Source organism: Desulfocucumis palustris, from assembly GCF_002933875.1.
GTDB lineage: Bacteria > Bacillota > Desulfotomaculia > Desulfotomaculales > Desulfocucumaceae > Desulfocucumis > Desulfocucumis palustris.
Genome location: NZ_BFAV01000112.1, coordinates 1 through 48,519 on the forward strand (window position 1 = coordinate 1; position 48,519 = coordinate 48,519).

Below are 48,519 nucleotides of genomic sequence, written 5' to 3' on the forward strand. Positions count from 1 at the left end.
CACCGTCCCCATGCCACACCGTCCCCATGCCACACCGTCCCCATGCCACACCGTCCCCATGCCACACCGTCCCCATGCCACACCGTCCCCATGCCATACTGTCATGTTTCTGATGGAGTGATTTAGATGAGAAGACTCTTTTCTTTATTTACTTTGTTGATAATATTAACCATGTTTTTGAGTGGTTGTAATACCAATGAGAATAAAGCTAATAGCAATAAAGGGATTGTGTATATATATCCTTCCAATCTATTTAAAGGTGATACCAAAATATTACAGCCCCATTTAGACATTATTGGTGGCTGCGTAAAAATACAATACAAAGGAACAAAGAAATTCATTGGAACTTCAATTGAGCTTTGGGAAAACGGGAAAATAAAATCAACATTAAATCCATTTTATTCAAAAATTGACGGGACTTTTGATGGTGAGGTTTCGGTGTCATTAAGAGACGAAGGGCCGGATAATGCAAGCTCTTCATTTAAGGAAGTAACGGAAATATCCCAAAATGGAGGGTACAGCTCTTCGACTTGCATTATCCCTAGATTTAGCTCCTCATATCAATATGGACCAAAAGAACTATCTGGCAGCAAGGAAGTTACTGATAATGAAGCAACGGCAGTATGGGGCCTGATGGCCGAAAAGGGGGCAACCGCTACATATAGTAACGATGAATCTATTGAGGAAATGGCAAAGAGAGTTGACTGGGCTTTTGTCTTAAAAGTTTCTTTCTCAGATAATACGAAGAATTAGTATTTTTGCATATTTAACTTCCATCCATATTATTTAAATTATGAATTGGCTATGTGAGGGCCTTTATTAAGCAGTATCAGGGGTGCTAAAATGAAAAAATTAATTATTTTATCATTTTTCCTCTTAATGTCAGCATGTTTGTCTTCGGGTTGTGAAGCACCTGAATACGAAATAAAAATCAAAACAGATATAACGAAATATACTCCATTAATGTCCTCAGCAATAGGTATCGGAATGACTCCGCAATTTGAGACAAATCAAAAAAATATAAAAGTGCAATATCACTGGACAACCACAAATGGAAGGTTTTTACTTTTCGGGGATAAATGGGACAAAGAGATTGTTAATTCAGGAGAAAAAGTAATATGGAGTCCATTGGGAGAGGTTTCAACAGAACCCGATAGTATTATTGTTACATTAAAGGTGGAGGATATTAAAACGGGTAAGATGCTGGCCCAAAAAGAACTTACCATAGAAAGAGAGGAAATATTTTATATAGTAAAACCATAATCAAACTGCTAATGGAATATAAGATCCGGTAGAATTGATAACTAAGCATTATTCATATTAGCACACCAACTAAAAAGGGAGATAACTATGAAGGACTTCCCAAAATTCATGAAAAATATAAGAAACCGAATAAAGCAATCTTCCCAGTACACAAAAGATATCGAAGGTTATGTTTTCGATGGTGTCGATGGAAGCCAGATGGCTATTTGGACTTGTCACCATGATAGAAATTCAAGTGAACATGTTCATGATTTTGAAGAATATATTGTTTGTGTTTATGGTCAATATATTATTGCAATGAATGATAATGAAATCACATTAAATCCCGGTAATGAATTATATATTCCATCCGGTACTGCCCACAGTGGCAGGTGCATTGCCGGAACAAGAACCATACATGCATTTGGCGCAAAAAGGGCAGAAAGAGAAGGGTAGTAAATAGATATGTTTATTTAAATAAATCGGGTGCTGTGATGCATTTATGTGACTTTTTCATACCATGAAAAAATGGGTCAGAAACTTGTCATGGACCAAACTTGTTCCCGTGGAAGAATATGTTGAAAAACAGTGATAACCACAGTTATTGGGCCACTCCCGTCTGGTTTTTCAATATCCCAGCCCTTTTACAATCTCGTGATCAAGAATTCTTTTGCGCTCTTTCCAATCCGGCATATGCACAGTCGCCTATGGTGTCGGCCGCCACCTTGCCTTCCTCGGGCTGGATGGAGGAAGGGCGCAAATCAAGAGACTCAAAATCCTCAAGCATTTCCCTCAACCGAGTATTTTTTTGCTTGTGATTGCCCAGCAGGGCTGCGCTATTAAAGTCGATATTTCTAAATACACCTGTAAATAGTGAAGGATTATCATCTTCTATCCCCCGCAGGGCGATATTGATGCGTAGTCTATGGCAGGAATATCCAACGCCGCCAATGCTTTTGCGGATATTGATTTTATAGCCGCCACCGAACCCACAATATTGCTGTTTAGCCAGGTAGTACCCCGTTTTTCCAGCAGTCAGGCTATGTAGGCCGGGTAATAGTCTTTGAACACGCGAATCACAAAGAGATTGCTTGAAAAACCGTGTTTGCCATATCCCCGGTTATTAGTGTTGCAATGTCCGTATTCAGCCGTTTCAGTAAAATATCGTTCTTTCGAACGAAATAGTTATTATCAACGGAGGTATGTCTTTTTATTTCCGAAGTGCTTTGTATATCGTTGAAAATTCCTAAATGGTTGGGCTGAATAAAGTTATATGTTATACCGCTTAAATGGTCCTCGGCTCAAATGGCTCATTCAGAAACGTGCGATTTGGTTGATGTGCCACCTATTGTGTTTTATACTTAAAGGCGACCACGTCACCCTTTCCGTCGACTACGCTCCAAAACCGCCCGCAAAAAGACTAGGACTCCCCACTATCAATCAGTGAGAAGCCCTTGTCTTTCATTATATCTGGCAGGGAGCTAGGGATTCGAACCCCAGGCATTTCCTAACCTGGATACGAAAGATTACAAAGCTCTGGATGAATTACTCCCCTGGCCTGCTACTTTACCTCCAGTGTGTCGGGGACACAAATTTCCCCAGCGATGAAAAACCCGCCCAACATTGGCGGAGGGTTCATGCAACCAATTGGCGAATGGAGCTTGATTCTATCGTAGTAAACCTTGATGAGCAATCTCTCCCTTTGGTTATCTCCAGTCCCCGACCAGAAAGACACATTCTTTTTTAAAGACTGAGCCGCCGCTGTTTTTCCAGATCCGCCCAGAGCTGGCCGGCCACCTGCTCCTGGTAAGCGGGCTTTTTTGTGCTTAGCATCGCCCAGGCCACCTCGGCCAGTTCCCCTTCCACCAGCCCCAGCCGGGCAACATCCTTTACCGATAAATTAACCGCTACAGTTCGCAAGGCAAGAGCCGTCCGGTAATCTTCCACACTCATTCTCCATAAAATGAGTTCGGGAAAGCGCTGCTTCAGCGCCAGGGCGATGGATATTCCGTTTGAGTCAAAGTCTCCGCCATAGTAGAGCCGGTAACCCACCCCTGCCAGCCTTTCCATCAGCTGGTAGCCGGCGGCGCTAAGAAACCCGGCGGTACAGACCAGGAGCGGACGTTCATCAAACGGCCAATGCCGCGTCCGATCAGCAAAAGTTTGAAACACCGATGGATTTTCCAGCACATAGGCTGACCGTTGGTGTGCCTGAAGCCGTTGAAGCCCGCGCACCTCCCGGAGGGGAATCTTCCACCCGCCGCCTTGATCCGCCATCGACTGGATCACCGGATGCCCGGAATCACGGAAGTTGGCCACCGCCACGTCAGAGGAAATACCGTCCACCTCCAGGCTGGCCTGGCCCAATTGCAGCCCCCGCCAAACAGACAAGGGCAAATGGCTGCGACCGGGGGCACAACCAAACAACTCCCCTATGGCCGTCAAAAGCAGCTGGCCTGCCGGCGTCCCCTGGTCAAAGCAGTGGGGATCACCGGTAACCCGGGCGGCAAACATGGCCAGATGAGACTCCCCGGTGGCAGGAAGCACACTTATGGCCAGGGCTACGTTTTTTGCAGCTGTCACCGCCGCCTCCCGGTCACCGTTCCAGGCTCGTCTGAACCACTTCCCCGACGGGGTATCCTTTAACAGGCCCTCAAGCCAGGAAAGAACGGTTGCACTGCCTGCAAAAGCCATCCGCAGCCGTTGATGCTCCCGGGTCAGAGCTTCCACCAGAACAGTCTCCCTGTCTGCCCTGGTATGAAAGGAGCCCACGTCCACCTCCAGCACCGAGAACAAATCGGCCCCATATTCCCTTAATCTTTCGTGCAGGTCCAACAGACGAATCCGGGTATGCTTTGCTCCATTCTTGCCGGCCAGCCGCCGGTGCCCCCAGAAATCAGCCAGCGCCTTTCGCTCGGCAACAGAAAGATTTAGATGAATAACACCGCGCAAGGCAGCCGGGTTCCCCCGCAGTTCCTCCAGTGACCGGCCGGATCTCTCCAGTAATGCCTGCGCTTGATCCAATAAAAACCCTATCCCGGCCGCCCTCATCCGGCGGGCTATGACCATTGCATCCATTACGCGCCCAACTCCTCTTTCTTACCGACAACACACATTTGTGCGGCCTGGCCGGACAATTCAAAGGGATCTGTCACCCTCTGTCCGTCCCAAAGACTCGGATAGGCGGTGTGGGTGGTGCCGGAGAGGTACATCTGGTAGCTCATAACAGCCGGCAACTGGTCACTGTAAGGCATATCTTCGGGAGAAGTTATTATCCAGTTAAGTTTCAACTCATTTAGATAGCGCAGGTATGTTGCCTGGTTCTTTGGGTCAAAGCCCGCAAAAACCTCGTCCAGGAAAACAATCCGGGGAACATCGGAGTCCCGGGCGGCGTCATAACGGGCCGCCACCCCGGCTATGATGGGCACGGCCAAAGCCCAGGAACGGCCGAACATGCTCCGGGTTCCAAAGCCCCGGTTTTTTATTGGCTCCGGTTTGTGTCCCGGTTCGTGGCTAAAAAGCCGGAATTCGTACCATCGCCGGTAGTCAAGGGTTATCTGGATGGCTTCCAGATAACCCACGGTCCGGTTCTGGGCCTGGGCCTCCCGCCTAGCCCGCTCCACCTCGTCCCGGATCAGCTTTGCCAGTTGGTGCCGCTGCTCACCTGTCAGCCAATTAACGCCCACCAGGTTCAGTTCGTCAAGCGCCCGACCCACCCGGACACCCGGCACCGAGTCTGCCTGGAAATCCAGTTTGAAGGAAAAGTAAGCCCCGCTGGATGATTTCAGCCCTTCTAGTTTCCGGTTCATTATTATACGAAATTCCATGGCCCCGGCCATCAGATCGATTAACTCATCCAGGAGGTCGTTACAGATTATTTCTTCGTAGAGGTTCCGCTCCTCAGCGCCAATCAATTTCCGGGTCGTCTCCTGGCGATCAACCAGCCGTTCATATAATTCCCCGGGCATCAGTTCCCGGCGCGCCTCGTCAAAAAAAACGATTCGGTCAAAGGTCTTACTGTGAGTAGGCCGATACTCGATCAATTCGTCGGCCACCTTTTGAAACCACTTCATCAACTCGGTCTTTCGCTCATCAATGGCTTCCTGCAAGTCGGTGATATTATCCACCAGATTGGGAAGCATTCGTAAAGAACCGGGCTTATGCTCGGCTTCAGACGTCAAACGGCCGGCTTCCGCCGCAAAGTCCGGGTGCAGGGAGAGCCGCTCCAGCAAAAGGCTCCGCTTCTCATCCCGCAATTGTTTAGCGGTCCGCACTTCCGGTTCCAAATATGCCAACTGCTGCACTGCCGCCTCGTATTGGCCCTTTTGTCCAATTTTATCTTCTTTGGCAGCTTCTATTTCTCTTTCCAGTTGCTGAATCTGATCCTCCAGCCGCTGGCGGGCGGCAAGGGCCACGGCTATATCAGGGTCCTGAATCCGTTGTTTAAGCGCCGTTACCTCAGCCTTAACGGCCAAATATTCCCTCTCCGCAGCTAACTGCTGATTCTTCCAATCCTTGCGCGACCCTTCAAGTTTTTTTATCTGCTCACTTTTATACCGGTATTGCTTCATCCATTGCTCCAAGCTCCCGTACAATTGGGTCAGCGCGCTTATGCCTTGAGAAAACTCCTTCAAACCATCAACCAAACGATCAAGTCCGTCCCCGTTAAGTTCCCCGGCAAAAGGCGCCCGGCGCACCGCTTCCCGGTAAAGGGCCTGTGCAGCCTCGAAGTCCCGCCTGGCGGCGTCGGCCATAGGCCTGGCGGCATCCACCGCTTGCTTTGCCTTTTGTGCGGCATCCCGGGCGCTCTCCAGGTTATGAATAGCTTTGAAAAGGGCCTGCCACAGCAGTTGGTCCAACCGGTCCAAAGCTCGGTCCACCGCCTCCAGCGAAATCCGGTACAATTCAGACTCGGCCAAGACCCCCATCCGCATATCTTCCGCCGACTGTTTAGCCTCCTGAAGGAGGTTAATCCGCTCAGCAAGGGCCTGCTGCCGGCGGAGGGCGCCGACCAGACCGGGCGTTTCCCGCATCCAGGGCGCCACTTGTCCCTCCGCCAAACCATGCCGCCAGCGTCCGTCCGGGGCCACCCAGTGGTCGCCCTGCCCAACGCCCCAGCCGATGGCCGCCAGGGCCGCATCGGCAATCCCCGGCGCGCATTCCTCCGATTCCATCACCGTGGCCAGTGACGGGCCTGTCACTGGCCGGGAAGACCAAAGCCAGGCATCGGCTAAAGGCGCGTCTCCGGCTGGGACAACCAGATCCAGCACCCCAGCCTCCAATAAGGCAGCTTCCACCAGGGCGGCCACCTCCGGATCGATGCCCGGACGAAAGCGAACCAACTCATAAAGCGGTTTGACATCATTTACCTCCGTCCGGGCGGCGTCCCGGATGACCGAGCGGGACGGCCGGAAACCTTTTTCAGCCAGCCCGCGAACCTCCTCATCCAGCCGGTCAATCTCCCGGCCAATGACCTCTGCCCGCGCCAACACCCTTTGCCGAGCGGACTGCAGTTCCGAACGCCTCTCCCCGGCATATGCCCGGAGCGGCTGCAACAGATCATGATGGCCCTGGTCAGGAACCGTCTGCAAATCCAACACCGCGCCCCGCACAGCTGCCAGCCGATAATCCGGCAATTCCAATTCCGGGTGGATGTCCTGCCACTTCTCCAGAGACTCCACCAGCCGCTCCTTTTCCTCCGCCAATTGGTCCCCGGCCCGGTTCACATTGTCCACCGCCATCTGCCATTCCCCGCGCAGGCCGTCCAAAATCCCTTCCTGTTGCTGAAAATCCCTTTCCCTGTCCATCATCACCCTCAGGCTATCAAGAACAGTGCGGCACCGCTCCGCCATATCCTGACTCTTCTCGATCAGGCAGGCGGAGTCCGGCGCTGCAGCGTGAGCCTGGTCGGAAGGTTCGGACGGGTCCAATGTCAGAGTGTGGTCCCGGGCCTCCCGCAGCACCTCCCCGGCCTCGGTCCAACTCAAGCCGTGGGCGACCCGGATGTGCTCGTCCAGGCGAAGGACAATGCGGCGGCGGTTGTTATTGAATTCCGTTTGGATATGACTGAGATCGCTGTTGGCCTCATCAATCTCTTTGGTAATCCTGCCCAGATTTTCACCGGTTATCAGGTAGTTTTTTCCAGTACTTTCTTCCCGGCTCCGGGCTTGCTTGAGCTGTGCGGGCAGTTCCGCCACGTCCACCCGCTGGGCGGTCAGTTCCGACCCGGCCAGTGACATGGCTGTTTTCTTTTCCCGGATTTTGTTATCCAATCCGTCGACGGCCGTCCGGGCCTCATCCCGCTGATTTTCGGCCTTTTGAAAGCGTCCCACCACATTGGCATAAGATCCGAGCTGGCTGCTGTACTCCTGGGCAGCTTGCTGCACCAGCACCTCCACAAGCCAGTAGTGACGGCGGTCGATCTCCCCGGCCATCTCCGCCTGGTTTTCCAGATCTTTCAAATTCCGTTGATGAAGCTCAAGGTTATTAATCACCGCCGATAGGTTGTCCATCTGCTCCGCCGGCAGTGGAGGCAGAGATTCCTGCAACAATTGGCAGACTTTTTCAGGCCCTTCCTGGGTGGCCTGCACAATTTTGGGCCGGCGCGCCGAAACCAGCGACTCTATCAATGCCCGGTAATCATCATCCTCCATTTTAAAAAGGTGGTCGTTCACCTGCTGCCGGTAGATGTGGCGCTTGGTGGTTACCACCACGGCATCGGGGGGCACGTCCCCTTCACCATCCACCACCAGTCCCAGGTCCGGCAATTGCCTGAAGTCCTGTAACCCGAAACAAATACCGTCCTTGTCCCTGACATCGAAATGGCGCCCTAAACGATAGCCGGGAATAATAAAGCCCCACCACTCCCGAATCTTTCCCTGGACGGCCTGGGAGGCGTCCACTCCCATTCCGATGGTAAGATAACGCCCGTCCCGTTCGCGGCGGAACTCCATGGCCACATAACCGACCCGGGCCTTATAGGAAAAAACTTCCGGATTCTCCGGATTATCGTGCTCCTTCCCCAGCAAAAAATAATGAAGATACCGGTCCGGGGAGAGAGAGGGATCAAGCCTGCGCGGGGTTGTGTCTCCGTCCAACAGTGTTGCGGCCAGCGCCAGCAGGGAAGATTTTCCGCCCTCATTCTGGCCGGTCAGCGCCATGTTGCCCAGCCCGGCCTGCAGCTCCTGGTCTTTCCAATGCCACCAATCCCGAAAAATCAGACGGTTGACCGCCCACCCGGTCGGCCCGCCGGGAAGTTTTTCGGCTATTTCATACATAGTTCCGGTATGTATTCTCAGCAAATCCATTACCCGTCCCTCTCTTTCCAATCCGACAGCCCGTCGAATAGAGGAATCTGAATAAATTCATCTTTCCCCTTGCAATGAGGCAAGGCAGCCTCCGCCGGTTCCTGGTAATAGCCAACGGCGCTTGCGGCGCCGGGCAGCAGGTAACAGTAACCTTTGGAGTCCGGCCCCCGCAAATAGCCTATTCTGCGCATCTGCCGGTAAATAAGATCAACCAACTGGCCCATGTTCATCTTCTGCATCTCCTGGCCCCACTGTCCCCGGTGAGCCTCCGCCAGACCGACCAGATAATCCCTGAGATCACCCTCGGGCAAACGCACATCTCCTTCAGGCCCGGCCGACAGCCGCCCTGCCGCCAGCTCATCCCGGATTTTGCCTATCAACAGGAGGACCGGGTGAAAGTAGTACCGGATGTGCGGGGCAACATCATCCTCCTGCGCGGCATTGAGGCCCGCCCCCACCTCCAGCAGCAGGCCTGCTGCCCCCCGAGCGGTTGTGGTGCGCCAAACCCGGGCGAAGTCAAGCCCCATCTCGATCTGCCAGCCAAGAGAATTGTGCAGGTCATCGGCCACCTCCTGGGGACTCTCTGTTAGCGCAGTGAAAGCCTCGGGGTCATCACCCCGCCAGAGAACCGGGCCAATAAGCAAGGTCCGCCAGGCCCGCTGCAGGGGAGGGAGTTCATCTGCCACCAGAGGAAGAACAGGCTGCCCGGCATCGCTTTGGCTAATGGCTTTCATAGCCTCTTCACCCACCATTACCAGCAAGCGGGGGGAATGGGAGGCCAGATCATAGAGGACTTCCGCATCAGGGTCGGTTCTGTTCTCAGCCCGCACCCAGTGATCCTCGTCCCCCGAATAGGCGGTAAGAACACCGAGCCGCTGCAAGAGCCGAAGCGCCCGGACAAAAGACTCCCTGTGGGGGCGATTCTCCATGGTGAACCGCCCTTCTGAAATCTCCTGCACCTCCCGGGCCAGTTCCGATAGCGCAAACCAGTCCTGGGCGTTACTGGACCGCATGGATGCGAACCAGAGAACCCAGCATAAACAGGCATAATCCAGTGGTTCCTTCAGCCCTTCCATCCCCCGGCCTGGCACTGCCCGCGCAGGAACACGCTCCAGCCGGTAGGAATCCTCCCATTGCGCCAGCCTCCAACCCGGGCGTTCCCGGAACCACTCCTTCAGCCAATGGTAATGGAGAAAAATCCGGCGATAAGCATCAGAACTGCTCCCCCGGGTTACCAGAACCCGGTCCAACAAGTCGTGCAGCGCCATACGCCGCTCTTCATATTTGGCCTGAACACTCAAGGGTGAATCCTTCCTTTCTGCAACCTCAGGATAATGGGCTTGCGGTAGAGGAAACCGTCCGGGGCAGTGATGACCCCGGTGGGCAAAGGCACCGCCTCCAACACCACCCGCCAGTCGCGATACCCTACCGTGGCAGTACCGCTTCCGGCCTCGGCCCTCTTCACCAACTCAAGAACTTTCCGGCGCAAATCGGGGGTTGCCAGGTGCAGATAGCTGAGGTCCAGGATGCCGGAGGAGCCAAACAGCGCCTCAAGTTCCCGCAGCTTCCGCAGACGCTCTTCGGCTTGCTCTTGCATCTGGTTATACTCTTCCACGGACCGGTCCCGGGTGGCAGCCGGCCGAATCCTCTGGCGCTGCCCTCGCCGGACAGACTGCAGGGGCACCTCGGCGGGTTTTGTCTCCCAAGCCTGCTGGTCGGAAGGAGGAGGAGCCTGTCCTTTAAAATGGAGCGGTAAAGTGGCGCCGAAGGCTACTTGGGCCAGCCATTCGGCTTGTTCCAGATTTTCGGGAGGAATATCGGCAAAGGTACGGGCCATTCGCAGCAACTGCTGTTCATGAATGGAGCCGCCCCTCTGCTGAAGGCTGAGTCGCTTTACGTGATTGGAAATCTCTACGATAAAACCCCTGGCCTGGCCGATCAGAACATCCACATCACTTCGCTGTGCTGATCGTGTATGCCGGGCGAAATAACGAATTAGAGTGTTTACCTGTTCCCGGTAGCGTTTGACCGCCACCTCATAATCATCAACCAGGGCGTCAGCCGCAAGCTCGCGCCGGGACTGGGCGGCGCAACAGTCAGCCAGGACATCCTTCTCCCGTTCCAGGTTCAGGAGCAAGTAGCGAGCATGATCCCGCTGTTCGAAAAGACGGCTGATATAATCAGTCAGGTAGTCCCGTATCCGGTTTTTGTATTCCTCGTATCGCTCCATATCCACAGTCTTGGGCTGGTTCTGGGTTAGTCCGAGCATGTATCTGTCTGCGCTGCGGGCAAAGGTGTCAAAGGAGCGGAATACGGATTGCCAGAGTTTGTACACCCTGGCCCGATCCTTACCGGATGCCGGAAGGGAGAAGGCGGACATCACCTGCGCCAAATCCTCCAGGCTCAGGATCATATCATCCAGCGCGGATGGGTTAAGCTTAGCAGCCCGCTCCTGCTCCTCGGACAGCCGGGCCTCCTCCAGGAGGAGAGCAATTCGCTCGATCTGGTAAGTCTTTGGCCGCCGGCGGACATCGGAGATGTCTTTGGGCCGAGACCGGATGGGAAGCACCCGGATAGCTCCCCACTGTTGCAGTTGGTCCAGGTGGTACTGGCATTTCTCTTCCGTATACTCCAAAAACCGCATTTTTACATATTGCCAGACATCGATAGATTCCACAAAATGATTATGCGTACGGTGCTGCAACAGGAAATACCGCATAATGGCGCGATACTCATCGGCCTCTTCGGTAAGATACTTGGCAGCCGTTATTTTTCTAAATACGTCGATCATGCGGTCCCTCTCCAAATTGGTTTTTTATGTCGTTAAATTTTTCAGTATAATAATTACCCTTCGCCGCAACTTCTAAACGAAAGCATCCGGCTCGGGTGTTGGCTGGCTTCCCGGAACAATTTTATACTTACTTTCTATCATATACTGTAGTATTTTATCGATCAATGTTTGATAATCCCCAGACATCCTTAATTGCGGCTGTACAGCGGCTATCGCGGCACAGCCCTCCAAAAACATAAAAGACCACGGAGATACCGTCCTTTAAATGGTGTCCCCGTGGCATAGGCTGTTGTTTTTAAAAAACCTTAGCTGTCCATTAATAGCATCTGCCAAGATAATTAATAAGCGCTTGCCCTCATCGTCAATAGTCCACTTCGTCAAACCGGGAGCAAAAACCGGTAATTATTGAGCTATTATGGCTTTTTCTATTGCTTGCTGACACACAAACAGGGACCACAGATATCCCGAATTTATTTACATGCCGGCAGCAGGCATCCCCCTGACATCCCGGCCTAATATTGCCGCATCAATTTCAGACTTTTATAGTCGGCGGTGAAACCAACACTTTGTAAAGCTTTTTTGTAGGGGCTTTCCAGGGCGGGCAGGACGTTAACGGACTCCACCACTATTCTTTTTAAGGGATTAAACTCACGGGTCAGGAGGACTTTGCAAAAAGCAAAATACGAGGGTAAAGCCGGGTCGTCGGGTTCGGCTTTGATTAAAAGCTCTTTGCCGTTTCGTTTGGCCGTCACTTTCAGCCGGGTGCCATGGAACACCACAAAATTGGCCGGCAAGCGGGCGGGAAGGTCCTCGTCCATGCCGGGAAGTTTCAGCCCGCAGGGCGATGCGGGGTCAGCCGCGTTCAGCCAGTAAATACTATCCTCGTTCAATCCTTTCTGCAAGAAAAGATACGCCTCCCGGGAAGCAAACTGCAAGCCGGTGATTTGTTCAAAAAAATGCCCGGCATAAATCTCCCCGGAAAACTCCATGAGACGCAGTGCGGAAAAAATTCGCCGCCACTGCATCCCGGGCAGTTCCTGCTGGACCAGTTCCCGGAAAAGCACGCCATAGCGGGAAAGAAGCTGGCGGATTCTCTCCTTGACCAATTCCTCCCGCTCCACGGGATCCCGCTCTTCGTTTTCCGGCAGGGCATACCAGCTGCCGTGCAGGGGACGCGAAGCGGACCAGCGGCTGAATCCCGCCCGGCGGCCAAAACCACCCTTGCCTTCCGCCTGGAGGGGGGCAAATTTGGTCAGGATGCCCCTGCGCAGCGCGGCAAAGCTGTCGTTGGTGATGCTTCCCCGCCAGACATGCTCCCATAATCTTGCTGTTAAAACATCGCTTGACAAACCCGTATGCCGGCCCAGGGCAAAGAAATCGTATTTGCCCCGGGGATCCGGAAAAAGCGCCCGGGCCCGCGCCTCCTCTTCTTCCCCCTGATAATCTTCACCGGGAGGAAACAGCTCCAAATCCTCACGAAAGCAAAAGCCAATCCTCTTGTTGCCCCGGCCGAACCATATCAGATCACTGGTTTGCAGGAGGCTATCCAGCCAGGCGGTATAATAGGGCTCCATGCGGGCGGGCAGGATGGCTTCCTCCCAGAGCTGGGCCTGGCTGATAAAGCCAAACAATTGCTCCAGGCGCCCCTGTAAATCCTCCAGGGTGCTCCCTTTTTCCACAACCCCCTGGCAGTACGCCAGAAACAGGGGCAGCGCCGTCGCCGGCAAAGGCCTGAACTCCGGCCGGCGGGCACGCCTGGACATCATAAACAGGCGCTCCAGATTTTCGCGGTCACATACCTCTTCTTCGACGGCTCCCCGGGTAAGCACATCCGCCACGATATATTCCTCTTCCAGCAAGGTGGCAAATACCTCTGCGCAAACCTCAGCCGGCAGTCCAAGGCTGCGGCTCACAAACTCCCGGGACACGGGACCGTAGTAGGACAACCACTGGCTCACCAGGAGGGCCGTATCGCTTCCGGATTCCTCCGGCTCCCGGGCAGCCTCCTGTTCAAAAAGGGCGGCGGCTCTTTTCAGACCCTGGGACAGTTGGCCGGCTGCCTGGGGGAGCAAGGGGAGCAGGGTAAGGCCGGAAAAGCCGATACCCAAACCTGCGGCGATCCTCGGCAATATTTCCAGGGCGCACAGGCCCGGCTGTTCCGTCCCCGGCAGGTGCAGCCAGGCCGCCTTTCCTCCCAGGTTGCTCTTAATCTCTTCCAGGGTTAAATTGTGGCCGTCCGACCGGTGATCCCGTTCCATGGCGGCAAAGAGGGAAGCCGCCTCATCAGCGGGAATAAAAAGGCGTTCCTTGATCCAGAGCAATAGCTCCTCCCCGTCGGCGGGCGCATACCCCGGAGCGGTCCGCTTGAGCTTGCCGTCCAATTCCCGGACCAGGGCCTCAGGGATTTCCGGCCGTAAATGAGGTGAATACACCAGCTCTTTCAATAACTCCCGGCTCAATCCGGACTGCTTATCGGATAAGGGAGTGTCGTCTTCATACATGTATTTGTTGGTCTGGCGCCAGATCACGTCGGAAGCGAAAGGAGACGGCTGGTGGGTAATGGCTTCGCTTATACTGATCCGGCCGTCCTTTATTTCTTCCAGCAGCTGTTTGACCGCTTCCAGGTCGAATTCATCCTTAAGACAGGTGCGCCAGGTCTCAAGCATGATGGGAAAATCGGCGCACGGGGCCACCGCCGACATCAATTTTTTGGCCCTCAGGCGGTTCAGCCACAAGGGCATGCGTTTTTTGAAGCCGGCTTTTGGCAACAGCAAGGCGCGCCCCGCGTTTTCCCGGAATTTCGCTCCGAAAAAGCCTGAACTCTCCAATTTAGCCCGCAAAAGATTCTCCAGGTTTTGGGGTGAAACCAGGGAAAACAGCTCTCCCGGCGCAAAGCTGTGGGGCAGCATTAAAAGTATGCTGTTGTTGCCCACATACATCTCCAGGGGATAGCCGAACCTTCTCTCCCAGGCGGCGGCCAGGGCCATGGCAAAGGGACGGTTGACTTTGCCGCCCCAAAGTGCATGTATAATAACCTGTTTGCTGTCCGCCGAATTCAGGGGATCGGAAAAATGCTCCAATAAAATATGATGACGGTGGGGCAAGGGCTGGCCGGTCGCTTCCTTTTGCCGTTTGAGAAATTCATAGAGCCGTTCCGCCGCATATGCGGACCAGCCATGTCCGGCCAGCTGATAAGCGAGGGCTTCCGTTTCCAGGTCTTTATCCGCCTCTTCCAAGAAGAGACCTATTTTTTCCGAATAAAAGAAATCCCGGTTTTGCTCTTCCGCCCGCCAGAAGGGTATTATGTTAATTGTCCGGTCACCGGGAACCACTTCCACGTCATTGTGTGTAACGCGCATAATCCGCCAGACCTGGGTGCCCAGCATGAAGGTTTCGCCCAGGCTCCGCTCCCAGACGAACTCCTCATCCAGCTCGCCAATCTTGGCCCTGGTATCCATCAGTCGCAGATCGTAGCAGCCCCTGTCGGGGATGGTGCCGCCCCCCTGGTAAACCAGGCGTTCCACCCTGTCACGGGCTTTCACCGTATTGTCCAGCTTGTCCCAAATGACCCGGGGGTTAAGCTCCCGCAGGCGGGTATCCGCATAGCGGCCAGCCAGCATTTCCAGCAGCAGGTCATAACTCTTCCTGGACAGGCCGCGGTAGGGATAACTTGTCCTTAGAAAGGCGTAAAGCTCATCCACGTTCCAGGTCTCAACAGCGGTCATGGATAAAAGTACCTGCGCCAGCACATCCAAAGGCGCCTCAATGGGGGCGATGGGTTCAATCCCCTCTTCGGACAGGTTTAAGGAGGCCACCGCGGCTTCCACAAAATCGCGCCCGTGAACGGGATATAGAATTCCCCGGCTCACCTGTCCCACCCCGTGGCCGGCCCGGCCGATCCTCTGGATGGCGGCAGTCATTGAGGGCGGGGTTTGCACCAGTATCACGGCGTCCAGTTCGCCGATATCTATTCCCAGCTCCAGGGAATTGGTGGCCACAATTCCTTTCAGTTCGCCCGCCTTAAGCTTTTCTTCCACCGCCAGCCTTAATTCCCGGGCCAGTGAGCCATGGTGGGAATAAACCAGGGACTCACCCGCCAAATCATTTATATAGCGGGTCAGTTTCTCAACCGTCCGGCGGCTGTTGCAAAAAACCAGGGTGGCGGTATTTTCCCGGATCACCCTGGTCAGGGCGGCGGCCAGGGCCTGCCAGACGGCGTCCGGCTCCGTCTCCTCCTCCCCGCCATTGTCCCGCTCAATAGCTTCAACGGTCAGATTGTAGTGTTTTTTAACGGCCGACTTCAATATAACCACCGGCCTCTTCAGATAGCGGTAATCTTCTCCGGCCTGGACCGCCTCAAAGCCGCCCACAAATTCCGCCACCGTTTCCCGGGGCCGGACCGTGGCGGACAAGGCTATCCTCTGGAATTCCCCCGCCAGGGGAACAAGCCGGTCCACCGCCGTAATCAGATGGGTGCCCCGCTTGCTGTCCAGTATGGCATGGATTTCGTCCAGAATAACCGTTTCCACCCCGCTTAAAATGGCCCGGCTGTTTTTGGAGCCAAGCAGCAGATTGAGGCTCTCGGGGGTGGTGATCAGTATTTCGGGAGGTCTGCGCAGCATCTGCCGGCGTTCATTTTGCGGGGTGTCCCCGCTGCGGGTGAGCACCCGGACAGGGGGAAATCTCTCGCCGGCCTCTTCAAAATACTCCCGCAGTTCCCGGAGAGGCTTTAAAAGGTTGCGCCGCACGTCGTTATTAAGGGCCTTCAGGGGCGAAACATACAGAACCCGCACCCGCCCCCCCAGCCACTCCCCGGTTATCAGCTTTTGAAGCGCCCAGAGAAAAGCGGTCAGGGTTTTGCCGCTGCCGGTGGGAGCGGTGATCAGAACATGCTCGCCCTTGGCCACCCGGGGCCAGGCCTGAACCTGTATATCGGTGGGCAGGCCCACCTTTTCGGCAAACCATTTGCGGATAAGCGGATGAAACAGCTCCAAAACCGGGCTATACATTACCTCACCTTTCTTCCTGCCGGCATGGGGGTGGTGGCATGGGGACGTTTCGTCTGGCTTGTTAGATGCACTCAGGTGACATGGAAACACTTCGTTTGGCTGGCGGGGGTGGCATGGGGACGCTTCGTTCTTATGATTGACAAAAAAATTTGGCTGAATTCTCCTGATTTGAGGATTCCAGCCTTCTTTATCCAAATATATTAAAGGCGCCAAGCGGACGCCGGCTGTGGGACTCTTTTTTTACAGTAAAAACTCATATTGCCTGCGCCCGTATAGGATGCGGCGAATTTCCACCCAGTTGCCATTCACCACATAAAACACCAGATATTTGTGCACTATCAGTACGCGATAGCTCTTTACCCTCAACACCGGGCTTTTTAACAGAGGGCACCGCTCAGGCATTTGTGATAGCGAGCCGATACCTTCCACAATTTCGTCGTACAGTTTGAGCGCTGCCTCCGGCGAAAGCCCGTTGACATAATCGACAATATCCTGCAAATCCAGCTTCGCCGAGGGAAAAATCAGCAGCTTATAGTTTTCCATGAACACTTGCCCTCAGCTTCTTCGCGACCTCAAAGAAATCCTCACCAGCCGCGCCATTGGCAATCTCGGCCTCTGCTTCAGACAACTTCCCATAGAGCTCAATGAGTGCTTGCTGCTTCTCGTATGCTTCTATACTCATTACCACCATGTCACCTACACCGTTTTTTGTAATAAAAACCGGCTCACGCTCCCTGTGGCAAAACTCTGAGATTTCATTGGCATTATTTCGTAAATCCGAAATTGGCCGGATATTCGGCACGATAAGCCCTCCCCAGCTCTCAATATTTATGCGCTAAATATAGCATAATTTTGAGAGGCAATCAAATACTAAAGGCTTCTCCGCCCGCATCCCTTTGCCCAAAATTACTGAATGTTTCTTTACACACCGGGATCTGGCATGGGGACGTTTCGCTTGGCTTGTCCGTGCCATACAGGATGTAAAATAAAACCGGCCTGACTAATATTAGTTAGGCCGGTGGAGTGATATCTTTCAAGTTGAAGCGTTTTCACCCAGTTTACCCGGAACGTCCGGGCCTTCCCGGGCCAAGGGGCCCGCCGGCGGCTCCAGGGTCTCCCCTCTTTTCGCAGGCTTGTTGAACAAAAAAGCCAGGGGAACCGCTATGAGTATAAACAGCGCCGCCACGATAAAGGTGTCGTCTATGGCCCGGACCATGGATTCCCGGGCCACAAGCCCGCTTATCACCGCCAGCATTGCGCTTTTAGCCTGGGTTCCCGCGCCGGCCAGGGATAAATAGCCTTGCACTTGGTCCATTATATTAGCCCCGGCAGAGCCCGCGGAAATCCCTTCGGACAGCCGGGCCGCGTGAAAAACCTGCCTGTTTTGCATTATGGCCGTGAGTATGGCTATGCCAAAGGAACCGGCAACCTGCCGGCTTACATTGTTCAGGGCGGAGGCCCTTCCCACCTGGCTGACCGGAACGGTATTCATTCCCGCAGTGGTTATTGGCATCATGGCCAGCCCCATACCCAGGGATCTCAGCATTGCCAGAAGCATTATTTTATGGTTGCCGGTGCTCAAACTCAGATTGTGAAATTCATAAGTACCCCAGGCCGTCAGTGCCATACCGGTCACAGCCAGGATCTTAGCCCCGAACCGGTCGAATAGAAAGCCGCTGACAGGCATCATCAATGCTGTCACTATGGCTGCGGGCATTAGCAGAAGCCCGGTTTCATAAGGAGTCATAAGCAGTAAATCCTGGGTGAAAAGAGGTATCAAAAAGACTCCCCCGTACAGGCCCACCGTAATCAGGCTTCCCGCGACCACACTTATTGAGAATACGCCGCTTTTAAACAGCCTTAAATCAAGCATCGGCTGCTCACTGCCAAGTTCCACAATCACAAACATAAGGAGGAAAAAGAAAGAGCATATAAATAAACTGACTATATAATAAGAGGTCCAGCCCTCCCCGGTTCCCTCACTTAATGCCAGGAGCAGCGCAAAACAGCTCAGGGCGGATAAAATAAAACCCCAGGCATCAAATTTCAGGTTGTCGCGCGTAGTGCTTTCCGGAATCAGAAGGTTGGTCAGAACGAGCCCGGTAAGCCCCACGGGAATGTTCATTGTAAAAAGAAACCGCCAGTTTAAATGGTCCACAATATAGCCGCCCAAGGTCGGCCCTATAGCCGGGCCGCATACCGCCGCCATACCCCAGAACCCAAGGGCCAGCCCGATTTTCTCCCTGGGAACAATCCTGTACACGATGGCCATGCTCACCGGCATCATCGCCCCGCCGCCTATTCCCTGCACCACCCGGGCCGCCACCATGGAACTGTTGTTCCAGGCAAGGCCGCACAGCACCGAGCCAAGGGTGAAAATGGCGGTGCAGATAAGGTAAACCCGCTTGGTGCCCAGACGGTCACCGAGGTAGCCGGTAACAGGGATCACCACCCCCGAGGTCAACATGTAGGCTGTTAAAATCCACTGGGCGTCTTCCGCCGATACCCCGAAAATAGCCATCATTTTGGGCAGAGCCACGTTTATGGAGCTATTATTCAGTATCGCCGCGAAGGCGCTGATAACCACCACAAAAAGCGGCAGCCAAAAAGAATCCTTTTGGGGGACTTCACGCTGTTCCAATATAGCCACTTCCCTTTAGCCAAGAAATTATCCGGAGCCAAACCACAGGCGTCAGAGCCCCAGCAGGTCCGTCCGTAAAATTGCTATCCTGCGCTCGGACTCCTTCAGCCGTTCCTCCAGCATTGCTTCCAAAGCGGGTATGCGGGCTATACCGGCATCAGTTACCGTGTAAATTCGCTTGCCCCGGGTAACCGGGCTATCCCATTCCCCAACTATGTAGCCACGTTCCTCCAGGGTTCTAAGCAGGGGATACAGGGCGTTCGTGTTGGGTATGTAGGCATCCTGGGTCCTCCGTGTTATTTCCGCCGCCAGTTTATTTCCATGCGCAGGCTCCTGCTGAAGTATCTTCAGTATGTATAACCCTATAATGAGCCTTATTAAGGTTTCCTGCTCGTTTTTCTTTTCACCCATGACATTGCTCCATAATTATTAATTTTATTATTATTATTTTTATCAATAATTCATTCCCAAGTCAATGCCAAAAATAACCGGAAGCTTTTTTTAAAGCGAGATTAATATGTTTGAAAAAAAATGCTGTGCTGAAACCTTCGTTTCTGCACAGCATCCTTTTTCAACAAATGGCAAGCCGCTATACGGTTATATAATTATGCCGCCGGTTCAGCAAGGGGTAAAACAACTTGAAAATTGTGAAAAGCAATAAGTCAGGAACTGCCTCCAACCCCGGTAATCGCACCGGGTCAGTCAACTTCGCTCAGTCGGGCGAGTTCACAATTTCCGCACATTTTTCCTTACCATGGCCTTGTTCCAAATACTCGGCACCAAAACCGTGCATCATCTCCAAAATGGGAATTATTTTTTTCCCGACTTCTGTTAATCCGTATTCTACTTTAGGGGGAACAACAGGATACACCTTCCTGAATATAAGATTATCCTTTTCTAAACTTCTTAATTGCTGGGTGAGCATTTTTTGAGTTACATAAGGCAATCTTTTTTTAATGTCGTTAAATCTGAGCGTATTGTAACTTAAATACCAAAGGATTAATATTTTCCATTTGCCGGAAACTATATTCTGCACCAGAATCATTGGACATATGTCATACTTTAAGCACTTTTCCTTCATGTGGCATTCCTCGTGCCATTTCTCTTTATCGATCATTTCTTCACCCCGATGCCCAGGTATCTTTTTGGGTACTATGGCACAATGAAGTGCCTACTTGCTAAAAAGATATTATCTGCCTAATATTTTAACATGATTATTATTCACGAAACCACATTTTATAATTTATTTCCAAGACTGCCGGTATAAGCCGTAATGATACGGCAATCCGCAAAGGAGGGACGGGTAGTGTCAAAAGTATTGTATATTAAAGCGAATCCCAATCCGGAAGAGAAATCCTTCAGTGCTCTTGTCGGAAGGACCTTTTTAGATTATTATCGCGGGAAAAAACCGGGTGATGAGGTTATTGAGCTGGATCTCTATGAAATGAACATACCTCTTATTGACGGCAACGTTTTAAGCGGGTGGGAAAAGCTCCGGCAAGGAAGCCGCTTTGATGATTTTTCATTGAAAGAAATGATACAGACAACCAGTATTAATAAACTGACGGAGCAGTTTATACATGCCGATAAATATATATTTGTCTCTCCTCTCTGGAATCTTGGCATTCCCCCCCTGTTAAAAGCATATATCGATGCCGTCTGCATTGTTGACAGGTCATTTAAATATACGGAAAAAGGGCCGGTGGGGCTGTTAAAGGGCAAAAAGGCCATTCACATACAGGCCCGGGGGGGAGTGTTTTCAGAAGGCCCCGCCAAGGAGTATGAATTAGGGGATCGCTACATCAGAACCATATTAAACTTCATGGGAGTTCAGGTAGCGGATTCGGTTATTATTGAAGGCGTTCACCAGGCACCGGAGCAAATTGACGCCATTAAAGCCAGGGCAATGGAACAAGCCCGGAAAGCCGCTACAATATTCGCCCAATAAATATTTTAAAATATTTATTGGGCGGGAATGTTTCCCCCACCACCGGGGAAGTAAGGGGGCGGTTCTTTTGCTTCCTCAATATCATGCGTATACCCCCCGGCCTGGCTGGTTAGGTTGTTGACAGCCGTCTTGGGAAATGATGGTAAATAGATAAACAACAACCACCCGGTTTGATATCATATATTCTGTGCTTCTTGATAATTACCGGTTATCACTCAAATAACGTGGGATAGGACCTATTTTATTCAAAAAATCTTTTATAATCTTAATAAATTCATCAGGATGTTCAAAATGAATATCGTGTCCGGATTTTATCGTTATCATCTCATTTCCCTTAAGCAGTCTATGAACCTTTTCAGCGTCTTCATCACTGTTGGCTGCGTAAAGCACTCCATCCTTGCCATATAATGTGGCCGCCTTAATATATACAGATGGAGAGTTAATTTTGGATAAAGTTTCTTCCTGATCAAATCCTTCAAACCATGAACCAGTATAAAAAGTCTCTGAAAAGTCTAGATCAAAATCATCCAAATAAAGTGTGCCATGAATCCATTTATATGGTACATACCATAATTTTAACGGCTCTCCCGGATGTTCCGCCCGATACTTCCTTGTGCCCGCCGCAATAAGTTTTCTCAAATCACCAAACAGTCCCCATAAATAACTGTTTTCCATATAGTACACCACATAATCATCCGTATCCGTTTGATTTCTGAATTTGTGCACTATGTCAAAGCTTTCACGCCACGCAAAGGTATTCTGCATTTCATCCGGCTCCACACTAAAAAATGGTGGATCCTCTAAAACAATCCCCAACACATCTTCCGGCGCATTGGCCGCAATCCAGGCTGTTAAAATACCACCGGAAGAATGACCCGATACCACGCATGGTTCACCAATGACATTTTCAATAAACCGGACAAAATCCCGCCCCATGACAACACCTGTATACTTTGAAGAATCATGACTGGATTCTCCATGTCCATGACAATCAATTGCATATACGTGACAATATTTAGCCAGCCCCGGAAGAACTCTTGAATAATCTTCCCATTCCATGGACTGCCCGTGTATTAACAGAAGGGCCGGCCCATTATCCGGTCCTTCTGCATAATTCAGCACAGTTCCATCGTCAAGGGTCACCTGTTTTTCTTTATAACCCGCACCATATGTTTTCTTTAATGGTCTTTGGTCATAATTAATATTCTGATAAGCATAAATGCCAAGAGCGCTTGTGGCAACCACCATGATTATAACCAGCACAAGCAAAAATATTTTCAGCACTTTAAATTTCTTCTTTTTTACAGACTTTTGTCCTGTATCTCTTTCTTCTTCATTTCTCATTCTCTTCGCAATTTCTCATTCTCTTCGCAATTTCTCCTTACATTCTTCAGTTTGATAAACTGCTTTCACAAAATGCATACATTTGCTCAATACAATTTAAGCCAAAGCTAACCAATCATTGATATCCGGCACTGTTTGAACTTATCAATGAAAAAATATAAATATCAACGATATACCTATGTCCCGAAGGAATCAAGGTCTAACCTCAAAACATATATTTTGTATTTCGCGGTAAATTTTATTCTTCCCTTAAGAGAAAGCGTCAAAGATACAGGGGGAGCAAGGGACCGTTCTTTTGCTTCCCCTGTATCTTGCATATGCCGTCCCGGGCCTGGCTGGTGAGCTTGTTGATGATCACCCCGGGAAAAAATGAAGGAGGTAATATGCTACATAGCTGACTGGGGTAAACTTTTTCTGGAATTTAACCTTCTTTTTAGTGCTTGCGATTCGGAGTTAGGAATTTGGCCTGGTATGGCTCAGTGATGCAGAAAAAGAAACCTTACATGCCGGAGGGGTTGAACCGAGAGCGGCAGACTTGTGTTTAGCTAAAAAGGAGGGCAGCAAGGGACCGTCCCCATGCTGCCCTCTTTTAATCTTTTCGCACGACTACTGTCCCGCTTTTATAATTTCCTCGATTTGTTCCTTTAACTTCGGAATTTTTTTAGTGACAGTATCAAATACCAACTTCAGGTCGACACCAAAATATTCGTGTATCAGGACATCTCGCATACCGGCTATCAAGCGCCATTGTATATAGGAATATTTATCTCTTAGTTCTGTCGAAAGCTTCTTGGTTGCCTCTCCGATAATTTCAATGCGCCTAATTACAGCATCCTGCACCAAAACAGATTCAAAAAAAGTTTCTTTTGTTACGCTACGCATATAACTCTCAATAGCATTAATACTTTCAATGATATGTTCAAGAAAAACTAAATCCTCTTTCACATTATCACCTTTTTGTCTTTCAAAACATAGTTTTTAATATATTTTGAAAGGGCGCCTTGAGTTACGACATCTACTTTTCTCTGGAGGGCTTCTTCGAGAGCATATTTCAACCCAACCAGTTCGAATAACGAAAAGTCGGCATCGGGATCATATTCAATAAGAAAATCAATATCGCTATATTGGTTCTGTTCGTCCCGGGCAAAGGAACCAAATATATACGCTCTATTTATGCCATAACTTTTAAATATTGGTATCGTCTTGGTTTTAATTATCTCTATATTAAGCATAACAAACCACCTCAAAGCCTATCCAAAGATCCTTTTGCTTATGTTACCAATATTTGAGAAATGTTTCAAGTAAATTTCCGACGGTTCATTCTGGCGGAAGCATAATTCTGTGATATATAAAATGGACAAGAGGGGGCTGTTAGCGCAGTCCCTTTTATCGATATAATATGAAGCTTGAACTTATTAAGCAGTGTGTTATATTAAAGGTGATAAGGTGAGTGATAAAATGAGCAAAAATAAATATATGGTTCTTTTATTCTTGGGGCTATTTTTAATAGTCTGTCTGTTCGCGGCAATTAAATTAATTCAAGAGAAACAGAAGGTTCTGACGATCCGATTTTCGGAAACCGTTTCCACCGCAGGCCTTACCCTCCTCGAAAGAATGTATGATGACGTAGATAGTGACGGTAAAAATGAAAGCATCGAATTGTTTACCTCAGCCAAGAAAGGACCGGATGGACTGATAGGGTGGGATGATGGTCAACGATGGCTCCTGCTGGTGAGAGACGAGGGAAAAAAGTTTCCCCTTTTTGACGATTACGTGCAGTTAGGGCAATTACAATTTTGGGTGGGTATTATTAACAAATCTCAAATTGTTAGCCCCGGCAATGTGGATTTAGAAAGACATATATATGTTATGATCTCTGGTAATAGCCTCCAATTATCCGATTATTATTGGGATAAGCAAAGTCTTGGCTTTAAAAAAGAAATTGTTTTTAATCCTCCCAATCAGTGGGATGTAAAATCGTCATATAAATATTTAAATTTCAATCCTGATCTGATTGAACCTGAAAAAAGCACCCCGGATTAGTTAACAGTAATTGGTTAAAGTAAATATGGATCTTGCCTGCCGGGAGGATAAGGCAATCCCGGAGAGCAGCCCGGGAGCCTGGCGGGATTCTGCCGGGGATAGAGGGGTAACCAGGATTGCCCCTTCCTTTTTACTATCTTAAACAAAAGGCAGTTTTATACAATGAATTCTGTATAAAACCACCTTCTTAAATTCTAAACTCATAATATTTTGTTTACAGAGTTATGGTTACTTCATCGCCTTCCGCTGATGTAACTTCCACTAATTTTAGACCTCTGTGGCCCCTTAGATATTTTATGCCCTTGGCAAGCTCATCAAAATCTATGCAGTCAATTATGTCCCTTTGCCGCTGATTAAGATTCTTTCCAAATTTCTCTATAGCATAGGAAGCTATCCGACATCCTAAACTTGCGATACTTAAAGGTATGGGAATAAAAAAACTCTTACCATTTTTTTCTCTTATATAAATTCTCATTGCGACGATTCCCTTCCGCATTCCTTTCTCCGCACAGAAGAATTATTACTACCTGTGCCTCCAATGCTGTTATTCAACAAGAATCTCAACGTTGTCCCCTTTTTCACTTTTCACATCTACAATCTTACCGTCCAGTCCATCACTTACAGCCTGAAGAATAGCCTGAATGTCTATATCCTCCATACCTTCTATCCCTTCTATCTTAGGTATTCTTTTAATAGCGCTCCCTATGGTTCTTATGAACTTAACTGGTATATTTATATTTACGTTGTCTCCATTTTGTGAATTAACTCTAATCTTTAGCATTTTATCTAAGTTATCTGCAGGAACATCATTTTTAGAAGCATATAACACCCCTATAAGTTCTCCCGCTTTCTGCGCATCAATTTTTCCCTCTTCCAGCATCTTTAATACCTTCATAATCTCGTCATTCATTTAATCCAACTCCTTTTTAAAATTACTTTTTTAATAAATTCAATGCTTGTTCCGCTGTAATTTCTCCTTTTTCAAGCTTATCAATTACTTCGGAACTGTTATCTGATTTCTCCTTAATAGGTGCATACCCCAGTGAAACAATTAAATTTTCAATTTTGCTTCGAACTGTAGGATAAGATATTCCAAGTTCCTTTTCAACGTCTTTAATATTGCCTCTACATTTTATGAAAACTTCTGCAAAATTTAGTTGATCCATAGTGAGGTAAGAAAACTTGGAAAGTTCAAAGTCATTTTCAATAACAGTATTACATTTTTTGCATGTTAATTTTGTAACTGTAAGCTTGGCATTACATACAGGACATTGAGTTAATATTCTATAAGCCACACAAATCACTCTCCGTAATTGTATTATACTACTAATATTTATAATGTCAATATTTTAATTAATTTATTTTATATATTTTTATTTATTTATTAATTATTTTAATTCTCTTATTGATTTCTTTATTTATCCATTGTTCCACCTGGGATGGCACCCTCTGATACAAACCCGAGGGCGGAAACACCGCCTGTTCTTTTAAATGCCAATTGAAAAGTTAAATAAAAAACGGCTGATTTTCAGCCGTCAAAATTTTATCTTCCGGTGGATTACCGGTTAATTATTTGTTATGGGTCCTTACATTAAACTTCTCGATTTTTCCATTTATATCTATACAGGTCCATTCAATCATTTTATCTTTCTTTTTGGGAATAAGCCTAGCGGGATAATATCCAAGCTGATAAGGGATTCTGGTTTCCAATGCGCCTTTGGGACACTCCTTAACGCAGGCCATGCAGTCCCAGCAGTCCCTGGCGGAGCGGCAGAAGGCTTTCTGGGTAGCCGGGTTAACCTCCATCAAATCGCCGGGACAAATTTCTTCACATTTTCCGCAGCCGGAACATTTTTCATTATATACCACGGGCGGCATAGCTTAAACCTCCTGTACTCAAGCTTTTAAACGGTCTCCGGGAATAATCTGCTCATATGGGCGGGTGAACATTTCAACTTCCCCGGTTTGGGGATTGTACCGGGAGTTGACGAAACAGTCAAACTTATCATCTTTCTCCGGAAAATCGGCGCGTGTCTGCCAGCCCGGCCACCTGGTTTCCTCCCTGAACATCAAATGGCGCACCAGTGTTCCGGCAACATCCAGCCTGTCGATAATTTCGTGAGCCTCCATCAATTCATGCAGGTCACGGGCCACAAGGTACTTTACCTGGTCTTTCATTATCCCGATGTGGCGCAGGGCATACTCCAGGCCTTCTTTATTCATGCGGAAAAACTGGTGTACCCCGCCGGCATATTCGTCCATCAGGCGCTGTAGCCTTTCCTCCATTTCCCTGGGCTTCACTCCGTCACCCACCGCCGCCTGCCTGAACCCGGGGGCAAAGATTCTTTCCTTTTCCCGGGCAAGCAAGGCTTGATCAATTTCCCCCGGCTCCACGCCGGCAACAAAATCCACCGCCGCCCTGGCGGCCAGCAAACCTTCCGCCGCGCAGCCGCCAACAAACTTGTTGGGCGTGCCCCCGGCCACGTCGCCGCAGGCGTACAATCCGGGGAGCGTGGTGGCGCGCCTGACATCCACCCAATACCCGCTGGCCGTGTGACCCCCGACAATGTAAGGATCGGACCCGTATATTTCAATGGGATCCTTGCTCAGATCCTGGGCCCTGCCGGCAAGAAACAGAACATAGCTGGGACGTTCGTTAAGATAATCATATTTCATGTCATGAATCTGCTCTTCGGTCATATTGGTGGTATCCACATAACAGGGGCCGCGTCCCTCGCGCCATTCATCCATGGGAAGATTCGCCCTGATAAAACGGGGGGCGGCGTCCCCGCCCAGGTGGGCATAGCGGGTTTTAAGAATCTGCTCGCCCTTGCAGTTGATCATGGGAGTTTTATAACCCACGGAAATGGTATCAATGGGTCCGTTAAAATCCTTTGTCCTGGTGGCGCACCAGCGCATTTCAAAGGTGGTCATTTCCGCCCCGGCCCTGATGCCCATGGCATAACCGGTGCCCACATTAAAGGGGGAATACCAGAGCTGGTGATGGCTGTCGTTGCCGTCGTTCTGGTAGGGCTTGTACAGTCCCGCCGCCCCGCCGGTGGCGATTATGGTGACCTTGGCCCTCACGATGTAAACCTTGCCGTCCCTTACCCCGAAACCAATGGCGCCGATTATTCCATTTTCATCAGTCAAATAATTGGTGGCCACCACCCGGTTTATTACCTGGCAGCCGCATTCCAGGGTTTTCCTGGCCAGTATCACTTTCATTTCCGAGCCGCTGATGGTTATGTCCCATTTGCCGCGGGTTTTGTACTCTTCGCCGTCTTCCTCGTACTTAATGGGCATGCCCCACTCTTCCCACTCTTCTATGGGCTTGTTCAGCACTTCCGCCATTGTAATGGTTAAATCCTCCCGCAGCAAACCACCGGCCTGGGAACGGCTCCAGCGCACGAAATCCTCGATGGTGCGCCCCTTCTTTATATAAGTGTTGATGGCGTCCATGCCCCCCGCCAGGCAGCCGCTGCGGTCAATATGGGCCTTTTCCATCAGTGTTACCCTGAGTCCGGGATTGAGGCGTTTTGCCTCAATTCCGGCGAAGCATCCGGCGTTGCCGGCTCCGATAATTAAAATATCCGTGTCAATGCGAACCTCTTCGATCTGTCGCGGGTCCTTCGGTAAAGCAGCTCTAACCACGTCCATCCCTCTTTTCCTTAATTTGCAACCCAGATGGGATGCCCCGTTATTGCGTACCAGGGAACCATAACAAAGGTCATATATAAAATCACCATCAAAGTAAGGGGAGCGCCAACCTTGACAAACTCACCAAAGGAGAACTCCTCGGTGCCATAGGCAATGAGACAGGCGGTAACCGAAATAGGCAGCACAAAGGCATAGCTGTCCACGTTTAGCACCGCCATTGTAAAAGCCACCGTGTTTAGCTTGAGCATCGGCGCCAATGCCGCTATAACGGGAGCCATAAGGGTTACCGCGGCCACGTTGCTGACAATGCCCAGGCGCAGAATTTGCACCACGGTGCAAATAAATATGGTAACGCCTATCCAGCCCCAGTGGGGCGCCACGCCCACCAGGTGGGAGGCCAGCCATTTATCAACGCCGGTACTGCTGAAGGCGCTCACCAGGGAAAGCGAACCGCAAAGCAAAAGCCAGGTGCCCCAGATTGTATTGGACTGCACCTTCTTCCAGCACAGGCTTGTCAAACCGGGTATGAACAATAGCATTACCACGATTATGGTGCTGATTGAAGTTCCCAGTTTATGATATTGATCCGTGGCCCAGAGAATAATCGCCAGGGAAAAGGCTGCCAGCACAACCCACTCGGTGCGGGACATCCTGCCAAGCCCGGCGCTTTGCTGCTTGATCTCCTGAATGCCGCCGGGCACCTCTATGTTTTTGGTTTTCATAATCCAGTTGGCCCAGTAATAAATAATGACCAGTACTCCCAGAAGGGGCCAATTCATCCATGCCCAGGTACCCCAGGTAATGGCGTTGCCGCCCAGTGCCTGGTTAATGGTCTGGGCCACAATAACGTTTGACATGTGGCTGTGCATTAATATGGTGCCGGAGGCCAGAGAGGCGAAACCCACGCCCACCATGGTAAGCACCTTCCGGGCACTTACCCCGTCCCCTTCCCTGCCGAAGAGATTATTTAAGCCGGAGATTATGGGCAGAAAAATGGCCCCCCGGGCGTTGGTGGCAGGAACCAGAACCGCGGTTACCAGATGGGCGGCCATAACCCCCTTTAAAACACTGCCCACTTTGGGTTTTACCCGGGAAACCATGCCCAGGGCGATTCTTCGATCAAGACCTGTTGTTTGCATAATGGCGGCCAGGATAAAGCAGCCCAGAATCAGAAAGGTCACGTCCTGTGTAAAACCGGCAAAGGCCTGGGGCAATTTGGGAAGCGCCCCGGTTAGCTTCAGCAGCAAGGGTATTCCCAGGCCCGAAATACCTATGGGAAGACCATTGGTCAGCCAGATGACGGAGGCCCAGCCCATTACCGCCAGGGCCGCGCGGCCTTCTGAAGTCAACCCCCCGGATACCGGGACAAAAATCAAAATTGCGGCAAATACCACCCAGGAAAGAATAAAACCGGGCAGAGCGTAGCTGCGTTTCGCACCGGATTCCTTGCATTTGGTTTCATCCAATAATCTCTCTTCTTTGCTTGCCGGACCTGCCGGTGAAGGTACGGACATCTAAAAACCCCCCATCGTTATAAATCAGAAAATCAGGCTGTGTAATTTTGAAATAAAATCACCCCTCTTATATGATTTACCTGTGATGGAGATAATTTTAACGAACCTCGTTCCGCAATTACACCGTCACCCCGACACATTTTCGTCGTCTGGACGACAGTTTCACCGTTATCCCCCATTCACCGGCGGAAAGGTTTTGAGCTGAATAACAACACGGCTGCCCGTGGGCGCAAAGACCAGTTCCTCCGGGAGAAAAATATCCGTAAAAAAAATAACCGGTTTCATTAAACCGGTTACCCAATCCAGCTATTAAGCTTCCTTATATTAACCCCTGTTATTTCCCTTCCCTTATATTTTAGACAATCATCTTCCTTAAGTAATTGAAGTAAAGTTGAAACTGTCTGCCTTGAGGAGCCCACCAGGCAGGCCAGCTCCTCCTGGGTTACATTGAGCTTCACGTTAATGTAATCTCCCTCCTCTGAAACGCCCGCCCTTTCAGCCATATTCTTCAGCACAACCGCAAGACGGCCCTGCACCGGATTAATGATGAAATCATGGATGGTATTTTGCGCCTCCCGCAGCCTGTTTGCCATCAGATTCAACACCTTGGCGCTAAACTCCGGGTTTTTCGCCAGCATTTTCATAAAGGCGTCCCGCCAGATAATAAGCAGGGATACATTTTCCATGGCCTCGGCGCTGTATTCCCTTTCAGCTTCATCGCTCAAGACCTCCGCCAGCCCGATGAAGTCCCCGGGGTAACGGAGAGCAACCGATACCTGCCGGCCATTCAAATTTGTCCGGAATATTTTTACCCAGCCGCTTTTTATAAGATATATTTCGTTGGACCTCTGACCCGTGGCAAAAATAATTTGTCCCTTGGGAAAGTTTAGCGTGGTCCCGATGGACTCGAGAAATGTCTTTTCACCGTCCGTCAAACGCAAGATATCACACACCTCTCTTTAAAGCATTCCTTTATGGCCGGAGGAATGTACCCAACGTATTTTACCGGCTGTATTTGGCATTATATTTTTTGCTGGAATAATTATATAAAAATGATCTTGTTATTGGTAGCCATATTATCTGTCCGCCAGATAACTGCTGCAAACCGGACCGGGACTGTTCTTTAAATTTACTGTCAAACAGGCCGCCCTCCGGTATCGTCATCTAGTTTATCCCCTTTACCTTAGGTAAAAACGCCGGCAGCACTACATGCCCGGAAGGAAAACTCCCATAGCAGGCATTCGCCCTATACGATACCCCCAGGCTAATTTAACAATTCAACGGCAGATACCACAACATCCCCGATTACAGAACCTGCCTGCCTCCATACTCTTCGTTCCCAACTCCTGGTAATAAGTCCCTATACCCCTAGCCAGTTCGGCAGTATCCCCTGCGAAAAGAAAAAACACCCTGGCGAGTTCCAAAATATCTTGAGGTTTCTTTTTTTCCAACACCGCAGTATGCCACTGCCTGGCATAATTATAGCCTTGCTCAAAATCGCTCAAATATCGTTTGGGCATCCAACTGTCCTCCTGAGGTCTTTTTACTCTCTCCGTGCCACTCCCTGAAAAAAGATAATCTTACACATAATTCTACATCAAATATTGGCTATATGCATATATTAAACTTATGCTTCTAGCAAATTCAGATGCGGCCAAAATTTGGATAGAGTATTACAAAACGGGGCGTGAAAAAAGTGAAGAAAAATATTGAAATAGATAACAAGGCTGTTGGACAGAGAATAAGGGAAGAAAGAGAAAAATTCAGACTTTCCCGGGAAGAGTTTGCGGAAATCCTGGGACTTTCGGATTACTATATCGGACAACTGGAACGAGGAGAAAGACAAATGAGCCTCCCTGTTTTAGTAAAAATTGTTAATTGTTTGCACATATCTTTGGATTATTTAATTTTCGGTAAAACATCTGGTGGTGTTTATGATAGTAACAAAGATACGGAGTTAAATAATTTACTCAATAAATGCTCACCAGGAGAGCTGGAGATAGTAAAAAAACTTATAAATACTATCCTTCCTTATTTATGCAAGAACCAACCCTTTTCTTCATAAAAAAATTTGGCTGGAACTTCCCTGGTTTGGAAATTTCAGCCTTTTATACTTGCTTCCCGGCAAAACTGTTCAGATGTTATTGGGGGAATTAAAATTTTCCTAATCGTTGTTTGATAACTATTTATACAATGCCAAAATATCGGACCGGGAAATGTAACCATAATAGCCGAAAGAGTCATCGGTCTTGGGAAAAGGACCTGCTATTTTAACCGGACTTCCACCATTGCTATTGACCAGCCAGACGGAGTTATCCTTCAGGTATATAATATGAGAACCATTTTGGGACCATAGCGGGCGGCTGATACCTGCTCCGGCCTCATTTATCCGCCTGGCATTTTTACCATTGGAATCCGCGACCCAAAGGGTTCGTGTTTGCTCCCATGAAGCAACCCCCTCAGCGCCAGAAATACCTTCCTTTTGCTCCACAGCCTGCACATATGCAATGTATTTTCCGTCAGGGGACCATTCCGGATCCAGGGAGACTGCACCGGGTTTCTGAGGCAAATCAACACTTTTCCCTGTTTTCACATCGCATACCACAAGGGATTTATTCTGCCAAATTTCCCGCCCGGTACCTTTGACAACAAGAAGATTGCTGCCATCCGGCGACCAGGAAACCCATTCAGGATAACCTAAAGAAGTTGTAAGCAGCCGTGGTTCTCCACCTGCCGACGGTAAACTGTAAAGCCCCACTCCATCAGCCATAATGGAGGCTGAATGAACAGGGTCGATCTGGAAAAGCAACCCCTTACTATCAGGCCACCAACCGGCTAAACATATGCCGCTTTTCTCGGCAACATACAGCTGAATAGGTTCCTTCCCCGCCAGCGGGACGATATATAAGGCGTCACTGCGATCTTCAGGATGTTTTTGATCATAGGGCAGTGTTTCCACATAGGCTATAGTTTTGCCGTCGGGTGACAATACACCCGGTTTATCGTTAACTTTATTAGCAGTATCACCGGGGCGGACCATATATAACCCGTGCCCGCTAACCGCGACAACAAGAACGTCGGAAGCGGGCAGCCAGGATATTTGATTTAAACCAACCGGCATTGGCAGACCGGTTACTTCATATGCCCGGCTTCCGTCCGGTTTAGCAATAAAAATTTTACCATCATTCATGTCAACGTCGCTATAGCACATATATGCCAGCCACTGCCCATCCGGTGACCACATTGGTCCCCTGGCCTGACCGGCATCACTTATTTTGTTCAGGTCGCCGCTATCCCCGTCAAGAACGTACAGCAGGCCATTTTGAACAAATGCCAGCCGCCCCTGGCCCTTAAATGCCTCTGTGTTGACTTGCGGTAAATTGGTTTTGGAGTTGTCTTGTTGGGTAGTCCGGGTTACATCTTGAATCTCTGAGTTGTTGCCGCAGCCCGCCTGGCTTAATAACAATATTAGCAACAAGGGCATAAGCAAGAAAACAACTGAACTTTTTATTTTTTTGGCTAATGTCACTTTTTCATCTTCTTCCGTAAAAATGTTATTATAGGTTTCTTCTGAATTTTATGGACGATAATGGTTATATATTTGTTCCTATGTGTCCTGTTGGCTATTCCGATGTGATTTGAACAGTGAATACGATTCAATTTAACCACCCCGTCCGATTTAATTCGAAAAGCAAGACGGTTCTTTTGCTTCCCCGGTATCTTGCATATACCATACCAAGTCTGGCTGGTAAGCTTGTTGATAGTCACCTCGGGGAAAAGTAAACACCAACCACTCGGGTATAATGTCGGTTATTCAGTCGCTAACTACCACACTGCTCCGGTAAAAGTTACCCGTCATCCCTCCCCGCCGGAATACCCAACTTAATGGCATCGGTAGGGTTTATCCCCATTTACTCGGCTCCGTAATAAAACAGCAGCGCCCCAACGATTTCTCATGATGAACACCTCGCTGTTTTTTTATTTCACACCAGCCATTTTGTGTGTCCATCAATTCGGGGTAAGGTCATTAAAATACGCGGGAGACATTCACTGAAATAGTTATAACGAAATCTACAAGTATTCCACAGCGTGGCCCGGAAAATAAACAAATTGTGCACAGCATGACTTCCGCATGGGGCTCAGATACAAAAAAAGTTATTGATGACCATATGATGCGGCTAATTATTGAGAAAGAGTTCAACTGGTAAATAAAAACCCTGTCCAGCTGTTATGTCGGACAGGGTTTTTGAGCGATTTTTACGGTCATGAATTGTGGGCAGATTGCGGGGCAAATATACTGAACAGCGACAACCAAGATATTATAGTGCCCGATTTTCTTTGGTATAATCGCTCTAGGCCTTACTTTGCTTAAGGCCAAAAAAATTTTTACACCAACTTGGGTTTAAAGGCTAAACTTTACTCGTAATGCTCGGCCCTTCTTACCTAGTCTTAGAAAGCCTGAAAAAAATTGTTGTATTCTCTCCTCAATACTTCTAAATTTCCAGAATGATAAATTAAGGGCTTATTTATAACTGAAGAAAACTCTTTGGCTAAAATATTCTCACTTTCTCCGACGGGCTCAATGTTAATTTTAACTATCCTCTCAATGGGCTCAAACCATCTTTCCAATCTTTTTATGGATTTCTGATCCAGCTGGCTGTTATCCTTTTTTCCCAAAAAATATTCTTTCCAATGCATAGCGAGATACGGAGTTAAAAAATAGGTTCCGGCCGACATTTTTTCATATTCACTGTCCCCGCCAATTAGTATGGATGCACAGTTTAAATCCTCAAGACTATAAACACCCAGGTAATTAGTACCGACATGTAAAAAGCATTTTCCATAAGCAACAAATATTTGCATCTTATCCTTAAACAGAGATACCAATTTGTTTATTTCATTTCTTAATGCAACTGGGTTGCGGTGACATTGGGAACTAATCACTTGCATGACAAAGGGTATGTTTTTTTTCTCCCTGGCCACGATACTCATTTCCCTGGCCATGGACTCGCAAACTATGATGGCTACCTTATTGCTGCTTAATGAGGAGGCTTGCATGATGCTCACCTTTCACTATCCAGCTTTTCCTGCAGTTTCAGGTCTTCTATGGTAGAGCTGATAGTTTGAAATACAACCTCAACGGAAAAGCTCAATCCGCCCATGGCGCACAACCGAGAAAGCCTTACAATAGCTTCCTTAAGATGTTTTAGATGAGGTATATTTTCTTTTATTTTTCCATAATAGCCCATCTCAATACTCATTCTTTTATGAATGTCCGCCAGTTCTTTGCTACAGAAATCCAGTTCAAAAACCCAGAGGGGAAATGATTTTCTTGGATTATCCCTAATTATTTTGGCAACATCTTTTAGCCTGTCAATAACTGTACTGTAATTCATTATCATTTCCCCTTGTATCATAATTTACTAATTACCAATAACAATTAACGGACTTAATTGGCAGTTATTTCTTTTTGTTCCACCCGTTTGACCAAGAAAATCACTGCCAAAAATAAGAACGATAGTGAGAAACAAATGAACGCCGCCATTAATTTCATATTAATAAGTGCCGGGACCAGGACTATGGAAACAATTGCGCCGGCACAACCGGCAAGGCCAAATATTATCCCTGTGGAAGAAGAGGCAAACCTTATTTGCCTGCGGTATTCCCATAAGGTGCCAAAAGTCACCACGATAATCGCCACTATCATACCAACAAACATTGGATGGGCGCCAAACAGGAAAGCAGGAAATTCAATCAGGTACCAGGCAATGCCGGTGATAGATCCCGCCAAGGCTGATGTTATGGCAGCTTTTTTGGAAATAAGCCCCCAGAACAGGCCGATTAAGATCAATGGGAATAATGCGGTATTTCTCAATACAAAACCTACAATGGTCCAAAATTCCACACCACTGGGAATCAGCACGGCAAAACCAATGGTAAGAAAAGCCAGAATGACAATGGATATTCTGGACACCTTGATTAACTGCTCTGATGACGCATTCGGCACAAAGTAGCGGTAAATGTCATTGGCGGCCACTGTTCCGCCTGAAAGAATACAGGAAGATGCCCAGCCCAGGGTGGTAAAATAGAGGCCTATAACCACAATCGTTGACAAAACAACCGAAGGCATACTGGAGGCCAGCATAGGCATTGCCTGGACTGATTTAATGGTTGGGAACATAACCTTGGCCGCCATTCCTACTAGGGGAGCCAGCACTATAATGGGGACAAAGCCAAGCGCCACATAGATAACTCCTTTTTTACCCTCATTAACAGTTTTACAAGACATGACAATCTGCAGGGCGGCCTGAGCCACAAAGGCATTAGTAATAAAGGTAAAGAACCACATAATTGTAGTGTTTAAATAGCTAAAGCTGGGCATTATGCTGAAATATCTGGGCTCAAGCTGCATAATATTAGCCCAGCCCGCCATTTTGATACCCATCACGGCTGCTACCAACAGGGCCAACAACTGTCCAACGGTCAATATTTTGCCGTTGTAGGAAAGAGCATGCATACCGCCCAGGGTGGTGTATACCAGGAAGGAAGCCACCGTAAAAATAACTGAGGCCCAGACTGACCACCCCAAAATGGCCATAAAAAAGGCTGAGGCGCCTACAACGGAACTGACCGTAAAGATGGTAAAGTTAAGGGCAATGATAATCCCCGAAAGCAGCCTTAAAAACGGTGAATCAAATCTCTGGGATATAAAATCCGACAGAGTGATCATGGCTAGTTTTCTAAATGCTCCTCCGGTAATGAAAAGGATCAACACAAACATGGTCATTCTTGCTATGCCAAACCATGCTCCGGCAATGCCGTTACTGTGGGATAATTCCACTATGCTGGCGATGGTGTTGCCTCCCCAAAAGGCAAAAAGCGAGAAAAAAATACTCCAGGCGGTGAAGGAACGCCCCCCCACGGACATGTCCTCGTGTGCTTTGACACGTTTTTGGGCAAGTACCCCTATATAAGCCAGCACAATTATGCTGATCACAAGAAATGTGATTTGTATCATTTGATTTGACATTGGTCAATCATCTCCCATAATTGCTGTTAATATATTACAGCACCACGAACATGGGATGGGACTCCGTGTCCGGGCTCACACCCAAATACCGTGATCCGTATACATTGACGGCATCCACCATGGCACAAGCCGGAAAGACCCAGTTGGCACCTTCAATGGGGCCAAAGAAAAGAAAGTTACAGCCCTTGGCCACTAAGTAGGCGTTAACTGTGGCGTCAACCGCCCTAAACTGTTCAATGCTTACATTGGACCTATCCTTAAGCCACGCGCTTGTATAGGTAGCATTGGAAGGTGCTGTTCCCACGGGAACATCCAGCTTTTCCTTGATGATTTTGACAGAGTGTCCGATCAGGCCGACGCTGGACATGTCCAAAGTGGGTATGTCCACCATTATTTTGTCGATCCCGCACTTACTGACAACAGCCAAAAGGCCTTCCATCTTATCATTTCCAAGCAGTGCCTTAAGCGGTCCGTCGGGCTTTTTTGACTTGGGGTTGTAGGCCTGCACCACGGCTGCTTCAACAGGCAGTTTGGCCAGGACTTTTATTTCCTCTTCAGTGCTGAAAGTATTAATGGAATTATAGACTATGTTATCCAGCATCCCGACTTCAGCCAACTCTTTAACCGCTGCAATCCTGGTTTCAGGTAGGGTTGAATTGATAAGTACCGGTGCATCGGTAATTTTTTTAATAAACTTCACATAATTAATTAACGCCTTATGGGTAGTACCAACAACATCCAGCATAAAACCAATACCAAGTTTGCCGGATAAATTAACACAGTTGTGAATGAGTTTAGCTGCCTCCAGTTCGTCAAATTCCCCGGTTTGATCGTTTTTAACAATTTTATGACGCATATAAAATATGCTCCCTATGAGTACCGAGGGTATCTGGCTGTCGTTTCCACCGATCCTTACATTTCCAATTTGATAAACACTTTGAAAACCGTTAACTTGTCCCTTCAGTAAAACCAATTAATCTACCTCCTTGCAACCGATCATGCCGATGAACGAACGGGCGCATCTTCTTTTTTGAAATGTACAAAGATAATGGCAACAGTAAACAAACCCATGGTAGCCAGGAAAATAAGATTCCCGAGCAGCCCCGTGACCTGAAGAACACTGGTATAGGCGGCTGTCAAATAGGCGCATAACAAGGTCAAGGCCAGGCATAAGAAACCAAAACCAGAATTTTTTTCAAAGCTAATGGATATCTTTTTCCTATTCTCGACAATTGAAACGAGAACCAAAGTCAATATGCCTACGCTCATGCCAATCCACATGGGATGTACCTTCATATAAAATGCGGCCGGGCTGAAGTTGCCCAGGTAATACCATGTAAAACCTGCGCTGGCCCCTAAAATCATGGTCATTATGGTGGCTCTCCGGGAAGCTACGGGCCATACCAGCGCCGCGATGGTGGGGGCAAAAACAGCCGAGTTACGGAGGTTAAAGGCAAATATGTTCCACCAGGCTGCCTGCTCCGCCCGCATAAAACCGTAAACAATCAAAACCCCGGTCAGCAGTGCAGTGGCATAACCTCCATAACGGACCAGCTGTTCATTGGAAGCATTTTCGTTAATTGACTGGAAAAAATCTTTACCCAGGCTGGTACCCCCCGAAAACTGGCAAGGTCCAGCATAAGCTAGGGCTGCGGCCCAGACACCGAGGAAAACCAGTGCCGCAACCGGGGCCGGAGCGGCTTGCAATATGTATTGCGCAAAAGCAATCAATCCTCCCTTAACGTCCGGAACCGCCAGCGCCGTGGCCATGCCAAGAATAGCCGGAATTACTGTCAAGGGAATTATTCCCAGAATTGCTATGCCGGTACCTTTCCTGCCGGTTTTGGCATCTTTACAAGCCATAATCATTTGAATTACAGCTTGGGCAATAACGGCATTGGTCAAGAAATTAAATATCCAGACCAATATTGTTCCAGTGCCCACCGTAAAGGGGGCGCTGTAGCTGGCGGGCAAAGTAGCCAGCTTGTCAAACCCCGTGTTCACGGCCACAATAACCAAAGCCAGCACCAGCCCCAGGTACATGGTTGCAAGGTTGAGCAGTTGGGTTATACCCACTGCAAACATCCCCCCTAAAAGTACATAGGCCAGTATGATCAGACTTGTCACGGTAACACTAAGCCATATGGGCCAATGCAGGGCTACCGTAAGGACTGATGATGCCCCCACCACGGTGGCAATGGAAAACATAGGAAAAGTGATGCCGATAATTAGAGAGGAGATGGCCCGGACGGTATTGCCGTATTGATCCCCCAATACTCCGGAAAAGGTTACCATGCCAATGGATTTATACTTGGGCACCAGAACAAATCCGATCATGGCCACCATGATCATGGTGGCCACTCCGTACCAGACCGCTGAAATACCTTTGGTGTAAGCAGTTTCAAGGACGGAAATAAAGGTGGCCGCGCCCCAAAAAGCGCTGACGCTGCCTACAATGTACAGAACACCAAAAGAGCTGCCCCCCGAAAAATAGCTTTCTCCGCCGGTAATTTTTTTGCGACTAACCTGCCCAAGATATATCAGTAAAGCAGTATAACCAACCATAAAGGCCAGTACCCAATAACCAATCACTGTTTACCCCCCTTTTTGGTTCTTAGACCATATTAAACCTTTAGCCCACGGGGCACTTTCCGTATTTTCTCATGGCCTCCATGTAGGCCTTTACCAGTTCGGGCTTTGATGTATCATTCAGCATATTGGGTCCAATCTGGAAGTAGCCTTCAAAGTCTTTAGCGTATTTTTCAATATATTCTTTTACCTGAAGTTCCAACTGTTCTGGAGTGAGGTTTGCAAAAGAAGCCGGATCGATACCAAACCAGAGCACAGCCCCATACTTTCTACACAGGTTTTGAATAGCCACTATATCCAGTTTAAGGGACCAAGGAGTAGACACGTGAATGATATTATTTCCTGCAATTAGTGACTTCTCAAGAAATTCTTCAAGGTCGTCGAGGGTTTCAAAGCCCGACTGGGAATGCCACCGCGCTCCGGAGGGGGTAAGGTGGCCGAGGGCCTTTTGGATTTTCATATAGGCAGGCATAAACACTTCTTCATACTGCTGGGGACTTACCATGGAGGGGGAACCGGCAGCATCCGCCATATGTACACCAGTTGCCCCAAGGTCCAACTGGGCTTTGGCAAAGGTAATAATTTGATCGGCACAGAAATCCAGTAACCTGGCTACAAATTCAGGCCTTTTCTTGACATCCACTACAAATTTGCTGCCGCCTCTGAGAATGGAGGCCAACGAAACAGGCCCGGTACAATGCCCCAGGACGGGGTAAATATCGCCAATTTTTTCTCTCAAAAGTGCTATGCTATTCAGGACTACAGACAGCCTGCCATCGTTGTACGGATCAATTGGCCTAAGTTGCTCCAGATCTTCAGGGCGTTTAATCACTGCACCCACGGGCACCGAAACAGCATCTTCATGCATGGAAATCGGACAGCCCCAAACCTCGGGGATTACGGAGTATACATCAACGTTTGTCCAAACTGTATCATAGCCAAATTCAACCAGACCGGCCAGCAGGGATTCACATTCCTTCAAGTGATCAGTTTCAATATCCTTAACTGTATAGTTCACCAGATACCTGGGATATTCTCTATAAAATGCCCATGCCAGCAAGCGGTCAGGAACAGAATTGTAAATGTGTACGGAATTAAACCTTTCCAAAGGTGTCAGATATTCTCCGGAATTCCTTACATTTTGATGTAGCTGTTCGGCCAGTGCATCAATTTTTTCGGTTGAGCGCATTATTGTACCCCCCTTAGTTGTTCCATGAGACTTTCCGCCACTTTAACCGCTTCGTTACCATCAACGGCCCAAGCATCGGTACCGGTTTTTTCAGGTGTAGACCGGTTGGTGGCGGCACCGCCAACCAATAACTTAATCTTTTCCCGCAGTCCTTCCTGTTTTAACAACTGTTCAGTCTCGGCAAAGTATTTAACAGTCTGCAGCATGGGCGAACCCATTCCGACGATATCGGCCATAACCTCCCTGGCTTTATCAACAAACTGACGGGGAGTAACATTTATACCTAGATCGTAAACCTTGAACCCGGCTCCGCTCAGCATGGCCGCCACTATATTTTTGCCTATTTCTTGACTGCACTCCTGAACCACCCCAATAACCACGGTACCCTTGGACTTTTCCTTCTGCACCTCAAGGAGTGGTTTGAGTTGTTCCAACGCATCGGTCATGGCCTCAGCTGAAGCTGCCAAATCAGGCACAAAGTACTGTTTACGGTCATACCTGTCCGATACGATCTTCATGCCTTCAACAAGACCCATATCGATTATTTCATAAGCGGAAACCCCCCGCTTTAGGGCATCCTCAACGAGTTCAAGGGCATCTTCGCTTTCCCCATCTACAACGGCCTGGATAAGTTTTTCGAAATCATAGTTTTCCACTGCTCTTTCCTCCCCTGTTTTTTGGTATCAGTCATTAACTTATCAATTGTCTCAAGCATCAATTTGCTTTAATTGGGAAAATACAACAACACACATGTATAAATATCCCTCCTTTTGGTGTAATTATTTATAAAGCATCGGCTTTATTTTTGAGGTTTATATGTATAAATGTCTATATCATTTAAAGCAAAAAAAGAAAATAAAATCTGCCGCGAAATATTAAAACGTACCTCCTGCCGTCTTATAAAGTGTTCTATTATGCTTGCCCTGGAAAACTGGGAAAGCAAGGATCCCAAAGGACCCTTGGCAACCTATCCAAGTGCTATTATATTTTGCAAAATATCTTACATTCACTGATGACACTGCGCAGAACCTCGTCATTTCAATTAGTTCATGTTAGTTCTTTCACTTAAATGGGCTTAAACTTTTCCTTGTATTGCACGCATTGGTGGTCAAGTTGTTTAAATGTATATACCACTAAATTGAAAAAATTACCGGTTAATTTTAAAGTAATACCTACACCTATCCCCTCTCACAAAAGCCTGGCCACATACAACAGGGATACCTTTTTCATCATATAAAACCCTGTCCAAAACCAGAGCAGGGGATCCAACATCTATGCCAAGTAATTTAGAATTAATCTCCCCGGCCAGAGTTGGCTCAATATATGCTTCAATTCTAGACAATCGGGTGTAATAAACATTGGCTAGAACCTCAACTAGCAGGTGGGAAGTAAAATCATATGTTTCAAGACCTGAGAATCTTTCCTCGGGCAAATAAGAATCCTCAATTATCCAGGGTTCATCATTGGCAAAACGAATTCTTGAAATTTTAATTAGCTTTGCTTTACTGCTCAAGGCCAATCGGTTGGTTATCCTTTTTTTGCCAATAATCACACCGGAAAACAAAACTGCTGAACTAACCTTCAAACCCTGGCGAAGCATACCTTTACCAAAGCTGTAATCCCCTATAAGGTCATGATCTAATACCGGGTGTTTGATCACCGTTCCCTTACCTTGCTTACGGCTTACATAACCCTTGCTAACCAGGTTATTGATGGCCTGCCTAACAGTGCCTCTACTAACATTAAATTTATCGCAAATTTCTCGCTCCGAAGGTAAAACATCCCCGGGCTTTAAATTTCCCCGTTGAATTATTTCGCATAGCTGTTCAGCTAACTGGTGATATAACGGAAGTTTACTGCTTTCGTCCAAATTTATATTAAATAATACCATACTTTCCCACCTAGAAATGTCTTTTTTATATGTATTAGAAATACTGAAATAATCAACTGGTATATACATTTAGAATTATATATCACTCCTTAAGAAAAATCAATAATTAAATTTGCAACAGTGCCACCCCTCATGTAGGCAGAAATAATTGCTGCCCGGGCGGCTCTGGAGACATGAATGAATAGGACAGAACCCCGTCTACCAGCTATTGTACTACATGCAGGGCCCCCTAGGGTCTCCTGCGGCGCCGTTGGCATTCTCAGCCTCTACTTCAGCCAGCTTTCCATAGAGTTCAATGAGTGCCTGCTGCCTCTCGTATGCTTCTATGCTCATTACCGCCATATCACCCACACCGTTTTTATAATAAAAACCGGCTCACGCTCCCTGTAGAAAAACTACGAGATTTCATTGGCGTGACCCTTAAGAAAGTTCTTTTCCTGCCTGTGGTTGGGCAGGCCTATTGTATCCATAAGCAGCTCATTCCATATCTCCACAGGTACGGGCTGTATTAAGTTTAAATAATACTTTCATGGAATTTCTAGTCTGAAAAGCTTTTTCGAATTCCTCCAATGTAAAAACATGGCTTACCAAGGACTCAACATTAACCAGTTTTCTCTCTAAAATCCTTAAGGCTGCGTCCATCGGACCACATCGAGAGCCCATTAGCGTTACTTCATTTACCACCCAGCCACTGGGGTTCATTGTCAGATTGCCTTGATAGGTACTTTTTAAAATAATCGTTCCTGACGGCTTAACAATATCCTGTGCAAATGACAGACCTTGGCTATTTCCAGTACATTCAGCAACAATATCAAAAAAGCCTTTATAATTAGCCCCGGTCAATTTGATGGTTTTTGCTATACCCTTTAAAAGTCTCAGTTTATCTTCATGCTTACCTATTACAGTTAAATTACAGCCGGTTAAGCTTAAAACCCGGGCAACAAGCTGTCCCAGCTTTCCATCCCCCAACACCGCAAAATTATGTGTCGGCTTTATATGAAATTTTTCTGTGATCTCCAGTGCGGCGGCCAATGGCTCCGCAAATACTGCTTCAGCATCCGTAACATTATCAGGCACAACGTATAGATTCTTAACCGGCAGGGTTATGTATTCAGCAAATGCTCCATCCTTACCCAGGATTCCAAGCACATGACGATTTTCACAGTGATGGTGGAAGTCATTTTTACAGTTTATACAGTTATTGCAGCCAATATTTATATCACCAACCACCCGCTTGCCTATTAAGCCCGGGTCCGGCGCTTGTTCAACTACTCCTACAAATTCATGACCCAATACTCCTTGAAATCCTTTGTACCCTTGAGTAATTTCAAGGTCAGTATTGCAAATCCCCGTCAGAATGACTTTAATTAAGGCTTCATCTGCTTGGGGTACCGGTTTGTCATAATCCTCCATGTATTTTAAGCTGCCATTAAAAAAACAAAGGCATTCCAACAATTTCACCTGCTTTTAGAATCTTCTTTGCGCCACATGGGAATGTTTCGCTCGCCACCTTCTAAATCTAATTTGCCGAACGAAGCGTCCCCATGCCGCCCGGATACCGGATTGAGTACGGCGGGGAGAATGAGGAGCGCATAAATGCCTTTGTCAGCATTGGAAGATTGTCGGTGGTGGTCGGATTATTGATCAATATAATCAGCGCCATGCAGTTTTATTCTCTGACCAAGCCAGCCATTGTTTTAATCTCGATTTATCTGGCCCTGTCGGGAGCATTGCTAGGACTGTTTATCACAGGCACGCCGCTGGGCTTCATGGCTTTGCTGGGAATAGTCAGCCTGTCCGGAATTGTGGTGCGCAATGGCATTGTGCTGCTGGATTTAATTGAAATTGGCCGCAAGCAAGGAATGTCCCTTAATGACGCCATTCGGTAGGCCGGCAAGGTAAGAATGTGGCCCATTTTATCGACCTCGGCCACAACGGTGTTTGGTTTGCTGCCAATGGTGATACTGGGCAGCAGCCTCAACCGCCCCATTGCCATCAGTATAATCAGCGGCGTGGTATTTTCCACCGTGCTGACACTGATTTTGGTGCCGAATGTATATTTATTAGTGGAAAGCATGAGCCGCAAAAAAGCTATTTAGGGATACCATACCACCAAAAAATAATTGACTGGATCCGTCGAATATGAAAGATCCAGTCTTTTTTAACATGCTTATATAATGTAGATAAATTTTCCATGTAAATTTACCGGCGATTTTGTCATACTCTTAGCACAGGACTAATTATTTAAACTTATTCTGAATCTTTTTCCATAAGCCAGACCCAACCATCTGATCCGCTACTCGCAAAATAGACTGGACCACCTCCAAGATATCTTTTTCTCCTGCCCAATTCCGCTTAACAACCTCAGGATCGGTGTTATTTATTATTGAATTTAGCACGTAGGCAGCAAGAGCTATATCATCAACATACCCGGCAGGCCCTAATATAGCCTCGGGTATAATATCAATTGGCGATACAAAATAGGCAATAGCTCCAGCCAGCTTAGCTTTATCAGCTACGTTCACTTCTTTTTCCATTGTTAATTTGCACAGCAAGTGAAACAAATCGGGAGTTAGCATAATATAGTCGGCCCACTTATTATCTGAGCCGTTTTTGCTGTTCAGCCAATCCTTTATTTTTACTCTCAGATTCTGGTAAAAATCAAGATCGTTCATTTATGTGCCCCCTTATTTATAATTTTACCAAAAGTGCATTATTGCTTCAATCACATCTTGTCTATTTTATTTTGGCATGGGAACGTTTCGCTCGCCACTCTATCTAATATGCCACCTCATGCCACCTCCGTCCTCATGCCACCCCCATATTCTTAAATAGGGTCAATCATTTCTGCATTGCAACAGTCCAAATGCGCTTCAATGGTAATTCAGCCTTAATGTCGTCCTCCAAACGCTCGTATTGTGTGAGAGGGCTTCCAGAAATTCCTTTTCCGTCCACAGGCGTACGTGGAAGAAACTTGTTGCGGGATCCTTTTGTGCGTTGCTTTATTTTAGCCAAGATAGACATTCTCATTGTGCCATTTCAAATACTGTGCATCGGGGAGCTGATCTTTTCGCTCCGGTAAAATAATGAGCTTGCTACCGTGATGAGTATAGTATTCTTTACCGTTTCCAAAATCCTCTTTGATTCTATGGCTGACTTCCACTCTAAAATTTTTATCTACAGTTATATATCCTCTGTCAAATAGTGTATGAAAATCTCTGCGAAGTAGCAATCCATTATTTATAGAATGAGGTCCGTTATGACCATATGGCTTGATATGTGCAGCCTCTAATACCGGCAAAGTCTTCTCTCCCGTAATCGCACATCTTCTCTGATAAGCATCTGTAATCAACACTTTGAATGCTCCCTGTCCGATCCGCGGTCGTATTATTTGCTCTTTCCCATATCGATTTTCACCAATATCCTCCTTTAATAGTTCCGGCTGCATCGTTCCTTGCAGTCTAAGTTTATCTTGAACCTGCTTATAAAGAGCCATTCCTGTAACTTCCTTAGTATCGTAAATTTTACCCTGGACAATGTTACGATTCCAGTCAATCGGAACAGGGATCCAGTCTTGCTTATCAAAATAAAAAGGCATGGATAAGATGATGCACCCTATGTAAGGATCAGGGTCAATCAACCGGTTAGTTTTCTTGTATTTGTAAATTCGGTTATTCAGCACTTGAAGGTTCTCGGCCCCATTGGCGATGCCAAATGCTTCCCAGGCTAACGAGGATGGCAGAATAGAAAACTTCAGAAAAAATCCTCCACCTACGATGAAATCATTCGGCGTATGAAGTTTGAATAAAAAAAAGTCCCCTTCAGCCAAGGCTTTGAAATTGGAACGACCCCCAGGCTTCCAGAAATTCACTTCATCACAATTTGCCTGCTTCAAAGTATTAAACCAATCAAAATCAGTGATCCCAACATACATCTTCATGGCAATCACTCCAAAAAATATGTAGGTGTATAAGGATTAATGTAAATAGGATAAAGGGCTGTTCAGAAGAGTAGGGGTAATCCCTACTTATATTCAAATTAAACTCCTTGGAACTTTAATGAGTTACTTATGGTAAACACACCCCGGTCAAATAATTTATGATGCATCGCGCATAATGCGATTCCGTTTTCTTCAAGATCCGGTCCCCCAGCCTGATGCCACTTAATATGGGCGGCCTCCACAGCAATTAAGGTATTCCCCAACCTCACATTAAAGCCGCAGACGCACATTTATACTCATAAGCCATTAAAATACGCTCTCGAAACTGGGGATTTCGGGACGGTTTTCCGGCTAAATCAAGATCAAGTCCAACCTCATTAAGTATATCTTCGTGCATAGTCTCCGGAAAATTTTGTTCCAATATGATGTTTGCGAATTCACGTATAAGCCTTCTATCCTTGGAAAGGAGGGAATATACTTCTTCAGTAAAACCTCCATGCGTATCATTTACCAAAAGTATATTATCGCTCCAATCCCTTTTTGTATCTATTTTATTTTTGCCGGTAATCTCCCAGCTCCCATCATTGGATAGACGCAGAAAAGGATATCTGGAAACATAACTGCGACGTGGAGGGCCAAATTCCATAAGAAGATGTTTAAGATTTTCCTTAACCTCTGAATAAGCAATCATCCTTGGCTGCTTTCTGTCTAACCGGCCAAGGGTATAAAGAAGTAATAGTGGCTTGTGTGGAGCCCGTTCCCCATTACGCTTCCACAGATTAATATTTGAAAAGATTGTTTTTAGCTCTTCAGACTCCATTTTAAATCTCCATAAAATCAGAAAAAATACTTTATTAACACTTTTCTTCAAATTATATCATAATCCTTTTTTAATTGCGCTATTAAAGAACAGTACTATCAGTCCCTGATAACAAAAGCCCGATTCCTTATTTAAAAAAGGAATCGGACCTTTCTTTCGCTATTAACAAAATATCAACGAACGCAGGGGAATTTTTAATCCTGCTCATTGTTTCTAATAGTCCCGCTGCTCCGCTGTCAATTTTTTGGCTGTTTCTAATAACCGCCGGAGTTTCGGATCTATCTCCCGCCTGTCTTCCGTGAAAAATTCAGCGAGGGTTATTCCGAGGGCATTACAGATAATTTCTATATATGCTACATCAGCAAACCTGTTATTTGTCTCCAGTCTGTTAATAACCGGCTGCGATATGCTCGTTATTTCATCTAGTTCTTTTGGTAGACAATCCTTTAGCTTTGCGTAATTCCCGTATACGCGCGCCAACATTCAATACAATCACCTATTCCAAAACAGAATAATAATTACTTTTAAATTTACCCACTAAAAATCTTAAGCAAACTTTTTCTTATGCGCTCATATATTTCCTTTTCCAGGCTGCCTAAATAAGCACGAACACGTTGGACATCAACCGTTCGTAACTGATCAATCAAGGCTATAGAATCCCGGGGAATTCCTGCCGTACCTTGAGGTATGTAATGATATAAGTTCGGATTTTTTATCGCCCAAGGGCCGCTTTGGGTTGTTAACGGAATAACAATAACTACAGGATAGCGAATCGCGCCCTTCGGTACACCCACCACAATAGCCGGTCTGCTTCCCTCCTGCTCGTGTCCTTTTAGGATTATGGGACGGAAGGGAAATCAAAAGAAGATCACCTGTTTTAATAATATTATCCTTCATTTTTTTGTTCCTCTTGAATTATCAAACCAACACCCGGTTGATACTTTACTTTTTTGCCCTCGGGTGGCCCATTTGATCCCCAATCATATGGAGGAAGGGCTCCCAGGTCTGCTTCCAACCAGAGATTATCTTCATTACTCTCTTTTAACAAATCTTCCAGGAACCTTTTTAGTAACATAATCTTATTTTCCGGTAAAGCATCTACCATCTCGTGCAAAATTTTTTTGGGTGCGCTCATTTCCGACATCCTTTCTATAAGCAAATAATATTGCTTTTCAATATCAACCCAATTTAGCACGCAACGACAATTCAAAAGGAGAGCAAAGAACTGCTCTCCTTTAATAATAACAGCTATTTTACCCCAATGCCATCCTACTCCACAGTAACCGATTTAGCGAGGTTACGAGGCTGGTCCAGGTCGCTCCCCCTGGCCACCGCCATGCGGTAGGCCAGCAGCTGCAGGGGCACCACCGAGAGTATGGGGGCCAGCACCGGGTGGGTGGTGGGTATGTGCATCACGTGGTCCACCACTTTCTCCACTTCCTTGATGCCTTCCATGGCCAGGGCAATCACCGGAACGTCCTTTACTATCAGGGCCAGGGTGCCGTGCTTCAGTTCCCCGGCGGCGTAAGCCTCGGCGTGGATGTAGGAGATTTCCTTCAGC

Annotated in this window: 48 protein-coding genes and 1 pseudogene; 9 read left to right on the forward strand and 40 right to left on the reverse strand. The window is 47.8% G+C overall.

All coding sequences use genetic code 11. The annotated features are described in order from the left end of the window. The first annotated feature begins 126 nt into the window (after positions 1 to 126). From DCCM_RS08525 to DCCM_RS08535, 3 genes are all read left to right on the forward strand, one after another. On the forward strand, positions 127 to 753 hold the full coding sequence (locus tag DCCM_RS08525; protein ID WP_104371997.1) for a hypothetical protein: 627 nt from the start codon (positions 127 to 129) through the stop codon (positions 751 to 753). Positions 754 to 843: 90 nt separating this feature from the next. Continuing rightward, positions 844 to 1,263, forward strand: coding sequence for a hypothetical protein (locus DCCM_RS08530; protein ID WP_104371998.1), 420 nt, complete (start codon positions 844 to 846; stop codon positions 1,261 to 1,263). An 87-nt stretch (positions 1,264 to 1,350) separates the two neighbouring features. Then, the gene (locus DCCM_RS08535; protein WP_104371999.1) at positions 1,351 to 1,698 is read left to right on the forward strand and encodes a cupin domain-containing protein; all 348 of its coding nucleotides are present in this window, start codon (positions 1,351 to 1,353) and stop codon (positions 1,696 to 1,698) included. Between the two features lie 202 nt (positions 1,699 to 1,900). Here the strand turns inward: DCCM_RS08535 and DCCM_RS19455 are convergent, their stop codons facing one another. Beyond that, positions 1,901 to 2,029 (reverse strand): hypothetical protein, encoded by a 129-nt coding sequence (locus tag DCCM_RS19455; protein WP_269433745.1) that lies wholly within the window; start codon positions 2,027 to 2,029, stop codon positions 1,901 to 1,903. 138 nt (positions 2,030 to 2,167) lie between these two features. Between DCCM_RS19455 and DCCM_RS19460 the strand changes: the two genes are divergently transcribed. Further along, entirely contained in the window at positions 2,168 to 2,290 is a 123-nt protein-coding gene (locus DCCM_RS19460) for a hypothetical protein (protein ID WP_269433746.1), read from the forward strand. A gap of 695 nt (positions 2,291 to 2,985) precedes the next feature. Here DCCM_RS19460 and DCCM_RS08545 read toward each other — a convergent pair. The 9 genes from DCCM_RS08545 to DCCM_RS08590 all read right to left on the reverse strand — a co-directional run bounded on the left by DCCM_RS08545 (position 2,986) and on the right by DCCM_RS08590 (position 19,401). Then, complete coding sequence (locus DCCM_RS08545; protein WP_104372000.1) at positions 2,986 to 4,320, reverse strand: TIGR02679 family protein; 1,335 nt, start codon at positions 4,318 to 4,320, stop codon at positions 2,986 to 2,988. Next, a complete protein-coding gene (locus tag DCCM_RS08550) occupies positions 4,320 to 8,549 on the reverse strand; it encodes an SbcC/MukB-like Walker B domain-containing protein (protein WP_104372001.1) in 4,230 nt (1,409 codons plus the stop codon). The genes DCCM_RS08545 and DCCM_RS08550 overlap by 1 nt, the downstream gene beginning before the upstream one ends. Further along, positions 8,549 to 9,850: a TIGR02678 family protein gene (locus tag DCCM_RS08555; RefSeq protein WP_104372002.1), complete on the reverse strand. Its 1,302-nt coding sequence runs from the start codon at positions 9,848 to 9,850 to the stop codon at positions 8,549 to 8,551. Before DCCM_RS08555 ends, DCCM_RS08550 begins: the two co-directional genes overlap by 1 nt. Then, positions 9,847 to 11,340 (reverse strand): TIGR02677 family protein, encoded by a 1,494-nt coding sequence (locus DCCM_RS08560; RefSeq protein ID WP_104372003.1) that lies wholly within the window; start codon positions 11,338 to 11,340, stop codon positions 9,847 to 9,849. The genes DCCM_RS08555 and DCCM_RS08560 overlap by 4 nt, the downstream gene beginning before the upstream one ends. A gap of 512 nt (positions 11,341 to 11,852) precedes the next feature. After that, positions 11,853 to 16,349, reverse strand: a complete 4,497-nt coding sequence (locus DCCM_RS08565) for a DEAD/DEAH box helicase (protein ID WP_104372004.1) — start codon at positions 16,347 to 16,349, stop codon at positions 11,853 to 11,855. Positions 16,350 to 16,589: 240 nt separating this feature from the next. Then, the gene (locus DCCM_RS08575; RefSeq protein WP_104372006.1) at positions 16,590 to 16,892 is read right to left on the reverse strand and encodes a type II toxin-antitoxin system RelE/ParE family toxin; all 303 of its coding nucleotides are present in this window, start codon (positions 16,890 to 16,892) and stop codon (positions 16,590 to 16,592) included. After that, a complete protein-coding gene (locus DCCM_RS08580; RefSeq protein WP_104372007.1) occupies positions 16,879 to 17,151 on the reverse strand; it encodes a type II toxin-antitoxin system Phd/YefM family antitoxin in 273 nt (90 codons plus the stop codon). Before DCCM_RS08580 ends, DCCM_RS08575 begins: the two co-directional genes overlap by 14 nt. Positions 17,152 to 17,382: 231 nt before the next feature. Continuing rightward, complete coding sequence (locus tag DCCM_RS08585; RefSeq protein WP_104372008.1) at positions 17,383 to 18,990, reverse strand: DHA2 family efflux MFS transporter permease subunit; 1,608 nt, start codon at positions 18,988 to 18,990, stop codon at positions 17,383 to 17,385. Positions 18,991 to 19,041: 51 nt separating this feature from the next. After that, the gene (locus DCCM_RS08590) at positions 19,042 to 19,401 is read right to left on the reverse strand and encodes a PadR family transcriptional regulator (RefSeq protein WP_104372009.1); all 360 of its coding nucleotides are present in this window, start codon (positions 19,399 to 19,401) and stop codon (positions 19,042 to 19,044) included. Positions 19,402 to 19,507: 106 nt separating this feature from the next. Between DCCM_RS08590 and DCCM_RS18560 the strand changes: the two genes are divergently transcribed. After that, a complete protein-coding gene (locus DCCM_RS18560) occupies positions 19,508 to 19,651 on the forward strand; it encodes a hypothetical protein (protein ID WP_165792079.1) in 144 nt (47 codons plus the stop codon). A gap of 51 nt (positions 19,652 to 19,702) precedes the next feature. Here the strand turns inward: DCCM_RS18560 and DCCM_RS08595 are convergent, their stop codons facing one another. Continuing rightward, a complete protein-coding gene (locus tag DCCM_RS08595; RefSeq protein ID WP_104372010.1) occupies positions 19,703 to 20,107 on the reverse strand; it encodes a winged helix-turn-helix transcriptional regulator in 405 nt (134 codons plus the stop codon). Between the two features lie 189 nt (positions 20,108 to 20,296). On the opposite strand from DCCM_RS08595, the gene DCCM_RS08600 reads away from it, so the two are divergent. Continuing rightward, positions 20,297 to 20,938, forward strand: coding sequence for an FMN-dependent NADH-azoreductase (locus DCCM_RS08600; protein ID WP_104372011.1), 642 nt, complete (start codon positions 20,297 to 20,299; stop codon positions 20,936 to 20,938). Positions 20,939 to 21,139: 201 nt separating this feature from the next. Here the strand turns inward: DCCM_RS08600 and DCCM_RS08605 are convergent, their stop codons facing one another. The 3 genes from DCCM_RS08605 to DCCM_RS08615 all read right to left on the reverse strand — a co-directional run bounded on the left by DCCM_RS08605 (position 21,140) and on the right by DCCM_RS08615 (position 23,514). Further along, entirely contained in the window at positions 21,140 to 22,282 is a 1,143-nt protein-coding gene (locus tag DCCM_RS08605) for an alpha/beta fold hydrolase (RefSeq protein ID WP_231702708.1), read from the reverse strand. A gap of 606 nt (positions 22,283 to 22,888) precedes the next feature. Beyond that, a complete protein-coding gene (locus DCCM_RS08610) occupies positions 22,889 to 23,227 on the reverse strand; it encodes a HepT-like ribonuclease domain-containing protein (RefSeq protein WP_104372012.1) in 339 nt (112 codons plus the stop codon). After that, positions 23,224 to 23,514 (reverse strand): nucleotidyltransferase family protein, encoded by a 291-nt coding sequence (locus DCCM_RS08615; protein WP_104372013.1) that lies wholly within the window; start codon positions 23,512 to 23,514, stop codon positions 23,224 to 23,226. The genes DCCM_RS08610 and DCCM_RS08615 overlap by 4 nt, the downstream gene beginning before the upstream one ends. Positions 23,515 to 23,740: 226 nt before the next feature. On the opposite strand from DCCM_RS08615, the gene DCCM_RS08620 reads away from it, so the two are divergent. After that, entirely contained in the window at positions 23,741 to 24,325 is a 585-nt protein-coding gene (locus DCCM_RS08620) for a hypothetical protein (protein WP_104372014.1), read from the forward strand. 214 nt (positions 24,326 to 24,539) lie between these two features. Here the strand turns inward: DCCM_RS08620 and DCCM_RS08625 are convergent, their stop codons facing one another. From DCCM_RS08625 to DCCM_RS08660, 8 genes are all read right to left on the reverse strand, one after another. Next, positions 24,540 to 24,821, reverse strand: a complete 282-nt coding sequence (locus DCCM_RS08625) for a hypothetical protein (RefSeq protein WP_104372015.1) — start codon at positions 24,819 to 24,821, stop codon at positions 24,540 to 24,542. A 48-nt stretch (positions 24,822 to 24,869) separates the two neighbouring features. Beyond that, entirely contained in the window at positions 24,870 to 25,235 is a 366-nt protein-coding gene (locus tag DCCM_RS08630; protein WP_104372016.1) for an SHOCT-like domain-containing protein, read from the reverse strand. A 22-nt stretch (positions 25,236 to 25,257) separates the two neighbouring features. Continuing rightward, on the reverse strand, positions 25,258 to 25,620 hold the full coding sequence (locus DCCM_RS08635; RefSeq protein WP_104372017.1) for a DUF2089 domain-containing protein: 363 nt from the start codon (positions 25,618 to 25,620) through the stop codon (positions 25,258 to 25,260). 274 nt (positions 25,621 to 25,894) lie between these two features. Beyond that, positions 25,895 to 26,203 carry a 4Fe-4S binding protein gene (locus DCCM_RS08640; protein WP_104372018.1) on the reverse strand — a complete coding sequence of 103 codons (309 nt, stop codon included), beginning with the start codon at positions 26,201 to 26,203 and terminating at the stop codon, positions 25,895 to 25,897. Positions 26,204 to 26,221: 18 nt separating this feature from the next. Further along, positions 26,222 to 27,979 (reverse strand): adenylyl-sulfate reductase subunit alpha, encoded by a 1,758-nt coding sequence (locus tag DCCM_RS08645; protein ID WP_231702709.1) that lies wholly within the window; start codon positions 27,977 to 27,979, stop codon positions 26,222 to 26,224. A gap of 17 nt (positions 27,980 to 27,996) precedes the next feature. Continuing rightward, complete coding sequence (locus DCCM_RS08650) at positions 27,997 to 29,499, reverse strand: SLC13 family permease (RefSeq protein ID WP_104372020.1); 1,503 nt, start codon at positions 29,497 to 29,499, stop codon at positions 27,997 to 27,999. A gap of 293 nt (positions 29,500 to 29,792) precedes the next feature. Continuing rightward, entirely contained in the window at positions 29,793 to 30,440 is a 648-nt protein-coding gene (locus tag DCCM_RS08655; RefSeq protein WP_307718807.1) for a Crp/Fnr family transcriptional regulator, read from the reverse strand. A gap of 336 nt (positions 30,441 to 30,776) precedes the next feature. Continuing rightward, positions 30,777 to 31,019 carry a hypothetical protein gene (locus tag DCCM_RS08660; protein ID WP_104372021.1) on the reverse strand — a complete coding sequence of 81 codons (243 nt, stop codon included), beginning with the start codon at positions 31,017 to 31,019 and terminating at the stop codon, positions 30,777 to 30,779. Positions 31,020 to 31,195: 176 nt separating this feature from the next. Here DCCM_RS08660 and DCCM_RS08665 point away from each other — a divergent pair, with 176 nt between their 5' ends. Beyond that, positions 31,196 to 31,564 (forward strand): helix-turn-helix domain-containing protein, encoded by a 369-nt coding sequence (locus DCCM_RS08665; RefSeq protein ID WP_104372022.1) that lies wholly within the window; start codon positions 31,196 to 31,198, stop codon positions 31,562 to 31,564. 117 nt (positions 31,565 to 31,681) lie between these two features. On the opposite strand, the gene DCCM_RS08670 is transcribed toward DCCM_RS08665, so the two are convergent. From DCCM_RS08670 to DCCM_RS08725, 10 genes are all read right to left on the reverse strand, one after another. After that, the gene (locus DCCM_RS08670) at positions 31,682 to 33,028 is read right to left on the reverse strand and encodes a TolB-like translocation protein (RefSeq protein ID WP_104372023.1); all 1,347 of its coding nucleotides are present in this window, start codon (positions 33,026 to 33,028) and stop codon (positions 31,682 to 31,684) included. 920 nt (positions 33,029 to 33,948) lie between these two features. Then, a complete protein-coding gene (locus DCCM_RS08675; protein ID WP_165792080.1) occupies positions 33,949 to 34,503 on the reverse strand; it encodes a DUF1638 domain-containing protein in 555 nt (184 codons plus the stop codon). A gap of 59 nt (positions 34,504 to 34,562) precedes the next feature. Then, positions 34,563 to 34,895 (reverse strand): hypothetical protein, encoded by a 333-nt coding sequence (locus tag DCCM_RS08680; protein ID WP_104372025.1) that lies wholly within the window; start codon positions 34,893 to 34,895, stop codon positions 34,563 to 34,565. A 53-nt stretch (positions 34,896 to 34,948) separates the two neighbouring features. Continuing rightward, positions 34,949 to 36,529 (reverse strand): sodium:solute symporter family protein, encoded by a 1,581-nt coding sequence (locus DCCM_RS08685; protein ID WP_104372026.1) that lies wholly within the window; start codon positions 36,527 to 36,529, stop codon positions 34,949 to 34,951. A 34-nt stretch (positions 36,530 to 36,563) separates the two neighbouring features. After that, the gene (locus DCCM_RS08690; protein ID WP_104372027.1) at positions 36,564 to 37,502 is read right to left on the reverse strand and encodes a pterin-binding domain-containing protein; all 939 of its coding nucleotides are present in this window, start codon (positions 37,500 to 37,502) and stop codon (positions 36,564 to 36,566) included. A 23-nt stretch (positions 37,503 to 37,525) separates the two neighbouring features. Next, positions 37,526 to 39,121, reverse strand: coding sequence for a sodium:solute symporter family protein (locus DCCM_RS08695; protein ID WP_104372028.1), 1,596 nt, complete (start codon positions 39,119 to 39,121; stop codon positions 37,526 to 37,528). Between the two features lie 40 nt (positions 39,122 to 39,161). After that, the gene (locus DCCM_RS08700) at positions 39,162 to 40,307 is read right to left on the reverse strand and encodes a uroporphyrinogen decarboxylase family protein (RefSeq protein ID WP_104372029.1); all 1,146 of its coding nucleotides are present in this window, start codon (positions 40,305 to 40,307) and stop codon (positions 39,162 to 39,164) included. Beyond that, on the reverse strand, positions 40,307 to 40,963 hold the full coding sequence (locus DCCM_RS08705) for a B12-binding domain-containing protein (RefSeq protein ID WP_104372030.1): 657 nt from the start codon (positions 40,961 to 40,963) through the stop codon (positions 40,307 to 40,309). The genes DCCM_RS08700 and DCCM_RS08705 overlap by 1 nt, the downstream gene beginning before the upstream one ends. A gap of 491 nt (positions 40,964 to 41,454) precedes the next feature. Continuing rightward, positions 41,455 to 42,198, reverse strand: coding sequence for a GntR family transcriptional regulator (locus DCCM_RS08715; RefSeq protein ID WP_165792081.1), 744 nt, complete (start codon positions 42,196 to 42,198; stop codon positions 41,455 to 41,457). 477 nt (positions 42,199 to 42,675) lie between these two features. Continuing rightward, positions 42,676 to 43,611: an MDR/zinc-dependent alcohol dehydrogenase-like family protein gene (locus DCCM_RS08725; RefSeq protein ID WP_104372037.1), complete on the reverse strand. Its 936-nt coding sequence runs from the start codon at positions 43,609 to 43,611 to the stop codon at positions 42,676 to 42,678. A 131-nt stretch (positions 43,612 to 43,742) separates the two neighbouring features. Here DCCM_RS08725 and DCCM_RS19225 point away from each other — a divergent pair. Beyond that, a pseudogene (locus DCCM_RS19225) lies at positions 43,743 to 44,297 on the forward strand (efflux RND transporter permease subunit). Between the two features lie 141 nt (positions 44,298 to 44,438). Here the strand turns inward: DCCM_RS19225 and DCCM_RS08735 are convergent. The 8 genes from DCCM_RS08735 to DCCM_RS08765 all read right to left on the reverse strand — a co-directional run. Continuing rightward, positions 44,439 to 44,873, reverse strand: coding sequence for a YkvA family protein (locus DCCM_RS08735; protein ID WP_104372033.1), 435 nt, complete (start codon positions 44,871 to 44,873; stop codon positions 44,439 to 44,441). A 332-nt stretch (positions 44,874 to 45,205) separates the two neighbouring features. Continuing rightward, a complete protein-coding gene (locus tag DCCM_RS08740; protein ID WP_104372034.1) occupies positions 45,206 to 46,138 on the reverse strand; it encodes an HNH endonuclease in 933 nt (310 codons plus the stop codon). A gap of 98 nt (positions 46,139 to 46,236) precedes the next feature. Beyond that, the gene (locus DCCM_RS19230) at positions 46,237 to 46,428 is read right to left on the reverse strand and encodes an HNH endonuclease (RefSeq protein ID WP_231702710.1); all 192 of its coding nucleotides are present in this window, start codon (positions 46,426 to 46,428) and stop codon (positions 46,237 to 46,239) included. After that, entirely contained in the window at positions 46,404 to 47,009 is a 606-nt protein-coding gene (locus DCCM_RS08745) for a phosphorothioated DNA-binding restriction endonuclease (protein ID WP_231702711.1), read from the reverse strand. The genes DCCM_RS19230 and DCCM_RS08745 overlap by 25 nt, the downstream gene beginning before the upstream one ends. A 162-nt stretch (positions 47,010 to 47,171) precedes the next feature. Then, positions 47,172 to 47,441, reverse strand: a complete 270-nt coding sequence (locus tag DCCM_RS08750) for a helix-turn-helix domain-containing protein (RefSeq protein ID WP_207655566.1) — start codon at positions 47,439 to 47,441, stop codon at positions 47,172 to 47,174. A 47-nt stretch (positions 47,442 to 47,488) separates the two neighbouring features. Next, positions 47,489 to 47,800, reverse strand: coding sequence for a type II toxin-antitoxin system PemK/MazF family toxin (locus DCCM_RS08755; RefSeq protein ID WP_307718808.1), 312 nt, complete (start codon positions 47,798 to 47,800; stop codon positions 47,489 to 47,491). Between the two features lie 44 nt (positions 47,801 to 47,844). Continuing rightward, entirely contained in the window at positions 47,845 to 48,093 is a 249-nt protein-coding gene (locus DCCM_RS08760) for a hypothetical protein (RefSeq protein WP_104372038.1), read from the reverse strand. Between the two features lie 134 nt (positions 48,094 to 48,227). After that, positions 48,228 to 48,519 (reverse strand): SIS domain-containing protein (locus tag DCCM_RS08765; protein WP_123057288.1); only part of this gene is annotated, 292 nt, incomplete at its 5' end.

What these genes read in the sequence shown, in the direction of transcription:
- DCCM_RS08750 (WP_207655566.1), bottom strand. Translation starts at nt 47,441, where the DNA reads ATGTTGGCGCGCGTATACGGGAATTACGCAAAGCTAAAGGATTGTCTA.
- DCCM_RS08675 (WP_165792080.1), bottom strand. Translation starts at nt 34,503, where the DNA reads ATGGCCAGGGAAATGAGTATCGTGGCCAGGGAGAAAAAAAACATACCC.
- DCCM_RS08735 (WP_104372033.1), bottom strand. Translation starts at nt 44,873, where the DNA reads ATGAACGATCTTGATTTTTACCAGAATCTGAGAGTAAAAATAAAGGAT.
- DCCM_RS08620 (WP_104372014.1), top strand. Translation starts at nt 23,741, where the DNA reads ATGAGCAAAAATAAATATATGGTTCTTTTATTCTTGGGGCTATTTTTA.
- DCCM_RS08535 (WP_104371999.1), top strand. Translation starts at nt 1,351, where the DNA reads ATGAAGGACTTCCCAAAATTCATGAAAAATATAAGAAACCGAATAAAG.
- DCCM_RS08660 (WP_104372021.1), bottom strand. Translation starts at nt 31,019, where the DNA reads ATGCCCAAACGATATTTGAGCGATTTTGAGCAAGGCTATAATTATGCC.
- DCCM_RS08725 (WP_104372037.1), bottom strand. Translation starts at nt 43,611, where the DNA reads ATGGAGGATTATGACAAACCGGTACCCCAAGCAGATGAAGCCTTAATT.
- DCCM_RS08525 (WP_104371997.1), top strand. Translation starts at nt 127, where the DNA reads ATGAGAAGACTCTTTTCTTTATTTACTTTGTTGATAATATTAACCATG.
- DCCM_RS08575 (WP_104372006.1), bottom strand. Translation starts at nt 16,892, where the DNA reads ATGGAAAACTATAAGCTGCTGATTTTTCCCTCGGCGAAGCTGGATTTG.
- DCCM_RS08560 (WP_104372003.1), bottom strand. Translation starts at nt 11,340, where the DNA reads ATGATCGACGTATTTAGAAAAATAACGGCTGCCAAGTATCTTACCGAA.
- DCCM_RS08760 (WP_104372038.1), bottom strand. Translation starts at nt 48,093, where the DNA reads ATGAGCGCACCCAAAAAAATTTTGCACGAGATGGTAGATGCTTTACCG.
- DCCM_RS08715 (WP_165792081.1), bottom strand. Translation starts at nt 42,198, where the DNA reads ATGGTATTATTTAATATAAATTTGGACGAAAGCAGTAAACTTCCGTTA.
- DCCM_RS08640 (WP_104372018.1), bottom strand. Translation starts at nt 26,203, where the DNA reads ATGCCGCCCGTGGTATATAATGAAAAATGTTCCGGCTGCGGAAAATGT.
- DCCM_RS08545 (WP_104372000.1), bottom strand. Translation starts at nt 4,320, where the DNA reads ATGGATGCAATGGTCATAGCCCGCCGGATGAGGGCGGCCGGGATAGGG.
- DCCM_RS08680 (WP_104372025.1), bottom strand. Translation starts at nt 34,895, where the DNA reads ATGAATTACAGTACAGTTATTGACAGGCTAAAAGATGTTGCCAAAATA.
- DCCM_RS08650 (WP_104372020.1), bottom strand. Translation starts at nt 29,499, where the DNA reads ATGTCCGTACCTTCACCGGCAGGTCCGGCAAGCAAAGAAGAGAGATTA.
- DCCM_RS08615 (WP_104372013.1), bottom strand. Translation starts at nt 23,514, where the DNA reads ATGCTTAATATAGAGATAATTAAAACCAAGACGATACCAATATTTAAA.
- DCCM_RS18560 (WP_165792079.1), top strand. Translation starts at nt 19,508, where the DNA reads ATGTTTGAAAAAAAATGCTGTGCTGAAACCTTCGTTTCTGCACAGCAT.
- DCCM_RS08565 (WP_104372004.1), bottom strand. Translation starts at nt 16,349, where the DNA reads ATGTATAGCCCGGTTTTGGAGCTGTTTCATCCGCTTATCCGCAAATGG.
- DCCM_RS08700 (WP_104372029.1), bottom strand. Translation starts at nt 40,307, where the DNA reads ATGCGCTCAACCGAAAAAATTGATGCACTGGCCGAACAGCTACATCAA.
- DCCM_RS08595 (WP_104372010.1), bottom strand. Translation starts at nt 20,107, where the DNA reads ATGATCGATAAAGAGAAATGGCACGAGGAATGCCACATGAAGGAAAAG.
- DCCM_RS19460 (WP_269433746.1), top strand. Translation starts at nt 2,168, where the DNA reads ATGGCAGGAATATCCAACGCCGCCAATGCTTTTGCGGATATTGATTTT.
- DCCM_RS08630 (WP_104372016.1), bottom strand. Translation starts at nt 25,235, where the DNA reads ATGAATGACGAGATTATGAAGGTATTAAAGATGCTGGAAGAGGGAAAA.
- DCCM_RS08685 (WP_104372026.1), bottom strand. Translation starts at nt 36,529, where the DNA reads ATGTCAAATCAAATGATACAAATCACATTTCTTGTGATCAGCATAATT.
- DCCM_RS19455 (WP_269433745.1), bottom strand. Translation starts at nt 2,029, where the DNA reads ATGCTTGAGGATTTTGAGTCTCTTGATTTGCGCCCTTCCTCCATCCAG.
- DCCM_RS08530 (WP_104371998.1), top strand. Translation starts at nt 844, where the DNA reads ATGAAAAAATTAATTATTTTATCATTTTTCCTCTTAATGTCAGCATGT.
- DCCM_RS08590 (WP_104372009.1), bottom strand. Translation starts at nt 19,401, where the DNA reads ATGGGTGAAAAGAAAAACGAGCAGGAAACCTTAATAAGGCTCATTATA.
- DCCM_RS08740 (WP_104372034.1), bottom strand. Translation starts at nt 46,138, where the DNA reads ATGAAGATGTATGTTGGGATCACTGATTTTGATTGGTTTAATACTTTG.
- DCCM_RS08605 (WP_231702708.1), bottom strand. Translation starts at nt 22,282, where the DNA reads ATGAGAAATGAAGAAGAAAGAGATACAGGACAAAAGTCTGTAAAAAAG.
- DCCM_RS08625 (WP_104372015.1), bottom strand. Translation starts at nt 24,821, where the DNA reads ATGCGGAAGGGAATCGTCGCAATGAGAATTTATATAAGAGAAAAAAAT.
- DCCM_RS08550 (WP_104372001.1), bottom strand. Translation starts at nt 8,549, where the DNA reads ATGGATTTGCTGAGAATACATACCGGAACTATGTATGAAATAGCCGAA.
- DCCM_RS19230 (WP_231702710.1), bottom strand. Translation starts at nt 46,428, where the DNA reads ATGTGCGTCTGCGGCTTTAATGTGAGGTTGGGGAATACCTTAATTGCT.